This is a genomic window from Nocardioides albidus, assembly GCF_006335005.1.
GTDB lineage: Bacteria > Actinomycetota > Actinomycetes > Propionibacteriales > Nocardioidaceae > Nocardioides > Nocardioides albidus.
On the sequence record NZ_VDMP01000025.1, the window covers coordinates 121,781 to 175,231 of the forward strand.

62 protein-coding genes and 1 pseudogene (1 of these 63 running past the window's edge) are annotated in these 53,451 nt (G+C 72.1%); 30 read left to right on the forward strand and 33 right to left on the reverse strand.

Annotated elements, in window-relative coordinates; all coding sequences use genetic code 11:
• Positions 1-517, reverse strand: a pseudogene (locus FHP29_RS22235) (hypothetical protein); the annotation flags it as partial.
• A 110-nt stretch (positions 518-627) separates the two neighbouring features.
• Between FHP29_RS22235 and FHP29_RS13695 the strand changes: the two are divergent.
• From FHP29_RS13695 to FHP29_RS13705, 3 genes are read left to right on the forward strand one after another with little or no spacing between them, the layout of a single operon-like run.
• Positions 628-1,878, forward strand: a complete 1,251-nt coding sequence (locus FHP29_RS13695; protein WP_139623436.1) for a sensor histidine kinase — start codon at positions 628-630, stop codon at positions 1,876-1,878.
• Positions 1,875-2,501: a response regulator gene (locus FHP29_RS13700; protein ID WP_139623437.1), complete on the forward strand. Its 627-nt coding sequence runs from the start codon at positions 1,875-1,877 to the stop codon at positions 2,499-2,501. The genes FHP29_RS13695 and FHP29_RS13700 overlap by 4 nt, the downstream gene beginning before the upstream one ends.
• A 34-nt stretch (positions 2,502-2,535) precedes the next feature.
• Positions 2,536-3,015 carry a deaminase gene (locus FHP29_RS13705; RefSeq protein WP_139623438.1) on the forward strand — a complete coding sequence of 160 codons (480 nt, stop codon included), beginning with the start codon at positions 2,536-2,538 and terminating at the stop codon, positions 3,013-3,015.
• Between the two features lie 12 nt (positions 3,016-3,027).
• Here the strand turns inward: FHP29_RS13705 and FHP29_RS13710 are convergent, their stop codons facing one another.
• The 4 genes from FHP29_RS13710 to FHP29_RS13725 are packed head-to-tail and all read right to left on the reverse strand — an operon-like array spanning position 3,028 to position 6,273.
• Complete coding sequence (locus FHP29_RS13710) at positions 3,028-4,230, reverse strand: NAD(P)/FAD-dependent oxidoreductase (protein WP_139623439.1); 1,203 nt, start codon at positions 4,228-4,230, stop codon at positions 3,028-3,030.
• Positions 4,227-4,832 carry a GTP cyclohydrolase I FolE gene (gene folE, locus FHP29_RS13715; RefSeq protein ID WP_139623440.1) on the reverse strand — a complete coding sequence of 202 codons (606 nt, stop codon included), beginning with the start codon at positions 4,830-4,832 and terminating at the stop codon, positions 4,227-4,229. Before folE ends, FHP29_RS13710 begins: the two co-directional genes overlap by 4 nt.
• Before the next feature lie 32 nt (positions 4,833-4,864).
• A complete protein-coding gene (locus FHP29_RS13720) occupies positions 4,865-5,155 on the reverse strand; it encodes a hypothetical protein (protein WP_139623441.1) in 291 nt (96 codons plus the stop codon).
• 41 nt (positions 5,156-5,196) lie between these two features.
• Positions 5,197-6,273 carry an oxygenase MpaB family protein gene (locus tag FHP29_RS13725; RefSeq protein WP_139623442.1) on the reverse strand — a complete coding sequence of 359 codons (1,077 nt, stop codon included), beginning with the start codon at positions 6,271-6,273 and terminating at the stop codon, positions 5,197-5,199.
• Between the two features lie 55 nt (positions 6,274-6,328).
• Between FHP29_RS13725 and FHP29_RS13730 the strand changes: the two genes are divergently transcribed.
• From FHP29_RS13730 to FHP29_RS13740, 3 genes are read left to right on the forward strand one after another with little or no spacing between them, the layout of a single operon-like run.
• Complete coding sequence (locus FHP29_RS13730) at positions 6,329-6,940, forward strand: TetR/AcrR family transcriptional regulator (RefSeq protein ID WP_139623443.1); 612 nt, start codon at positions 6,329-6,331, stop codon at positions 6,938-6,940.
• The gene (locus FHP29_RS13735; protein ID WP_240044502.1) at positions 6,937-7,410 is read left to right on the forward strand and encodes a GNAT family N-acetyltransferase; all 474 of its coding nucleotides are present in this window, start codon (positions 6,937-6,939) and stop codon (positions 7,408-7,410) included. Before FHP29_RS13730 ends, FHP29_RS13735 begins: the two co-directional genes overlap by 4 nt.
• 43 nt (positions 7,411-7,453) lie before the next feature.
• On the forward strand, positions 7,454-7,840 hold the full coding sequence (locus tag FHP29_RS13740) for a VOC family protein (RefSeq protein WP_139623445.1): 387 nt from the start codon (positions 7,454-7,456) through the stop codon (positions 7,838-7,840).
• An 11-nt stretch (positions 7,841-7,851) separates the two neighbouring features.
• Here FHP29_RS13740 and FHP29_RS13745 read toward each other — a convergent pair whose 3' ends face one another.
• The 5 genes from FHP29_RS13745 to FHP29_RS13765 are packed head-to-tail and all read right to left on the reverse strand — an operon-like array spanning position 7,852 to position 13,324.
• Complete coding sequence (locus FHP29_RS13745) at positions 7,852-9,207, reverse strand: NAD-dependent succinate-semialdehyde dehydrogenase (protein ID WP_240044503.1); 1,356 nt, start codon at positions 9,205-9,207, stop codon at positions 7,852-7,854.
• A gap of 49 nt (positions 9,208-9,256) precedes the next feature.
• Complete coding sequence (locus FHP29_RS13750) at positions 9,257-10,057, reverse strand: ABC transporter permease (protein WP_139623446.1); 801 nt, start codon at positions 10,055-10,057, stop codon at positions 9,257-9,259.
• A 28-nt stretch (positions 10,058-10,085) separates the two neighbouring features.
• The gene (locus FHP29_RS13755) at positions 10,086-11,000 is read right to left on the reverse strand and encodes an ABC transporter permease (RefSeq protein WP_192904021.1); all 915 of its coding nucleotides are present in this window, start codon (positions 10,998-11,000) and stop codon (positions 10,086-10,088) included.
• A gap of 2 nt (positions 11,001-11,002) precedes the next feature.
• A complete protein-coding gene (locus tag FHP29_RS13760) occupies positions 11,003-12,184 on the reverse strand; it encodes an extracellular solute-binding protein (RefSeq protein ID WP_139623447.1) in 1,182 nt (393 codons plus the stop codon).
• A 60-nt stretch (positions 12,185-12,244) separates the two neighbouring features.
• On the reverse strand, positions 12,245-13,324 hold the full coding sequence (locus FHP29_RS13765; RefSeq protein ID WP_139623448.1) for an ABC transporter ATP-binding protein: 1,080 nt from the start codon (positions 13,322-13,324) through the stop codon (positions 12,245-12,247).
• Between the two features lie 162 nt (positions 13,325-13,486).
• Between FHP29_RS13765 and FHP29_RS13770 the strand changes: the two genes are divergently transcribed.
• Together FHP29_RS13770 and FHP29_RS13775 are read left to right on the forward strand one after the other, a co-directional pair.
• Positions 13,487-14,233, forward strand: coding sequence for a FadR/GntR family transcriptional regulator (locus tag FHP29_RS13770; protein WP_205014105.1), 747 nt, complete (start codon positions 13,487-13,489; stop codon positions 14,231-14,233).
• Positions 14,230-14,946, forward strand: a complete 717-nt coding sequence (locus FHP29_RS13775; RefSeq protein WP_139623450.1) for a cache domain-containing protein — start codon at positions 14,230-14,232, stop codon at positions 14,944-14,946. The genes FHP29_RS13770 and FHP29_RS13775 overlap by 4 nt, the downstream gene beginning before the upstream one ends.
• 23 nt (positions 14,947-14,969) lie before the next feature.
• Here FHP29_RS13775 and FHP29_RS13780 read toward each other — a convergent pair whose 3' ends face one another.
• The gene (locus FHP29_RS13780; RefSeq protein ID WP_139623451.1) at positions 14,970-15,578 is read right to left on the reverse strand and encodes a dihydrofolate reductase family protein; all 609 of its coding nucleotides are present in this window, start codon (positions 15,576-15,578) and stop codon (positions 14,970-14,972) included.
• A gap of 59 nt (positions 15,579-15,637) precedes the next feature.
• On the opposite strand from FHP29_RS13780, the gene leuE reads away from it, so the two are divergent.
• Genes leuE through FHP29_RS13795 form a run of 3 tightly spaced genes read left to right on the forward strand, consistent with a single transcriptional unit; the run spans position 15,638 to position 17,002 of the window.
• A complete protein-coding gene (gene leuE, locus FHP29_RS13785) occupies positions 15,638-16,294 on the forward strand; it encodes a leucine efflux protein LeuE (protein WP_139623452.1) in 657 nt (218 codons plus the stop codon).
• Positions 16,295-16,352: 58 nt separating this feature from the next.
• A complete protein-coding gene (locus FHP29_RS13790) occupies positions 16,353-16,604 on the forward strand; it encodes a type II toxin-antitoxin system Phd/YefM family antitoxin (protein WP_139623453.1) in 252 nt (83 codons plus the stop codon).
• Positions 16,605-16,615: 11 nt separating this feature from the next.
• Positions 16,616-17,002 (forward strand): type II toxin-antitoxin system VapC family toxin, encoded by a 387-nt coding sequence (locus FHP29_RS13795; protein ID WP_205014114.1) that lies wholly within the window; start codon positions 16,616-16,618, stop codon positions 17,000-17,002.
• 32 nt (positions 17,003-17,034) lie between these two features.
• Here FHP29_RS13795 and FHP29_RS13800 read toward each other — a convergent pair whose 3' ends face one another.
• On the reverse strand, positions 17,035-17,979 hold the full coding sequence (locus FHP29_RS13800; protein WP_476703665.1) for a cation diffusion facilitator family transporter: 945 nt from the start codon (positions 17,977-17,979) through the stop codon (positions 17,035-17,037).
• A 37-nt stretch (positions 17,980-18,016) separates the two neighbouring features.
• On the opposite strand from FHP29_RS13800, the gene FHP29_RS13805 reads away from it, so the two are divergent.
• The 4 genes from FHP29_RS13805 (at position 18,017) to FHP29_RS13820 (ending at position 21,012) form a co-directional block, all read left to right on the forward strand.
• Entirely contained in the window at positions 18,017-18,805 is a 789-nt protein-coding gene (locus FHP29_RS13805; protein ID WP_205014116.1) for a hypothetical protein, read from the forward strand.
• Positions 18,795-19,445, forward strand: a complete 651-nt coding sequence (locus FHP29_RS13810) for a DUF305 domain-containing protein (RefSeq protein WP_139623455.1) — start codon at positions 18,795-18,797, stop codon at positions 19,443-19,445. The genes FHP29_RS13805 and FHP29_RS13810 overlap by 11 nt, the downstream gene beginning before the upstream one ends.
• A 74-nt stretch (positions 19,446-19,519) precedes the next feature.
• Positions 19,520-20,122 (forward strand): carboxymuconolactone decarboxylase family protein, encoded by a 603-nt coding sequence (locus tag FHP29_RS13815; RefSeq protein ID WP_139623456.1) that lies wholly within the window; start codon positions 19,520-19,522, stop codon positions 20,120-20,122.
• Positions 20,119-21,012 (forward strand): RNA polymerase sigma-70 factor, encoded by an 894-nt coding sequence (locus FHP29_RS13820; RefSeq protein ID WP_139623457.1) that lies wholly within the window; start codon positions 20,119-20,121, stop codon positions 21,010-21,012. The genes FHP29_RS13815 and FHP29_RS13820 overlap by 4 nt, the downstream gene beginning before the upstream one ends.
• Positions 21,013-21,149: 137 nt before the next feature.
• Here FHP29_RS13820 and FHP29_RS13825 read toward each other — a convergent pair whose 3' ends face one another.
• From FHP29_RS13825 to FHP29_RS13890, 14 genes are all read right to left on the reverse strand, one after another.
• On the reverse strand, positions 21,150-21,896 hold the full coding sequence (locus FHP29_RS13825; protein ID WP_139623458.1) for a 3-hydroxybutyrate dehydrogenase: 747 nt from the start codon (positions 21,894-21,896) through the stop codon (positions 21,150-21,152).
• Positions 21,897-21,932: 36 nt separating this feature from the next.
• The gene (locus tag FHP29_RS13830) at positions 21,933-23,102 is read right to left on the reverse strand and encodes an OsmC family protein (RefSeq protein ID WP_139623459.1); all 1,170 of its coding nucleotides are present in this window, start codon (positions 23,100-23,102) and stop codon (positions 21,933-21,935) included.
• On the reverse strand, positions 23,099-24,268 hold the full coding sequence (locus FHP29_RS13835; protein WP_139623460.1) for a thiolase domain-containing protein: 1,170 nt from the start codon (positions 24,266-24,268) through the stop codon (positions 23,099-23,101). The genes FHP29_RS13830 and FHP29_RS13835 overlap by 4 nt, the downstream gene beginning before the upstream one ends.
• A complete protein-coding gene (locus FHP29_RS13840) occupies positions 24,268-25,209 on the reverse strand; it encodes an MBL fold metallo-hydrolase (RefSeq protein WP_139623461.1) in 942 nt (313 codons plus the stop codon). The genes FHP29_RS13835 and FHP29_RS13840 overlap by 1 nt, the downstream gene beginning before the upstream one ends.
• A gap of 25 nt (positions 25,210-25,234) precedes the next feature.
• Complete coding sequence (locus FHP29_RS13845; RefSeq protein ID WP_139623462.1) at positions 25,235-26,155, reverse strand: fumarylacetoacetate hydrolase family protein; 921 nt, start codon at positions 26,153-26,155, stop codon at positions 25,235-25,237.
• Positions 26,152-27,684: a class I adenylate-forming enzyme family protein gene (locus FHP29_RS13850; RefSeq protein ID WP_139623463.1), complete on the reverse strand. Its 1,533-nt coding sequence runs from the start codon at positions 27,682-27,684 to the stop codon at positions 26,152-26,154. The genes FHP29_RS13845 and FHP29_RS13850 overlap by 4 nt, the downstream gene beginning before the upstream one ends.
• A complete protein-coding gene (locus FHP29_RS13855) occupies positions 27,674-28,249 on the reverse strand; it encodes a hypothetical protein (RefSeq protein WP_139623464.1) in 576 nt (191 codons plus the stop codon). The genes FHP29_RS13850 and FHP29_RS13855 overlap by 11 nt, the downstream gene beginning before the upstream one ends.
• The gene (locus FHP29_RS13860; protein ID WP_139623465.1) at positions 28,246-28,953 is read right to left on the reverse strand and encodes an ABC transporter ATP-binding protein; all 708 of its coding nucleotides are present in this window, start codon (positions 28,951-28,953) and stop codon (positions 28,246-28,248) included. Before FHP29_RS13860 ends, FHP29_RS13855 begins: the two co-directional genes overlap by 4 nt.
• On the reverse strand, positions 28,946-29,674 hold the full coding sequence (locus FHP29_RS13865; RefSeq protein ID WP_139623466.1) for an ABC transporter ATP-binding protein: 729 nt from the start codon (positions 29,672-29,674) through the stop codon (positions 28,946-28,948). Before FHP29_RS13865 ends, FHP29_RS13860 begins: the two co-directional genes overlap by 8 nt.
• Positions 29,671-30,666, reverse strand: coding sequence for a branched-chain amino acid ABC transporter permease (locus tag FHP29_RS13870; RefSeq protein ID WP_139623467.1), 996 nt, complete (start codon positions 30,664-30,666; stop codon positions 29,671-29,673). The genes FHP29_RS13865 and FHP29_RS13870 overlap by 4 nt, the downstream gene beginning before the upstream one ends.
• Positions 30,663-31,574 carry a branched-chain amino acid ABC transporter permease gene (locus FHP29_RS13875; RefSeq protein WP_139623468.1) on the reverse strand — a complete coding sequence of 304 codons (912 nt, stop codon included), beginning with the start codon at positions 31,572-31,574 and terminating at the stop codon, positions 30,663-30,665. The genes FHP29_RS13870 and FHP29_RS13875 overlap by 4 nt, the downstream gene beginning before the upstream one ends.
• An 80-nt stretch (positions 31,575-31,654) precedes the next feature.
• A complete protein-coding gene (locus FHP29_RS13880) occupies positions 31,655-32,974 on the reverse strand; it encodes an ABC transporter substrate-binding protein (protein WP_139623469.1) in 1,320 nt (439 codons plus the stop codon).
• A gap of 27 nt (positions 32,975-33,001) precedes the next feature.
• Positions 33,002-33,802, reverse strand: a complete 801-nt coding sequence (locus FHP29_RS13885) for a cyclase family protein (RefSeq protein ID WP_139623470.1) — start codon at positions 33,800-33,802, stop codon at positions 33,002-33,004.
• 170 nt (positions 33,803-33,972) lie between these two features.
• The gene (locus FHP29_RS13890) at positions 33,973-35,625 is read right to left on the reverse strand and encodes a helix-turn-helix domain-containing protein (RefSeq protein WP_139623471.1); all 1,653 of its coding nucleotides are present in this window, start codon (positions 35,623-35,625) and stop codon (positions 33,973-33,975) included.
• A 184-nt stretch (positions 35,626-35,809) separates the two neighbouring features.
• Between FHP29_RS13890 and FHP29_RS13895 the strand changes: the two genes are divergently transcribed.
• A complete protein-coding gene (locus FHP29_RS13895; RefSeq protein ID WP_205014117.1) occupies positions 35,810-36,364 on the forward strand; it encodes a TetR/AcrR family transcriptional regulator in 555 nt (184 codons plus the stop codon).
• A 5-nt stretch (positions 36,365-36,369) separates the two neighbouring features.
• On the opposite strand, the gene FHP29_RS13900 is transcribed toward FHP29_RS13895, so the two are convergent.
• Positions 36,370-37,008 carry a CoA transferase subunit B gene (locus FHP29_RS13900; protein ID WP_139623473.1) on the reverse strand — a complete coding sequence of 213 codons (639 nt, stop codon included), beginning with the start codon at positions 37,006-37,008 and terminating at the stop codon, positions 36,370-36,372.
• Between the two features lies 1 nt (position 37,009).
• Positions 37,010-37,714 carry a CoA transferase subunit A gene (locus FHP29_RS13905; RefSeq protein ID WP_139623474.1) on the reverse strand — a complete coding sequence of 235 codons (705 nt, stop codon included), beginning with the start codon at positions 37,712-37,714 and terminating at the stop codon, positions 37,010-37,012.
• A gap of 101 nt (positions 37,715-37,815) precedes the next feature.
• Here FHP29_RS13905 and FHP29_RS13910 point away from each other — a divergent pair, with 101 nt between their 5' ends.
• The 4 genes from FHP29_RS13910 (at position 37,816) to FHP29_RS13920 (ending at position 40,753) form a co-directional block, all read left to right on the forward strand.
• On the forward strand, positions 37,816-38,565 hold the full coding sequence (locus tag FHP29_RS13910; protein WP_139623475.1) for an IclR family transcriptional regulator: 750 nt from the start codon (positions 37,816-37,818) through the stop codon (positions 38,563-38,565).
• Between the two features lie 128 nt (positions 38,566-38,693).
• Positions 38,694-39,977 (forward strand): PepSY-associated TM helix domain-containing protein, encoded by a 1,284-nt coding sequence (locus FHP29_RS13915; RefSeq protein WP_139623476.1) that lies wholly within the window; start codon positions 38,694-38,696, stop codon positions 39,975-39,977.
• Between the two features lie 18 nt (positions 39,978-39,995).
• On the forward strand, positions 39,996-40,343 hold the full coding sequence (locus FHP29_RS22040; protein WP_192904022.1) for a hypothetical protein: 348 nt from the start codon (positions 39,996-39,998) through the stop codon (positions 40,341-40,343).
• Positions 40,340-40,753, forward strand: a complete 414-nt coding sequence (locus FHP29_RS13920; RefSeq protein WP_192904023.1) for a hypothetical protein — start codon at positions 40,340-40,342, stop codon at positions 40,751-40,753. The genes FHP29_RS22040 and FHP29_RS13920 overlap by 4 nt, the downstream gene beginning before the upstream one ends.
• Here the strand turns inward: FHP29_RS13920 and FHP29_RS13925 are convergent.
• Entirely contained in the window at positions 40,671-41,459 is a 789-nt protein-coding gene (locus FHP29_RS13925) for an IclR family transcriptional regulator (RefSeq protein ID WP_139623477.1), read from the reverse strand. The genes FHP29_RS13920 and FHP29_RS13925 overlap by 83 nt on opposite strands.
• 117 nt (positions 41,460-41,576) lie before the next feature.
• Here FHP29_RS13925 and FHP29_RS13930 point away from each other — a divergent pair, with 117 nt between their 5' ends.
• The 5 genes from FHP29_RS13930 to FHP29_RS13950 are packed head-to-tail and all read left to right on the forward strand — an operon-like array spanning position 41,577 to position 45,026.
• Positions 41,577-41,798 (forward strand): ferredoxin, encoded by a 222-nt coding sequence (locus tag FHP29_RS13930; RefSeq protein WP_139623478.1) that lies wholly within the window; start codon positions 41,577-41,579, stop codon positions 41,796-41,798.
• Entirely contained in the window at positions 41,791-42,942 is a 1,152-nt protein-coding gene (locus FHP29_RS13935) for an NAD(P)/FAD-dependent oxidoreductase (RefSeq protein ID WP_139623479.1), read from the forward strand. Before FHP29_RS13930 ends, FHP29_RS13935 begins: the two co-directional genes overlap by 8 nt.
• Positions 42,943-42,984: 42 nt before the next feature.
• Complete coding sequence (chrA, locus tag FHP29_RS13940; RefSeq protein WP_139623480.1) at positions 42,985-44,337, forward strand: chromate efflux transporter; 1,353 nt, start codon at positions 42,985-42,987, stop codon at positions 44,335-44,337.
• 54 nt (positions 44,338-44,391) lie between these two features.
• Complete coding sequence (gene vapB / locus FHP29_RS13945; protein WP_139623481.1) at positions 44,392-44,616, forward strand: type II toxin-antitoxin system VapB family antitoxin; 225 nt, start codon at positions 44,392-44,394, stop codon at positions 44,614-44,616.
• Positions 44,613-45,026 carry a PIN domain nuclease gene (locus tag FHP29_RS13950; protein ID WP_139623482.1) on the forward strand — a complete coding sequence of 138 codons (414 nt, stop codon included), beginning with the start codon at positions 44,613-44,615 and terminating at the stop codon, positions 45,024-45,026. The genes vapB and FHP29_RS13950 overlap by 4 nt, the downstream gene beginning before the upstream one ends.
• A 1-nt stretch (position 45,027) precedes the next feature.
• Here FHP29_RS13950 and FHP29_RS13955 read toward each other — a convergent pair whose 3' ends face one another.
• On the reverse strand, positions 45,028-45,240 hold the full coding sequence (locus FHP29_RS13955) for a hypothetical protein (protein WP_139623483.1): 213 nt from the start codon (positions 45,238-45,240) through the stop codon (positions 45,028-45,030).
• A gap of 65 nt (positions 45,241-45,305) precedes the next feature.
• Between FHP29_RS13955 and FHP29_RS13960 the strand changes: the two genes are divergently transcribed.
• From FHP29_RS13960 to FHP29_RS13980, 5 genes are all read left to right on the forward strand, one after another.
• Complete coding sequence (locus tag FHP29_RS13960; protein WP_139623484.1) at positions 45,306-45,602, forward strand: metal-sensitive transcriptional regulator; 297 nt, start codon at positions 45,306-45,308, stop codon at positions 45,600-45,602.
• Positions 45,603-45,643: 41 nt separating this feature from the next.
• Positions 45,644-45,859 carry a heavy-metal-associated domain-containing protein gene (locus FHP29_RS13965; RefSeq protein ID WP_139623485.1) on the forward strand — a complete coding sequence of 72 codons (216 nt, stop codon included), beginning with the start codon at positions 45,644-45,646 and terminating at the stop codon, positions 45,857-45,859.
• On the forward strand, positions 45,856-46,827 hold the full coding sequence (locus FHP29_RS13970) for a hypothetical protein (RefSeq protein WP_205014119.1): 972 nt from the start codon (positions 45,856-45,858) through the stop codon (positions 46,825-46,827). The genes FHP29_RS13965 and FHP29_RS13970 overlap by 4 nt, the downstream gene beginning before the upstream one ends.
• 37 nt (positions 46,828-46,864) lie before the next feature.
• Positions 46,865-49,066 (forward strand): heavy metal translocating P-type ATPase, encoded by a 2,202-nt coding sequence (locus FHP29_RS13975; protein WP_192904030.1) that lies wholly within the window; start codon positions 46,865-46,867, stop codon positions 49,064-49,066.
• Between the two features lie 141 nt (positions 49,067-49,207).
• On the forward strand, positions 49,208-49,828 hold the full coding sequence (locus tag FHP29_RS13980) for a VOC family protein (RefSeq protein WP_139623487.1): 621 nt from the start codon (positions 49,208-49,210) through the stop codon (positions 49,826-49,828).
• A gap of 75 nt (positions 49,829-49,903) precedes the next feature.
• Here FHP29_RS13980 and FHP29_RS13985 read toward each other — a convergent pair whose 3' ends face one another.
• The 3 genes from FHP29_RS13985 to FHP29_RS13995 all read right to left on the reverse strand — a co-directional run.
• Positions 49,904-52,483 carry a DUF4153 domain-containing protein gene (locus FHP29_RS13985; protein ID WP_139623488.1) on the reverse strand — a complete coding sequence of 860 codons (2,580 nt, stop codon included), beginning with the start codon at positions 52,481-52,483 and terminating at the stop codon, positions 49,904-49,906.
• Complete coding sequence (locus FHP29_RS13990; RefSeq protein ID WP_139623489.1) at positions 52,480-53,181, reverse strand: response regulator transcription factor; 702 nt, start codon at positions 53,179-53,181, stop codon at positions 52,480-52,482. Before FHP29_RS13990 ends, FHP29_RS13985 begins: the two co-directional genes overlap by 4 nt.
• Before the next feature lie 96 nt (positions 53,182-53,277).
• Positions 53,278-53,451 carry the end of an MFS transporter gene (locus FHP29_RS13995; protein WP_240044504.1) on the reverse strand. The gene runs 1,101 nt beyond the window's last position, so the window shows 174 of its 1,275 coding nt (coding positions 1,102-1,275); its start codon lies off the right edge, out of view; its stop codon occupies positions 53,278-53,280.

Below are 53,451 nucleotides of genomic sequence, written 5' to 3' on the forward strand. Positions count from 1 at the left end.
TGAGGAAGACCGGCTTGCCCGGGATCTGCAGCGCGGCGAGGAGCTGGCCGGACTTCGAGTAGACCCACAGGTCGGGGCGCGAGGGGTTGTCGGTGCCGGGGTTGGCGATGCCGTTGGCGCCGGCGTCGTTGATACCGTTGGGGCCGCCGGCGACGTACACCCGGCCCTTGTCGTCGACCGTGATGCCGCGGGCGGTGAACCGGCCGTCGGTGCCGTTGCCGGCGAGCCACTCGCGGGTCTGCGCGACGCCCACCTTGCCGCGGTGGATCTCGCCGCCGGTGACCTCGCTGACGTAGAAGCGGCCGCGCTTCTCGTCGGCGCCGATGCCCTCGAACTTGGAGCCGGCAGGGTTGGTGGCGGGGTCGACCGGGTCGCCGGTGAGCAGGTAGCTGGCGGCGGGGCCGTGGCCACGGTCGGGGTCGGTGTCGGCGTTCGCGGCCGTCGTACCGGCGAGCACGGCGGTGGCGAGGACGGCGGTGCTGGTCAGGGTGCTGGCGATGACGTGGATGGGCTTCATGACCCTCATCCTGCCGCCTCGTGGACGCCGGAACGTCCGGCAGCCGGCTAGTGGTCGATAGCCGAATGGTTGATGCCGCCGACCGTCGATCTCCCTACGCTGGGGCAGCCATGTCTGTCCTCCCCGCCTCCCGCCGGCCCGGCGAGCACGGCATCCTCGCGCCCGCGAGCCGCCTGGACCGGTGGCTGCTGGTCGTGCTGGTGGTGCTGCTGGCGGCCTGCGCGGCGCGGTACGTCGACCGGCACGGTCTCGGCACGACCGGCGTCGCGATCCTGGCCGGCGCGGCGGTGCTGGGCCTGGCCTACGCGACCCGCGGCCTGCTGGCCGACCGGAGCTGGTGGCCGACCGCGTGGGTCAGCGGCATGGTCGTGCTCTGGGGCGCCCTGACGGCCCTCGCGCCGTCGTTCGCGTGGTGCGCGGTGCCGGTCGCGTTCGCCGTGCTGCAGGTGCTGCCCTTCGCCTGGGCGGTGGGCACGGTCGTGCTGATGACGGTGCACCTGACGCTCGCCTGGCAGCGCATCATCAGCGGGTTCGATCCGGTGCAGGTGGCCGGGCCGATCGGCATCGCGCTGGTCACCGTGCTCGCCTACCGCGCCCTCGACAACGAGTCCCGGGCCCGGCAGGACCTCGTCGACCGGCTCGTCGAGGCGCAGGCCGAGCTCGCCGAGGAGCAGCACCGCACGGGCGCCCTCGCCGAGCGGACCCGCCTCTCCCGCGAGATCCACGACTCCGTCGGCCAGGGTCTCTCCAGCATCAACCTGCTCCTCCAGGCCGCCGAGCAGGCCTGGGACAGCCAGCCCGCGACCGCGCGCGGACACGTGCGCACCGCGGCCGCGACCGCCCGCGACGGTCTCGACGAGGTACGCCGGGTGGTGCGCGACCTCGCTCCCGCCGACCTCGCCGGCGACGTCACCGGCACCGCCCTGCCCGACGCGCTGCGCCGCGCGGCCGACCAGTGGGCCCAGGCGGCGCCCGGCATGCGGGTCGAGGTCCGCGTGGACGGCGCGCCCGCCGTCGTACCTCCCGACGTGGCGGCGGCTCTGGTCCGCAGCGCCCGCGGCGCCCTCGCCAACGTGCGCGAGCACGCCCAGGCCCAGCGGGTCGCGCTGACCCTGACCTACCACCTCGACGAGGTGGTGCTCGACGTGCGCGACGACGGCCGCGGGTTCGAGCCCGCGCACGTGCGGGCCTCCGGGACGCGGGGCCGCGGGCTGGCCGGGATCCGCGACCGGGCCCGGGCGCTCGGCGGCCGCGCGGACGTCGAGAGCGCGCCGGGCGAGGGCACGACCGTGTCGATCCGCTTCCCCGTCCCCGCCCCCACGGCACCCCCGCACGCACCCCCGCAGAAGGAGATCCGATGATCCGGATCGTGCTGGTCGACGACCACCCCGTCGTGCGCGCCGGACTCCGCGCGCTCGTAGACGGCCAGGAGGACCTGTCCGTGGTCGGCGAGGCCGACGGACTGGCCCGGGCCCGTGAGGTGGTCGGCGCCGACCGGCCCGACGTCGTCCTCATGGACCTCAGCCTCGGCGACGGACAGGCCGGAGGCGCCGAGGTCACCGCCGCCCTGCGCGCGCTGCCCGAGCCGCCGGAGGTGCTCGTGCTCACCACCTACGACACCGAGTCCGACATCCTGCGCGCCCTCGAGGCCGGCGCCCGCGGCTACCTCCTCAAGGACGCACCGCCCGAGGAGCTGTTCGCCGGCATCCGCGCCACCGCCCGCGGCGAGACCGTCCTGGCCCCGTCGGTCGCCGCCACCCTGGTCCGGCGGACGACGCCCGGTGCCGTGACGATCACCGAGCGCGAGGTCGAGGTGCTCGAGCTGCTCTCCCGCGGGCTCGGCAACAAGGAGATGGCGCGCGAGCTGTTCGTCTCCGAGGCGACCGTGAAGTCACACCTCTCACACATCTACACCAAGCTCGGCGTCGACACCCGGGCCGGCGCCGTCGCCGCCGCGATCGAGCGGCGGATCATCCGGGCCTGAGTCGCAATCCACCGAGCTGAGGAGGCACCCTGTCATGACCGTGTCCGCCGAGGACCTGCGTCACCTGGAGCGCTGCGTCGAGCTGGCCGAGGCCGCTGTCGCGGCCGGCGACGAGCCGTTCGGCTCGGTGCTGGTGGCCGCCGACGGCACCGTGCTGATGGAGGACCACAACCACGTCAGCGGCGGCGACCGCACCCGGCACCCCGAGCTCGCCATCGCGCTCTGGGCGGCCGAGCACCTGCCGCCGGCCGATCGCGCCGGGCTGACCGTCTACACCTCGGGCGAGCACTGCGCGATGTGCGCCGCGGCGCACGCCTGGGCCGGCCTCGGCCGGATCGTGTTCGCCACCTCCACCCCGCAGCTCGTCGCGTGGCTCGACGAGCTCGGCCTCCCGCCCGCGCCCGTCGCCCCGCTGCGGATCGCCGACGTCGCGCCCGGGGTGCCGGTCGACGGCCCGGTGGAGGAGTACGCCGAGCGGGTCCGGGCGCTGCACGTCCGGCATCACCGGGGCTGATCGGGCTCTGAGTCAACCGAGTTCGGCGAGCGGCACCTTCGGGTCGCGGACGGCGTCGCTCGCCGGGCGTCCGACGACCGCGCGCAATGGGTCGATCGCGTCCCAGTCGTTCAGGTGCATGCCGGCGACCACGCGGTCGCCGCGCAGCCACAGCACGCTGCCCTGGCGGGCGGCGAGATCGCCGCGGACCACGAGGTCGTCGTAGCCCTCCGGACCCGGGTGGCCGACGTACTCCATGCCGAGGTCGTACTGGTCGGTGAAGAAGTAGGGCAGCCGGGTGTAGGGCTCGTCCTCGCCGAGCATGACCCGCGCGGCGTGGCGGCCGTGCTGGATGGCGGTGTCCCAGTGCTCGACGCGGACCCGGCCGCCGAGGGCGGGGTGGTCGTGGTTGGCGACGTCGCCGGCGGCGAGGACGTGGGGGTCGGAGGTCCGCAGCCGCGCGTCGACCAGGACGCCGTTGTCGACGGCCAGGCCGCCGGCGGCGGCGAGCGAGTCGGACGGCGTGACGCCGACGGCGACCAGCAGCAGGTCGGCGACGACGGGCTCGACGTCCTCGAGCCGCACCACGGCCGCGCCGTCGTCGTGCTCGACCCCGCTCACGCTCACGCCGAGGCGCAGGTCGACGCCGTGCTCGCGGTGCAGGTCGGCGAACACCGTCGCGAGCTCGTCGCCGAGCACCCGCTGCAGGGGGAGGGGCGCGGACTCCAGGACGGTGACCTCGGCGCCGCGCTGGCGGGCCGCGGAGGCGACCTCGAGCCCGATCCAGCCGGCGCCGATGATCGCGATCCGGGAGCCCTCGGTCAGCCGGTCGCGCAGGGTCAGTGCCTCGTCCAGCGTGCGCAGGTGGACGACCGGGGCGCCGGAGGAGTCGGCCATCGGCAGGTGGCGCGGCTGGGCGCCGGTCGCCAGCAGCAGCCGGTCGTAGGGCACCTCCTCGGCGCCGAGGCGCACCCGGCGCCGGTCGAGGTCGATCGCCGTCGCGGGCGTGCTGACGCGAAGGTCGACGTCGCGCTCGTCGTACCACTCGCGGTCGTGGACGAAGACCGAGTCGGGCTCGTCGGAGCCGAGCAGCAGGCCCTTGGAGAGCGGGGGCCGCTCGTAGGGGACGTACTGCTCCTCGCCGACGACCACGATGTCGCCGGTGTGGCCCTGCTCGCGCAGCTCGTCGACCGCGTTGGCCGCCGCCAGACCGGCGCCCACCACCACGATGTTCATCGCCGCCCCCTCGTCAGGTCGAGGAACTCCGCCCGGCTGCGGGCGTCGTCACGCAGCTGGCCGAACAGGGCCGAGGTGAGGGTCCGGGAGCCGGTCGCGCGGGCGCCGCGCAGGCTCATGCAGGTGTGCTGGGCGTCGATGACGACCCCGACGCCGCGCGGCTCCAGGGCCCGCTGCAGGTGGTCGGCGATCCGCTTGGTCAGCCGCTCCTGGGTCTGCGGCCGGCGGGCGTGGTGGTCGACCATCCGCGCGAACTTCGACAGCCCGAGGATCCGGCCCCCGGGCAGGTAGCCGACGTGGGCGACGCCGACGAACGGCAGCATGTGGTGCTCGCACAGGGACTGGACCGGGATGTCCTCGACCAGGACCAGCTCGTCGTACTCGTCGTCGTTGGGGAAGGTCGTCAGCTCGAACTCCGGCGGCGAGGTCAGCTCGACCAGCGCGTCGACCATCCGTCGCGGCGTGTCGACGAGGTGCTCGACGCTCAGGTCGAGACCGAGCGCGCTGAGCAGGTCGACGGCGGCCACCTGCGCGGCCGCACGATCGACCGACGGGGCCTCGGTCACGATCCGCGGGCGCCACCGGTCTTCTAAAACGGTCATACGTTCTATTTAGAACCCGGTCGGCCCGCTTGTCAACCGCCACTGACCGCCGCGAGCACGGCGTCGAGCTTCGCCTTGAGCTCGGGCACCTCGTCGAGCAGCACCAGCTTGTCGTTGAGGTCGCCGAGCAGCCCCTCCACCTGCCCGAGCACCTCCCGCGTCTGCGCCAAGGTCGCGTCGACGGTGGTCAGCTTGCCGTCGACGTCGGCCAGCGTCGTGCCCACCGTGCCGAGCGTCGTGTCGACGTTGGCGAGCGCCACCTCGGCGTTCTTGAGCACCTTGTCGGCGCGCTTGAGGACGTCGGCGACGGGGTTGAGACCCACGGGTTTCTCCTTCGGTACGACGGACGCGTGGGGCAACTGTGTCAGTTCAGCCGGCCCAGCACGGGTTCCGACTCGACGAGCCCGGCGTCGCTCGGCTCCTCGCCGCGGCCGAACACCCGCTCGTGCTGCTTGGCCCGCCAGGCCAGGTGCGCCTCGGCCGGCCGCTCGTAGCCGTAGCGCCGCTGCGCCTCGTGCGGCGTGAGGACCTCCGGGTTCACAGGCGGCACGCCGAGCAGGACCGGCGCGACCACCGGGACCGTGCTGGGAGACAGCAGCCGGAGGATCCGCAGCTGGAGCGTCGCGCTCATCGCGATCGCGGCGAACGTCGTGCGGAGCACCGGCCGGGCCACGACGTCCATCGCCCGCGGCTGGGTCACCCCGCCCATCTCCCGCATCCAGTGCGGGAGCGTCGCGATGACGCCGGCCCGGAAGAACCGGCCGACGACCCACCGCGCCGGCCGCAGCACGGGCGGCACGTCGACCAGCTGGCGCACGTCCATGAGATGGGCCATCGCGCGGCGGGCGATGGGCGAGCCGGACATGGCCGGGCGCATCCGCTCGTAGTACGCGTGCAGCTCGGCGCGCGAGCGCGGCACGTCGTCGGGCGAGCAGGTCTGCAGCTCGGCGGCGCGGGCGCACTCCGCCCAGTACTGGGCCTCCTCCGCCTCGGAGAGCCGGCCCGGCCCGTACATCTCGTAGGCCTTCAGGACCGAGTGCCAGCCGGTGACGAGGATCCACAGCTGGGAGTCGGGGTCGTTGGCGTCGTACCGCCCGCCGCCGTAGGGCTCGGTGCCGATCGCCTTGCTGTGCACCTTCACCAGGACGTCGGCCGCGTGGGCGGCCGTCCGGCTGTCGCCGAACGCGACGAGCGCGAAGTAGTGGATCGTGCGGTCGTAGCGGGTCCTCGGACGCCGGTAGATGTCCTGGGTGCGGTCGACGGAGGCCACCAGGTCGGGGTCCAGCTCCTCGACGACGACCGCTCGGCTGAAGCCGATGGTGAGCGACGTCGGGTAGCCCCAGACCTTCCAGGCCACCGACCCGGGGCCGAAGAAGCCGTGGTCGACGGCGGGCGCGATCTCGCGGGAGCCCCCGCGGCGGTCTGTCGGTAGGAGAGCCATCGCCCCAGAATGCTACACATGTGTAGTAAATGGAAGAGCGGTCTAGGGTGGCGCCATGTCCGAGCCGGCCCGCAAGCGACGCCCGTACGCCGCCCGCGTGCCGATGGCCGAGCGCCGCGAGCAGCTGCTCGACGCCGCGCTGACCGTCATCGACCGCGACGGCTACGACGGGGTGTCGATCGACGCCATCGCCAAGGAGGCCGGGGTGACCCGGCCGGTGGTGTACGGCGCCTTCGACGGGCTCGGCCCGCTGCTGAGCGCCCTCCTCGACCGTCAGCAGCAGCGCGCGATCGCCCAGCTGTACGCCGCGCTCCCGCTCACCGCCCTCGCCAGCACGCCGCGGAGGATCGTCGAGCGAGCCGTGCCGGCGCTGCACGCGATGGTGCTCGCCGACCCGCTCACCTGGCGAGCGATCCTGCAGTCGCCGGCGAACGTGCCGGACGTCGTCCGCGACCGGATCGAGAGCGACCGGGCCCGCGTGCGCGGCACGATCGAGACGATGCTCGCCGCCGTCCTCCCCGCCGGGACGGACGTGGAGGTGCTCGCGCACGCGATCCTCGCGGTCCTCGACCACTTCGGCCAGCTCGTGCTCGCCGAGCCGGAGCGGTTCACCGCCGAGCGCCTGACCGCCGCCGCACGCGCGATGATCGGAGCATGGCTCCCGTGAGTTCCCCCCTCGTCCGGCTCGCGACCCCCGCCGACGCGTTCGTCGTCGGCGGCCTGCTGTTCGACTTCAACACCGAGTTCGAGACGGCCACGCCGAGCGCGGCCGACTTCGGCGACCGGTTCACCACACTCCTGGCCCGGCCGGACGTCCTCGTCGTCCTGGCCGAGGACCCGGCCGGCGAAGCGACCGGGTTCGGCTACCTCACCCTGCGCCCCACGCCGTACGGCGACGGCCCGCTCGCCCAGCTCGAGGAGCTCTACGTCCTCCCCGACCTGCGCGACCGCGGCATCGGCACCGCCCTGCTGACCCGGGCGCTGGCCGAGGTGGAGAGCAGGGGCGCGATCGAGATGCTCATCAACGTCGACGAGGTCGACGTCGACACGCGCCGGTTCTACGAGCGGCACGGGTTCACGAACATCGAGCCCGGCCAGGACTACCGGATGCTGTGCTACCTGCGCGAGCTCGCGTGAGCCTCTTCAAGACGTTGTCGGCGCGGACAGGCATGGTGGAGCCATGACCACTCCCGTCACCGAGCTCATCGCCTTCACCATCGACTCCGCCGACGCCGCCGCGCTCGCCCGGTTCTACGCCGACCTCACCGGCGGCGAGGTGACCGGGGACTACCCCGAGTACTGCTACGCCTCCGCCTCCGTCCTGGGCGCGACCTTCAACTTCCAGACCGTGCAGGACTACGCGCGCCCCCAGTGGCCGGGCCAGGAGCACCCGCAGCAGTTCCACCTCGACTTCCGGGTCCCCGACCTGGAGGCGGCGACCGAGCACGCCACCTCGCTCGGCGCGACGGTCGCCGACACGCAGCCGGCCGCTGCGGTGGGCGGCGCCTGGCGGGTCATGCTCGACCCCGACGGCCCCCCGTTCTGCCTCTGCCCGCCGCAGGAGTGACACCGGACCGGTCAGCCGGCGACGCGGATGAGCTTCTTGTTGACGAACTCCTCCATGCCGTAGCGGCCGAGCTCGCGGCCGAAGCCGGAGCGCTTGATGCCGCCGAAGGGCAGCTCCGCCGCGTCGAGGCCGACGCCGTTGACGAAGACCATGCCGGCCTCGATCTGGTCGGCGACGCGCTGGGCCTGGTCGGGGTCGGTGGAGAAGACGTACGAGCCGAGGCCGTACGGCGTGTCGTTGGCGATCTCCACGGCCTCGGCCTCGTCGGCGACGCGGAAGACCATGGCGACGGGGCCGAACAGCTCCTGGTGGTAGGCCGGGTTGTCGGTCGTGAGGCCCGACAGGACGCCGCTCGGGAAGAACGCGCCCTTGCGCTCGCCGGCCGAGGTCAGCTGGGCGCCGCCGTCGACGGCCTGCGCGACCTGCTTCTCGAGGGTGTCGGCGGCGGTGACCGACGACAGCGGGGAGCCCTCGGAGGCGGCGAGGAGCTTCTCGGTGAACTTGGCGACGAAGTCGTCGTAGAGCACGTCCACGACGATGAACCGCTTGCCGCCGTTGCAGACCTGGCCGGCGTTGTCCATCCGGGCGAAGACGGCGGCGTCGACGGTGGCGTCGAGGTCGTCGCTGGACAGCACGATGAACGGGTCCGAGCCGCCGAGCTCGAGCACGACCTTCTTCAGGTGGCGCCCGGCGATCTCGGCGACCGCCGCGCCGGCCCGCTCGGAGCCGGTGAGGGAGACGCCCTGGACCCGCGGGTCGGCGATGATGTCGGCGACCTGGTCGTTGGTGGCGTAGACGGTCGTGTAGGCGCCCTCGGGGAAGCCGGCGTCGCGGAAGATCTGCTCCTGCATGGCCGCCGAGCGCGGGCACTGCGGCGCGGGCTTGAGCAGGATGGTGTTGCCGGTGACCAGGTTGGGCCCGGCGAACCGGGCGATCTGGTAGACGGGGAAGTTCCACGGCATGATCCCGAGCAGCGCCCCGACCGGAGCGCGACGGATGACCGCGGTGCCCTCGCCCTCGCCGAGCTCGATCGGCTCGTCGGCGAGGAAGCGCTCGGCGTTGTCGGCGTAGAACTCGTAGATCGCGGCCGAGAAGTCGACCTCGCCCTCGGCGTCGGCGAGCGGCTTGCCCATCTCCTCGACCATGGTCGCGGACAGCTCGGCGCTGCGCTCGCGGTGGAGCTCGGCGACCCGGCGGACGAGGGCGGCGCGCTCGGCAACGGTGGTCTTGCGGCCCCACGAGGAGTATGCCGCCGCGGCGGCGTCGATGGCAGCCGCGATGTCGGCGTCGGTGGCGGTCGGGACGGTCTCGACCAGCTCTCCCGTGGCGGGGTTGCGGACGGCGTACTCCGTCATCTGCTGGGTCATGGGGTGGTGCTCCTTCTGCGGTTCGGGTGGTGCGGGGTGGTGGGGTGCCTCAGCGGACGCCCTCGACGTCGGAGGACAGCCGCTGCGCGAGCCAGACGGGGATGATCGAGAAGATGATCAGCACGACCGCGACGACGTTGACCACCGGGGCCTGGTTGGGGCGGAACATGTTGTTGAGGATCCAGATGGGGAGCGTGGTGGCTCCCTGTCCGGCCGTGAACGTCGTCACGATGATCTCGTCGAAGCTCAGTGCGAAGGCAAGCATGCCACCGGCGAGCAGGGCTGAGCGCAGTTGCGGCAGGGTGACCAGCCGGAAGGTCGTCCAGACGCCCGCGCCGAGGTCGGCGGAGGCCTCCTCGAGGCTGGTGCCCATCCGCCGCAGCCGGGCCTGCACGTTGTTGAAGACGGTCACGATGCAGAAGGTCGCATGCGCCACGACGATCGTCCACAGCGCGAGGTCCACGCCCATGATCCCCTTGAAGCCGTTGTTGAGCGCGATGCCGGTGACCACGCCGGGCAGGGCGATCGGCAGGATCACCAGGAGGTTCACGGCGTCCTTGCCGAAGAAGGAGTAGCGCTGCAGGGCGAGGGCGAGCAGGGTGCCCAGGATCAGGGCGAGGACGGTCGCGACGACCGCCACCTGGAGGCTGGTCACCAGTGCCTCGCGGGCCCCGTCGCTGTGCGCGGCCCGGCTCCACCAGTCGAAGGTGACGCCGTCGGGCGGCCAGGTCATCGACTGGCTGGGGTTGACCGAGTTCGCGACGACGACCAGCAGCGGGACGTAGATCAGGGCGAGCACGCCGAAGGTGAGGCCGCCCAGGACGCGGCGGGAGAGCGGACTGAGGGTCATCGGACGCCTTCTCTCAGATAGCCGGCCATCACAGGTTGTCCAGGGCGCCGGTACGACGGATCGCGGTCAGCAGCACCAGCATCACCACGATCGGGATCATCGCGATCGCCGCCGCCAGCGGGAGGTTGTTGGCCGCGCCCGCGTTGATGTAGACGAGGTTGCCGAGCATCTGGTTGGCGCCGCCGACGATGTTCACGGTGATGTAGTCGCCCATCGTCAGCGAGAAGCTGAAGATCGCGCCCGCGACGATGCCCGGGACGAGCAGCGGGAGGACGATCGAGCGCAGCACCAGCCCGCTCGGGGCGCCCAGGTCGCCGGCCGCCTCGAGCAGCGAGTCGGGGACCCGCTCGAGAGAGGCGAAGATCGGGAGGATGACATAGGGCAGCCAGATGTAGGCCTGGGTGATGACCACCGCGGTGAGGCCGTAGCCGGGCGAGCCGAAGCCGGTCCAGTCCGCGAGGCCGCCCTCGGAGAGCACCACGCGCCAGGAGAACACCTTCACCAGGTAGCTGGCCCACAGCGGGGTGAGCACGGCGACCACCAGCATCCGCCGGACGCGGGGGGTGGCGACCTTCGCCATGTAGAACGCGATCGGCAGCGCGATCGCCACGTCGATGACCGTCACCGCGACCGCGACGCCGAGCGTGCGGAGGGTGACCGTGCGATAGACCTCGTTGTCGACGAGCGTGCGGAAGTTGTCGAACGTCCACGATCGGTCGATCTCGCTGGTGAGGCTGTCCACCGACCACAGCGACGTGATCAGCAGCGCCGCCAGCGCGACGACGTACACCAGGAGCATCCAGGCGAGCGGCGCGGAGAGCAGGAGCGAGAGCCGGAGCCACACCATGCGGTGCAGCAGCCGGGACCCCGGCCGGGCCACCGGCCCCCGCAGTGCGGGGTCGGTGGTCCGGCCGGGCCGGGTGTCAGCGGACGTGGCGGACATGATCAGCCCTTGATCTCCGTCCAGGCCTCGGTCCACTGCGCGTAGTCGGTGCACTCGACGTCGGTGCGCCCGTCGAGGCACTCCTTGACCGGGGTGCGCCAGAACCACAGCTGCTCGGCGTACTCCTGGTCACCGGCGTGGAAGGTCTCGCAGTGCTTCGGGTCGGTGGTCTGCTCGCAGGCCTCGGGGCTGTTGGGCGCCTCGCCGAAGTACTCGGTCGCCTGCGCGTTGGCCTCGGGGGACAGGATGTAGTCCATCCACTTGTAGGCGCAGTTGGGGTTCTTCGCCTGCGACGACAGCATCCAGGTGTCGTTCCACGCCGTGGCGCCCTCGGTGGGCAGCGTGACGTCGACGTCGGGGTTCTTGATGTTGTTCTTGATGACCTGCCAGGTGGTGCCGACCACCGAGTCGCCGGTCTCGAAGGCCTGGATCTCCTTCAGGTAGTCCGACCAGTACTCGCCGACGTACTTGCGCTGCTCCTTGAGCAGCGCGACGGAGGCGTCGAGCTGCTTCTGGTCGAGCGCGTAGGGGTTCTCGATCTTCAGCTCGGGCTGGGTCTTCATCAGGTAGAGCGCGGCGTCGGCGATGTAGATCGGCGAGTCGTACGCCGTCACCTTGCCCTTGTTCTTCTCCAGCTGCGCCTTGTCGAACACCGCGCCCCACGACGTGGGCGGCTCGGCGAAGTTCTTCTTGTTGAACATCAGCAGGTTGGCGCCGTAGCCGTGCGGGACGCCGTAGTTCTTGCCGTCCACGGTGTTCCACTCGGTGTTCTTGAGGAAGTCGTAGACGTTCTCGTAGTTGGGGACCAGGTCGGTGTTGATCGCCTGGGCCTCCTTCGACGCGACCAGGCGCAGCGACAGGTCGCCGGAGGCGGCGATGACGTCGTACTCGCCGGACTTGGCGAGGTTGAACGCCTCGTCGGAGGTGCCGTAGCTCTTGCTGGTGACCTCGCAGCCGGTCTCCTTCTCGAAGGGGGTGACCCAGTCGACCTCGGGGTCGTTGCTGCCGTCCTCGACGTAGCCGGGCCAGGCGAGGATGGAGACCTTGCCCTCGGTCTTGCCGATCTTCTCGACGGCCTCGACCTTCTTGTCGTCGTCACCGCCGCCGCACGCGCTCAGCGCGGAGACCGACAGCAGGGTCAGACAGGCGGCGGCCACGCGGCCTTTCCGGAAGGTGTTCTTCATCGGTTCTGTCGCTTTCTCGTTGGTTGCAGGGAGCATTCAGGAGCTGGTTCGGGAGCTGGTTCAGGAGCTGAGGGGTACGACGTCCGCGCGGGCGAACCGGACGGTCACGTCCTCGCCGCGGTGCTCGCGGGTGTCGAGCGAGCCGGTCGACTGCTCGAGGGCGACCAGCTCGACACCGTCGGAGGTGCGCAGGTGCACGCGGTTGCCGGTGCCGAGGTAGATCGTCTCGACGACGACCGCGTCGAGCCGGACCTCGCCCTCGCGCGGGGTCTCGGTGTCGGAGCCGGGCGAGAGCCGCAGCCGCTCGGGCCGCACGGCGTGCTCGCCCGCGACGCCGAGGATGCGCTGGGAGGTCTCGGCGTCGAAGAGGTTCGTGGTGCCGACGAAGCCGGCGACGTACGCCGAGGACGGGTTCTCGTAGATCTCGCGCGGGGTGCCGAGCTGCTGGATGCGGCCGGCGTCAAACACCGCGATCCGGTCGCTCAGCGTCAGCGCCTCCTCCTGGTCGTGGGTGACGAACACGAAGGTGATGCCGAGCTCGCGCTGGAGCTGCTTGAGCTCGACCTGCATCTGCTCGCGCAGCTTGAGGTCGAGGGCGCCGAGCGGCTCGTCGAGGAGCAGCACCCGCGGCTGCAGCACGATCGCCCGGGCGAGGGCGACGCGCTGCCGCTGGCCGCCGGAGAGCTGGGCCGGGCGGCGGGCACCGAGGTGGCCGAGGCGCACCGTCTCCAGCGCCTGCCGGGCGCGCTCGCGGCGCTCGGCCTTCTTCATGCCGCGCACCCGCAGCCCGTAGGCCACGTTGTCGAGCACGCTCATGTGCGGGAAGAGCGCGTAGTCCTGGAACACGGTGTGCACGTCGCGCTCGAAGGGCGCGGAGCGGGTGACGTCGGACCCGCCGAGCTCGACCGTGCCGGCGGTGGCCTGCTCGAAGCCGGCGATCAACCGCAGGACCGTGGTCTTCCCCGAGCCGGACGGGCCCAGCATCGAGAAGAACTCGCCGTCGGCGATGTCGAGGTCGACATGGTCCACCGCCACGACGTCGCCGTAGGTCTTGCGCAGCCCGCGCAGCGAGATGGCGGGGTGGTCGGCGGCTCCCCCTGGGGTCGCCGTCTCGGCGGGAGCGCTGGTCGGGAGCGACATCGGATGTGCCTTTCGTCACGTACGGATCGGCGTTAAGATATGACTTCAGAGTTCAAAGCACAAGGGGTTGCGGCAGGATTGCTCCGTCAGGTCGCGCACCGGGCCGACACGGGTCCGACCGGACCCGACAGGACCCGACAGCACCCGAGAGGAGGAGTCAGGGTGGCCGTGCCGTTCTACGGACGAGCGTCCGCCGCGGTGTTCTCGCCGCTGGAGTCGCTGAGCCGCTCCGAGCTCGTCGTCCGCCGGCTCACCGACGCCATCGCCCTCGGCCTGCTCCCCGACGCCGAGCAGCTCCCCGGCGAGCTCGACCTGGCCGGCATCTTCGGCGTCTCCACCGTGACGGTGCGCGAGGCGCTGTCGGTGCTGCGCTCCGAGGGGCTGATCGAGACCCGGCGCGGGCGCGGCGGCGGCAGCTTCGTGCGCACCCCGGAGAACGGGATCAGCCATCTCGCCCGGCGCCGGCTCGACGGCTTCAGCCTGGGCGAGCTGCGCGACCTCGGCGACGTCTACGCCGCCATCTGCGGCGCCAGCGCCGCGCTGGCCGCCCGCCGGTCCAGCCCCGACGACATCGACCGGCTGCAGCGCGTGGCCGACGCCCTCGAGCACGCCGAGAAGCCCGATGCCCGTCGGCGTGCCGACGCGCAGTTCCACATCGAGGTGGCCGCTGCCGCCCAGTCGCCGCGGCTCTACCACGAGGAGGTCGGGCTCCAGGCGGAGTTCGGCACGCTGCTGTGGCTCGCCTTCGGCGACGACGACAGCCACGCCCAGATGGTCCGCAGCTGCCGGGCCGTCGTCGCCGCGATCGCCGCGCGCGACCCCCGGGCCGCCCGCGAGGCGGCCGAGCAGCGGGTGAGCGACTCCACCGCCCGTCTCATCGACTACCAGCTCAGCGAGGCCAGCAGATGAACGCACCCACGGGACGCCTCTCCCCCGCCGAGGTCGCGCCGGTCGTCGACGCCGTCGCCGAGATCGCCGACCACGCCTTCGGGCTCGCCGACGCGATCGCCACCGCCGTCGCCGAGACGCTCGCGGACCGCGCCGCCCCGCGTCGTACCGACCTCGCGGCGGTGGAGCCGCTGGTCGTTCCCGTCCTCGGTGACCAGCGCCAGCCCGTCCAGGGCGCCGGCTTCGTGGCCGCGCCGGGCGTCCTCCAGGACGCCGAGTGGTGGCTGGAGTGGTTCGCCCGTGACGCCGACGGCCGCCCCCAGCGCCTGGTCACCCACTCCGAGCCGCAGGCGATCGGGTTCTACGAGTACGAGCACCTGCCGTGGTTCGTGGTCCCCCGCGAGACCGGTCACCGCCACGTGACCGGCCCGTACGTCGACTACCTGTGCACCGAGGAGTACACCCTCACCTTCACCGTCCCGGTGCTCGTCGACGGCCGGTTCTGCGGGGTCGGCGGCGCGGACGTCGCCGTCAAGAACGCCGAGCAGGCGCTGCTCCCGGCGCTGCGCGCGAGCGGGCAGCGGATCGCGGTGGTCAACAGCTTCGGCCGGATCCTGTCGAGCAACAGCGGCCGGCACCTGTGCGGCGACCTGCTCGACGGCATCGCGTTCGACGACGTGCCGCCCGACCAGCGCGTCGCCGACCTCCCCCTCGCGGTGGTCGCCGTCGACTGAGCGACCGGTGGCGGCCGCGCACCTCAACCGGCAGCAGGTCGGCGGTAGGTCAGGTGGGTGACGTGCGACGTGGTCCGGGAGGCGACGGGCTCGAGGCCCAGCGGTCCGACGCCGTCGAACATCCGGGAGCCGGAGGCCAGCCCGGCGACGTACGGGGAGACGTGCAGGCGCAGCTCGTCGAGATGTCCTGCGGCGAGACAGGCGTTGATCGTGGAGGCGCCGCCGGCGATGGCGACATTGCGCTCGCCCGCGGCGGCGCGGGCGAGCGCCATCGCCGCCTCGAGGCCGTCGGTGACGAAGTGGAAGGTGGTCCCGCCGGCCATCGGCAACGGGTCCCGCGCGTGGTGGGTGAGGACGAACACCGGCGCGTGGTACGGCGGGTCCTCGCCCCACCAGCCGCGCCAGGCGAGGTCCCACTCCCCGCGTCCGGGCGTGAACATGTTGCGGCCCATCACGAAGGCGCCCGCGTCGACGATCGCCGCGACCTCGGCGGCGTTGTCGTCCCCGTGGTCGAACATCCAGCTGTGCAGCCGGCTCTCGTCGATCGAGCCGAACGGCCGCTCCAGCGACTGGTCGGTCGCGGCGCCGAAGCCGTCGAGGGTGATGCTGATGTCCGCCGTCACGATGCCCATGCCGGTGGAGACCGGAAGGGCGGCGCGGACTCATCGCCGGTCGTGGGAGGATCCGGTCCGTGCTGGGCATCACCGACCTGCCGACGTACCTCGTCGGCCTGATCCTGATCATCCTGCTGCCCGGCCCGAACTCGCTCTACGTCCTGTCGGTGGCGGCGCGCCGCGGCGTGCGGGACGGGTACGCCGCCGCGGCCGGGGTGTGGACCGGCGACGCCGTGCTGATGACGCTGTCAGCCGCCGGGGTGGCATCCCTCCTGCAGGCCAACCACGTCGCGTTCGCGATCGTGAAGTACGTCGGCGCCGGCTACCTCGGCTACCTCGCGTTCACCATGCTGCGCGGCGCGCTCCTGATGTGGCGTCAGCGTCGTCGCGCGGTGAAGGCGGTCGAGGAGGGCGCGCCGCCGCCGGTCCCCGGTGAGCGCCCGTACCGCCGAGCGCTGGTCATCAGCCTGCTGAACCCGAAGGCGATCTTGTTCTTCGTCGCGTTCTTCGTGCAGTTCGTGGACCCCGACTACGCCCACCCCGCGCTGTCGTTCCTCGTGCTCGGCACGCTCGCGCAGATCGCGAGCGTCGCCTATCTCAGCGCGCTCATCTTCGGCGGAACCCGGCTCGCCGCGGCGTTCCGCCGGCGCAAGGGTCTCTCCGCCGCGGGCACCTCGGCGGTCGGCGCGATCTTCCTCGGATTCGCGCTCAAGCTGTCGCTTGCCCACGCGTGACCCAAGGCGTACGTATCGCTTCTTGTCTGGACGTACGTGCGAAGGTACGGTCGAGGACATGGCCCACCCCGTCAGCCCGTCGCAACTCCGGCAGGACATCTACCGGTTGATCGACCGCGTCATCGACACGGGTGAGCCGCTGGAGATCGAGCGGAAGGGCCACCGGCTGCGGCTCATCGCCGACGAGCCGGTCGACCGTCTGTCCCGGATCAGCGGCAACCCAGCGGCGGTGGTGGGCGATCCTGACGACCTGATCAGCATGGACTGGTCGGCAGAGTGGAGCGCCGACCACGCTCTGGACCCGCAGTGACAGCACTCCACTTGGACACCCATGTCGTGGTGTGGCTCTACATCGAACGTCACGACAAGATCCCCCCGGATACCCGGGCGCGCATCTCCAGAGAACCCGTGCGCCACTCACCGATCGTCCGGCTCGAGCTCGCCTACCTTCAGGAGATCGGTCGGCTCACCGACTCTCCCGACCAGGTCCTCGGCGAGCTCGATTCCGCGCTGGGGCTGACCGAGACCACGCACCCGTTCGGGCATGTCGTGGACAAGGCCGCTCACCCGATCCTCGGGCAGCCCTGGTTCACCCGTGACCCGTTCGATCGCCTCATCGTGGCAACCGCACTCGCCGAGAAGTCGCTGCTGGTGACGGGGGACGCGCGCATCCGGGAACACCTGCCGGACCACACGATCTGGGATTGACCCGTTCGACGTCCGGCGAGTGGCGCTCGAGGTCACCAGGTGACGGCGTCGCAGGCCGCTGAACGGTGGCCCTCGACCTGCAGCGTCGCGTGCTCGATCGCGAACTGCTCGCGCAGCAGCAGCTGACCCCGGCGCAGCACGCTCGCCCCGTCGGCGCCCTCGACGAGGACGAGGTGGGCGGTCGCGACGTTCATCCCGGAGGTGAGGGTCCACGCGTGCAGGTCGTGGACGTCGCAGACGCCCTCGATGGCGCCGAGCGCACCGGTCACGGTGTCGATGTCCACGCCGGCCGGCACGTGCTGCCCGAGCACGGCGAGCACCTCGCGGCCGAGCAGCACCGCGCGGACGGCGACGAAGGCGCCGATGAGGAAGGCCGCGACCGCGTCCCACACGCCGTGGCCGGTCGCGACGATCAGCACGCCCGCCACCAGCACCCCGACGCTGCCCGCGGTGTCGGCGACCACCTCGAGATAGGCGCCCTTGACGTTGAGCGACTCCTGCGCGCCGCCGCGCAGCAGGGCCATCGCGACGAGGTTGACCACCAGCCCGAGCAGGCCGACGAGCAGCATCGGCCCGGCCGCGATCTCCGGGTCCTCGCCGATCCGGCCGATCGCGGCGACCACGACGTAGACCGCGACGCCGAGCATCATCAGCACCGCGAGGCCGGAGGCGAACACCTCCGCGCGATACGAGCCATAGGTACGACGACCGGTGCTGTCCGCGCGGGTGGCGATCTTGGTCGCGACCAGGGCCGCACCGAGGGTCACGACGTCGGCGGCCATGTGCCCGGCGTCGGAGATCAGCGCGAGGGAGCCGCTGACCAGGCCGACGACGAGCTCGACGACGAAGAAGGCCGCGATCAGCCCGAACGAGACGCTGAGCCGCCAGCGGTGGCGTCCGCCGGCGTGCCCGGCCGCGCTGTCACCGTGTCCGTGTCCGTGCCCGACGCCCATCACCGGTCCTCTCTCCGGGGCCACGCTACAGACGTATCCTCGGGTTCGTGATGACGCCGTGATGATGCGACCGGCCGAGCTCGAGGGCGTGCGCGCCGGCACCGTCGACCTCGCCTTCCGCCGCTGGGACCGCCCCCGGGTCAAGGTCGGGACGCGCCTGCGCACGGCGGTCGGGGTGATCGAGGTGACGAGCGTCGAGGAGGTCGCGCTCTCCCGGCTGCGCGCCGAGGACGCCCGCCGCGCCGGGGCCGCCTCGCTGACCGCGCTCAAGGACGCGCTGGCCGCGCGCCCGGACCGCCCGGTCTTCCGGGTCGGCCTGCGCTACGGCGGCACCGACCCTCGCGAGACGCTGCGCAACGAGATCCCCGAGCCGGGCGAGATCACCACGATCCTCGCCGGCCTCGACCGCCTCGACGCCGCCTCGCCGATCGGCCCGTGGACCCGGGACACCCTGCGGATCATCGACCGCCACCCGGAGGTCCGCGCCCCCGACCTGGCCGCGCAGTTGGGCCGGGAGACACCAGACTTCAAGAAGGACGTGCGCAAGCTCAAGGAGCGCGGACTGACCGAGTCGCTGGCCATCGGCTACCGCCTCTCCCCACGCGGCGAGACCGTCCTCGACCACGAGGACGGCCCGCGCGAGCGCGCCCCGCGTCGTACCGGAACGCCGCTGCCCCGCACCATCGGCGCCCCCGCCACCCGCGCCCTGCGCGCCGTCGACGTGCACACGCTCGAGGCGGTCAGCGGCTGGCGCCGCGAGGACCTGGCCGCCCTGCACGGAGTCGGCCCGATCGCGCTCGACCGGCTGGAGGCGGCGATGGCGGAGATGGGTCTCGGCTATGCGTCCTGAGCGCGGACGCACGCGCCGCCGCCTCGCCTGCGCGGCCGGCGCCGTCGCGCTCGCCGCGGGCCTCGTCGGCTGCGGCGACGACGGGGGGCACGACGATCACCGCGAGCCGGCGGCGATCGAGACGGCCCGCAACGGCGACGTGTTCAACACCGCCGACGTCGAGTTCGCGACGATGATGATCCCGCACCACGCGCAGGCGCTGCAGATGGCGCTGATGGCGCAGGACCGGCCGCTGTCGCCCGAGTTGCGCGCGCTGGTCGACCAGATCCAGGCCGCCCAGACGCCCGAGGTCGAGACCATGACCACCTGGCTCACCGACTGGGACAAGGAGATCCCGCCGACCTCGATGGACCACGTCCACGGCGGGCACCACGGCGAAGGGGCCGAGATGCCCGAGGACATGGCCACCATGCCGGGGATGATGAGCACCGAGCGGATGGAGGAGCTCGAGGACTCCTCCGACACCGCGTTCCCCGAGCTCTGGATGACGATGATGATCGAGCACCACGAGGGCGCGATCACGATGGCCCGGACCGAGCAGGAGGACGGCCGGTTCGCCGACGCGATCGCGCTCGCGGAGTCGATCGAGGAGGCCCAGGCGGCCGAGATCGACACGATGGAGGACCTGCTCGGCGAATGAGCCGGGCGGGGATGTCACATCCCGCCACGCAGCGGTGTCTTCATGTCGACCACCCCCCCACGAAGGAGGACGACATGAGCACCACCTCGACCGTCACCGCCCGCATCCCCGCCGCCCCGATCACCGGCCTGTACGGCGCGCTGGTCAAGAGGTTCGCCGGCCGGATGTTCGGCCGGGTGCCGGAGTCGCTCGGCGTGCTGTGGCACCACCTGCCGGCCCTCAAGGCGAGCATGGCCTACGGCCAGAAGCTGCAGAAGTGGGACGAGTGCGACGAGACGCTCAAGACCTACGCGCACATGGCCGTCGCCTCCCTGGTCGGCTGCTCGTGGTGCCTGGACTTCAACTACTTCATGGCACGCGACAAGGGCCTCGACGAGGACATGGCGCGCGAGGTGCCGCGCTGGCGCGAGTCCGACGTGTTCAGCCCGTTGGAGCGGCAGGTGATGGAGTACGCCGAGGCGGCCAGCCTGACGCCGCCGACGGTCACCGACGAGATGGTCGAGCCGCTGCTCGCCGCCCTCGGCCCGGCCGGGCTGATCGAGCTGACCAACGTGATCGGGTTCGCCAACCTGACCACCCGGTCCAACGTCGCGCTGGGCATCGAGTCCGAGGGCTTCGCGGCGGCCTGCGGCATGAGGCCGCTGGCCGAGCGGCCCGCCGTAGGCTCGCCGGCATGAGCGGAGCCGACCCCTTCGTCACCCACCGCAGCCTGCTCTTCACCGTCGCCTACGAGATGCTCGGCTCGGCGGCCGACGCCGAGGACGTCGTACAGGAGACCTGGCTGCGGTGGGCCGACCGCCTCGCTCAGGAGGACGCGACGCCGGTGCAGGAGCCGCGCGCCTATCTGGTGCGGATCGTCACCCGTCAGGCGCTCAACCGGCTGCGCACCCTGTCGCGCCGGCGCGAGGAGTACGTCGGCGAGTGGCTGCCCGAGCCGCTGCTCACCGCGCCCGACGTGGCCGAGGACGTCGAGCTCGCCGACAGCGTGTCGATGGCGATGCTCACCGTGCTCGAGACCCTGGGGCCCACCGAGCGGGCGGTGTTCGTGCTGCGCGAGGTGTTCGAGCTGCCGTACGACGAGATCGCGACCGCCGTCGGCAAGACGTCGGCCGCGGTCCGCCAGATCGCGACCCGGGCCCGCAACCACGTGGCGGCTCGTCGGCCGCGGGTCGACGTCGACCGCGCCGAGCAGCAGGCCGTCGTCGAGCGCTTCCTCGCCGCGGTGCAGGGCGGCGACCTGCAGGGCCTGCTCGACGCCCTCGCCCCTGACGTGGTCCTGCTCGCCGACCACGGCGGGGTCGCTCAGGCGATCCGCAAGCCGCTGCACGGCGCCGAGCCGGTGGCTCGTCTGCTGGCGAACTTCGCCACCTTCGCACCCGACGGCGTCGTGGAGCCGGTGTGGATCAACGGCAGCCTCGGCGCGCGGATCGACGCTCGCGGCGAGGTCACGGCGGTCAGCCTGGAGTTCGAGGACGGCCGGATCACCCGGATCCTCGTGGTGCGCAACCCGGCCAAGCTGACCTCGCTGAGCGAGGAGATCGCGCTCAGCCGGGCTGCGCAGGAGTAGCGCAGCAGCAGTTCCGGCGGCACGGCCGCCTCGTCACGCGACCAGTGCCGCGTTCCTGACCAGCGTCGCCAGTGCCTCGCGTCCGCTGGCGAAGTCTGGTGCCGCGCCCCGCGCCTCGGCCGCCGCGATGGGCTCCGTCATTGTGCGGTCCAGCCTCCGTCGATCACGAAGGACGTCCCCGTGGCCATCCGGGCCGAGTCGGACACGAGCCAGCTCACGCACTGGGCGATGTCATCGATCTCGATCATCTTCTTGATCGCGTTGCGCTCGAGGAAGACCGACGCAGCGACCTCCTCCTCGGGGATCCCGTGCACCTCCGCCTGCTCGGCGATCTGGTCCCTCACGATGGCGGTCATCACATAGCCGGGGTTCACACAGTTGCTGGTCACCCCGTGCGGGCCCCCCTCGGCGGCGGTCACCTTGGAGAGGCCCTCCAGCGCGTGCTTGGCCGTCACGTAGGCGACCTTGTACGGCGACGCACGCAGTCCGTGCACCGAGGACACGTTCACGATCCGCCCCCAGTTGCCGGCGTACATGTGGGGCAACGCGGCGCGGATCAGCAGGAACGGGGCTTCGACCATGATCCGCTGCATCTGTCGGAAGCGCTCGGGGTCGAACGCCTCGATGGGCGCGACCGTCTGCACACCCGCGTTGTTGACCAGGATGTCGACCGGCAGGCTCAGCGACTCGAGCCGTGCGGTGTCGCTCAGATCGATCGCCCAGGCCTCGCCGTCGATGGAGGCGGCCACCGCCTCGGCGCGGTCACCGTCGATGTCGGCGACCGTGACCTTCGCGCCACGGCTCGCGAGGAGACGTGAGACCGCCTCGCCGATACCGCCACCGGCCCCGGTGACGAGGGCCGAGCGACCGTCGAGGTCCAGCATGGTTCGACTCCTTCTGCAGGATTCAGGGTGGATGGTTCACGCGGTGACGGTGGTCGTCAGCCGCGTGGTGACGTCCGTGCCGAGGGCGCGGTGCGCGTAGCAGGTGTTCGCTGCGGCCACGAGCAGCGAGCGGGTCTGGTCCTCGTCGATGTCGCCGCGCAGGAAGAGGTGGGTGTCGAGGGGCAGCGTCTCGGCGGTGGTGTCGTCGGCGAGGTGGGTGCTGACCTGGACCAGGCGCGGGCGAGTGATGGACAACCGTCGCACGTCGGCGTACCGGCACAGCTGCGTGTGGTAGCAGAAGGCCACCCCGACCGCGAAGTAGGTCAGCGGGCTGGGCGCGCACCGGTTGCCGGGGTCGACGACCAGCCGCCACCGGTCGCCGGCCGCCTCCGGGAACCCGACGGTGACCGCGACCAGGTCGGATCCGAAGTCGTACTCGCCGGTGGCATGGACATGCCAGGCGACGGCTCCGGTCTGGTCGTCCGACAGGGTGGCGGTGCCGCCACCGCCGGGATGGGCGGTCAGTACGTCGACCGGTGCGGTCTCCGTGTCGACCGGGACCGGACGGTCGGCATGGGTGAGGAACGGGTCGGCCTGGCGGTCGCCCCGCGACGCCGGCAGCCCGGACACGATCGTCGGCCTTCCGTTGGTCGTGAGGGCGAAGGTGCCCTCGCTGGTCCGCGCCATGGCCGCGTTGGCGGGCGACGTGGCCAGGGCGCGCCGCACCACCGCGTCGACCCGATCGGCCGGTGCCGCGGACTCGACCCGGATGTCCCAGGTCAGGTCGAAGACCAGCCCGACCGCCTCGCCACGCGCGAACGAGCCCTGTGAGGCGAAGCCCTGGGTGACGGTCACCTCCAGCCTCGACAGCGTCACCCCCTCGGCGGCCGCCAGGGCCGCGATCCGGGTGGTCACGTCGGCATGCAGGCCGGCACCCCAGTGCTGGAGCGGCGCCGGGGCCAGTCCGGTGCCGCCGAGGTAGGTGCCCTCGTCGGCGACCAGGCGCCAGACGCGGCCGGTCGTGGTGTCCTCGACCAGGCCCTCCTTCTGGAAGCGACCGAGTCCCATCACCTCGCAGCGGAGGGTGGTCTCTCGACGGGTCCGCTCGTCGCCGGCGACCGGCCGGCCGGCTGCGGACACGAAGGCGAGCGGATGGGGCGACGTGGCGAGGTCGAGGTCCGGGGCCCCGGGTGCTGATGCGTTCATGATCGGTCGGCCGCGAGAATCGTGACGTGGTTGGCGACCGCCAGACCGCCCATGTTGTGGACCGCGCCCATCCGGGCGCCCTCGATCTGGACGCCGGGGAAGGTGCCGGTCAGCTGCATCGCCACCGACACGTGCTGGGAGACACCGGTCGCGCCGACCGGGTGTCCCTTCGACTTCAGGCCGCCGGACGGGTTGACGGGCAGTGCCCCGCCAGGCAGCACGACTCCGTCGGCGAGCGCCCGTCGGCCCTCGCCGCGCGGAGCGAGCCCGAGCACCTCGTACATCAGCAGCTCGGCGATCGTGAAGCAGTCGTGCAGCTCGACGAGGTCGAGGTCACCGGTCGTGACGCCGGCGTCCTTCATCGCCCTGTTCCAGGCCAGCTCGGTGGCCGCGAAGGCCAACGGGTCGCGGCGCGCTCGGGGCAGGTGGTCGTTGGCCGACCCCCACCCGGCCACCCGGACCGGCGCGTGCCGGGTCGAGGTCGGCTCGAGTCCGAGGACCAGCGCCGCGGCACCGTCGGAGACCGGCGAGCAGTCGGTACGCCGCAGCGGCGCCGCCACCATCGGGTTGCCCTCGGACGTGGTCGAGCAGAACTCCTCGCCCAGGTCCTTGCGCAGCTGGGCGAACGGGTTGGCCGCGCCGAGCCGGTGACTCTTCGCCGCGATGGCGCCGAGGGTGTCCCCCCCCGGCCCGTGGCGTCGTTCGTACTCCTGCGCGACCTCGGCGAACAGGCCCGCGAACCCGGTGCTGGACTCGGCGCCGGCCAGGTCGTAGTCGGCGCCCAGCAGGGCGGAGCCGACGGTCGATGCGGGGATGCCGGTCATCTTCTCGGCACCGATGACCAGCACCTTCCGCGCCCGCCCCGCCAGGAGATGGGCCAGGCCGGTGTGCACCGCGGCGGACCCCGAGGCGCAGGCGTTCTCGGTGCGCAGGGCCGGGACTCCGAAGAGGCCGTCGTCGATCTGCAGCGGGAGCGAGGAGGGGAACCCCAGGGGGTGCATGCCGGAGTTGAACTGGCCGACCACCACCAGGTCGATCTGGTCGGGCGCCACGTCGGCGTCGTCGAGGGCCCCGCGGCCGGCGTCGACGATCAGCGACTCCAGCGTGGCGTCGGGCTGCTTGCCGAAGGCCGTGTGGCTCCAGCCGAGGACCAGGGGTCGCGCCATCAGCTCCACCCCTCGAGCTCGGCGATCCGGTGGAAGACCTCGACCGTGCCGACCCGTTCCAGGGTGGGGTCGAGGTCGTAGTAGACAGCCAGCACGTTCTGCGCGAGGCGGCCCTTCTCGTCGAGGTCGTCGAACCGGCCGAGGGCGATGTCACGCATGGCGTCCTCGGGCGACATGCCCCTGTCGAAGCGGACCTTGGCCTCCTCCTGCACGAACAGGAGGTAGTCGCGCACCTCGTTGATCCGCTCCGGCGCGATCACCGGTCCGTGGCCGGGAACGACGGCGATCGGGTCGAGGTCGAGCATCCGGTCACAGGCGGCGACCCAGTTGGCGATCGGTCCCGCCCAGCTGATCGGCGTACCGCCGATGAAGAGCAGGTCGCCGGCATAGAGCACCCGCTCCGCGGGGACGAACACGATGCTGTCGCCCTCGGTATGGGCGGGGCCCAGCTTGATCACCTGGACCTCGACGCCGCCGACGTCCAGGTCGAGGCGGTCGGAGAAGGTGCGCGTGGCCGGCGTCGCCGTGATGTCACCGAACTCGAACGGAGCGAAGATGTGCCGGATGAACTCGCCGGTCGGGCCCGGCATGCCGAGCGCACCCAGGATCAGGTCGGGCCCGGCGGTCGCCATCTCGGCGACGGTCTCCTCCGACGCGATGATCTCCGCTCCGGTGACGAGCTCGTTGCCGTACCAGTGGTCGCCGTTGGAGTGGGTGTTGACCAGGTGACGGATCGGGTTCGGGTCGGTCAGTGGAGCGAGGCCGTCGAGCATCTCGCGGGTCATCGCCAGGTCGAAGAGCGTGTCGACGAGGAGTGAGGCACCGTCGCCGACCACGAGGCCGGCATTGCTCCAGCCCCAGGTTCCGTCGGGGACGAGCCAGGCGTGACAGTGCTCGCCGAGCTGGTGCCGGCCACGGGTGTAGGGGATCTCGGTCGCCATGGGGTCCGCCCTTCTCACGCGTGTCTCAGTGGCCCGAGCTGAGCGGGTGGCGGGTCTGCGGCGCGGCGACGCGGATGTCCATCCGACCGATGAGGTCGACCTCGAAGGTGACGACCTCGCCCTCGCGGAGCCAGCCGCGGAAGCCGTCGGGGTCGAGCGCGCGCTGCTCGAAGAGGCAGCCCTTTCCGACGGTTCCCGAGCCGAGGACGTCTCCGGTCTGCAGGTGGGTGCCGCGCGAGGTGTAGGCGACGACATCGTCGAAGGACCAGTTGATGGTCGACCAGTTCCCGGTGCTGATGGGCTGCCCGTCGATGGCGACCGACATGGCGACGTCGAAGCCCTTGCCCGAGCGCAGCGGCTCGAGCTCGTCGGCGGAGACCAGCACCGGACCGATCGTGGTGGCGCCGTCCTTGCCCTTCGCCGGGCCGAGCCGCACCTCCATCTCCTCCATCTGGAGGTCGCGGGCGCTCCAGTCGATGTACATCGTGTAGCCCACGATGTGGTCGCGCGCGTCCTCGGGACGGATGTTCGAGCCCGGACGGCCGACGACGGCGGCGACCTCCATCTCGTAGTCGAAGGCCTCGCAGCCCGGCGAGATCGCCGCGTCGTCGCTCGGGCCGATCACCGCGGCGTGGTTGGAGAGGTAGAAGGCCGGGAACTTGCTGTGCAGCGGATCCACCGTGCCCATGCAGTTGACGATGTGCTCGTGGAAGCACATCGAGTCCCGCATCGACGGCGGACGCAACGGCGCCTCGAGCCGGACCTCGTCGACGGACACCGGCGTCGCGGCCTCGAGCGCACCCCGGCCGTGGGCGAGCAGGGCGTCGAGGCCGTCGCCGATCAGGTCCAGCACACTGGCCGCTCCGGCCACGGGGTAGAGCAGTCCGTCCTGCAACACGGCTGCCTGGGTGGCGCCGCTGTCGTCGGTGTAGGTGGCGAACTTCATGATGCGTCTCCGTTTCTCACTCGGGCCCGCAGGGCCTTCTTGTCGACCTTGCCGACGGCGGTCGTCGGCAGCGTGTCGACCAGGACGACCTGCTTGGGTCGCTTGTACGTGCTCAGCTCGTCGCGGGCGGCGGCGAGGATCGACTCGGCGGTGACGCCGTCGTCGGCGGGGATGACGAAGGCCACGACCGCCTCACCCCAGTCCGGGTGCGGCACGCCGGCCACAGCGACGCTCTTCACGCCGTCCAGCCGGGCGAGCACCTGCTCCACCTCGCTGGAGTAGACGTTCAGGCCGCCGGTGATGATCATGTCCTTCTTCCGGTCGACCAGGTGCAGATAGCCGTCGACGGACAGGAAGCCCAGGTCACCGGTGTGGAGCCAACCGTCCCGCAGCGCCTCGGCGGTCTCGACCGGCCGGTCGAGATAGCCCACCATCGTGTACGGCGAGCGCGCGGTCACCTCTCCCACCTCGTTCGGCGCGCACGGCGATCCGTCGTCGCGCACCACGCGCACCTCGGCCATGAGCACCGACTGCCCACAGCTGGTGAGCAGGCCGCCACCGGCGTCGGTGCGGTGATCGTCGCGACGCAGCCGGGTGAGGAAGTTGGGGGCCTCGGACTGGGCGTAGAGCTGCACGAACACCGGCCCGAACAGGGCGAGCCCCTGCTCGAGCCGGTCGGGCGTGATCGGGGCGGCGCCGTACAGGATGGTGCGCAGCGAGCTCGCGTCGAAGCCCTCCCGAGCCACGACCGCGTCGAGGAGGCGGTAGATCATCGTCGGGACGAGGAAGAGGTAGCTCACCTGGTCGCGCTCGATGCGGTCCAGGACCTCGTCGACGTCGAACCTGTCCTCGACGAAGGTCGCGGCTCCCTTCGCGAGAGCCGTCTGCAGCAGGAAGCCCGCGCTGTGGGGAAGCGGCGAGGTCAGCAGCAGGACGTCCTCGGCGGTCAGCTCCATCTCGACCAGGTGGGAGAGCAGGTTCATCGCGAGACCGCGCTGCTGGTGCACCACACCCTTGGGCAGGCCGGTGGTGCCGCCGGTGTACATGATCAGGGCACGCGCGTCGGCGGGGACGGGAGGGAGCTCGGTCAGCGGCTCGCGGTCCAGCGCCGCCGCCCAGCCGTCGCCCGGCCCGCCGACCACGATCGTGTCGGCGTCGCATCCGCGGGTGCGAGCGAGGTCGACCGACGCCTCACGGTCGTGCCGTACGACGCACACGGCTGCCTGGGAGTCGGTGAGGATGTAGGCCTGCTCGTCGTCGGAGAGCATCAGGTTGAGCGGCACCTTCGCGGCGCCCAGCATCGCGATGGCGAGGTCGGCGACGACGTACTCGACGCCGTTCGGGAGGATCAGCGCGACGGGGGTTCCGGCCCGCACGTCGCGTGCCTGCAGGTCGGCCGCCAACCGGCGGGCGGCGTCGTCCAGCTCGGCGAAGGTCCAGGTCCGGCCGTCGGCGACGACCGCGGGACGGGCCGCATGACGACTCAGGGCAGGGACGAGCAGGTCCCGCAGGAGGAGATCAGGAGACATCGCGCTCACCTTCCGTGGGCGTGGGATCGGGGATGCGGGCGACCCGCTGGGCGGTAGCGAGGGAGCGGTAGTGGCCGACCAGCCAGACCAGCTCCTGCAGCCGTGGCCATGCCAGCTCGGCAACCGCGCGCTCGAAGGTCTCGTCGCTGAGGTCTCCGGTGCGGCACAGCTCGACGGTCACGTCCTGGACCACCGCACAGGGACCTTCGGCGGGAATGGTGTCCAGCCCGGCTGCGCGGAGCAACGGCTCATGGCCGACCCGCATGTAAGGGCTGTCGTCGATCGCGGCGACGGTGAGGATCGCGGTCTCCCGCTCGGCCAGGGTGAGCAGTCCGTCCCGGAAGCTCCCCGCGAGCGCGAGGACCGCTGCTCCAACGGCCGGAGAGGCGGCCATCAGGTCGAACGGACCGGTCAGGCGTCCCTCTGCATCGACCGGACACACACCGAGGCCGACGTTCCCCCACTTCTCCGCGATCGTGTCGATCAGCCGGCGCTGCTCGGCGGTGACGGCTCCGGCGCTCGTCCACGGCGCCCGGCCGAGCAACACGACGGGGGAGGTGCTCACGACTCCCCCAGGTACGCCGTGCGCACCCGGTCGGACTGGAGGAGCTCGGTGCCGGTTCCCTCGAGGACCACCGATCCGTCGGCGAGGACGTAGCCCCGGTCGGACAGGCTCAGCGCCCGGTGCATGTTCTGCTCGGCGAGCAGGACCGTGACGTCCTGCGCGACGACGGCCTCGATCACCTCGAAGACCTGGGCCACCACGATCGGCGCCAGGCCGAGGGAGGGCTCGTCGAGGATCAGCAGCCGTGGACGGGACACGAGCGCGCGGCCCAGGGCGACCATCTGCTGCTCGCCACCGGACATCGTCCCGCACAGCTGGCGGGAGCGCTTGCGCAGGATCGGGAACAGGTCGTAGGCCAGGTCGAGGCCGTCGGCCCCCCGCCTGCGGGCGGCCGCGTCGTGCAGCCCGAGGCGCAGGTTGTCCTTGACCGACATGTCCTTGAAGAGCCGCCGTCCCTCGGGAACGATCGCCATGCCGAGCTTCGGCCGGTCCGATGCCTGGCGCCGGCTGATGTCCTCACCGTCGAGGAGGACCGAGCCGGACGTCACCGGCTGCATCCCCATGAGGGCCTTGACGAGCGTGCTCTTGCCGGCGCCGTTGGCGCCGATGAGCGACACCGTCTCCCCGGAGCGGACGGTCATGTCCACCCCGCGCAGGGCGGCGGCCTCGCCGTAGTTGACCACCAGGTCGCGTACCTCAAGCATCGGTGGGTCCTCCCAGATAGGCCTCGACGACCCGCGGGTCGTCGAGTACGTCGGCCGGCAGTCCGTGCGCCAGGTTGCGGCCCTGGTTCAGCACATACATCCGGTCGGCCAAGGTCGAGACGGCCCGGACGTTGTGCTCGATGTAGATCACCGACATGCCGCGGGTGCGCAGGGAGGCGATCAGCTCCATGCCGAGCGCGGCCTCGCTGGGGTTGAGCCCGCCGAGGACCTCGTCGAGCAGGATCAGCTGCGGGTCGAGGGCGATGGCTCGCGCGATCTCGAGGAACTTCCGCTCGTGCAGCGTGAGCTTCCCGACCTCGCTGCCGGCGTGCTCGCCCAGCCCGACCAGCTCCAGCACCGTGCGGGCCTTCGCGAGAGCCGCCGTGCGGCCCATCGAGTCGCGGCCGAACATGCAACCGGTGGCGACGTTCTCCTCGACGCTGAACGACGGGAGGGGTCGCGGCACCTGGAAGGTCCGGGAGATGCCGGCGTGGGCGCGGTGGTGCGGGGTGGAGCGGGTGATGTCGCGGCCGGCGAACTCGATCGTGCCGGCGGAGACCGGCAGCGAACCCGCGATCGTGCTCAGCAGCGTCGTCTTGCCCGAGCCGTTCGGTCCGACCAGGCCGACGATCTCACCCTCGTTGACCTCGAGGTCGACCTCGGCCAGGGCGGTCACACCGCCGAACCGCTTCGTGACTCCGGTGCAGCGCAACAGGCTCATCGGTGTGCACCTTCCGTGGCGGGCGCCTTGCGGCGCGTGAGCGAGCGGGGCAGCGATCCCGAGATGCCGTGCGGGAGCAGGGCGATCACGAGGACGAACACGGCGCCGAGGATGATCTGCGACAGCTCCGGGGAGCCGATGTCGAGCAGCAGCTCGCGAACGACCACGACCGACGCGGCCCCGACGAGCGGGCCCCACCACCGGGTGATGCCACCGAGGATCGTCATCATGATCACGAGCAGCGGGATGTTGAGGGTGAACACCGCCCCCACCTCGACGTATCCCAGGAAGATCGCCTGCGGCGCACCGGCGAGACCGGCCAGTCCCGCGCTCACCGCGAAGGTCAGCACCTTGTAGCGATAGGTCGGCACGCCCAGGGACTCGGCGACGCCCTCGTCGTCCCGGATCGATCGGAGCGCGGCACCCCAGCGGCTGACCGACGCGGCGAGCGCCACGAGCGCCGTGCCCGCGGCGATCAGGGTGCCCACGATGAACAGGTTCCCGGTCGACGATCCGATCCAGGATCCGACCGCCTGCTCGCGGACGAAGACACCCGTGCCACCGTCGAGGAAGGCGAGGTTGGACACGACCGTGATCACGATGAACGCCATCGCCAGGGTGATCAGGCCGAACAGGTCACCGGCGAAGCGCGGCGAGGAGAAGACCGCCAGTCCCACGATGACGGCCAGGACGGCGGCCGAGACGCCGGCCACGACGAGGACCACGACGAACGGGACGTCGGTGTGCCGCAGCATCGCCGCGGTCGCGTAGGTCCCGACCCCGAAGAACACGCCGTGCCCGAAGCTGGCGTAGCCGGAGTTCCCGGAGAACAGGCTCCAGCTCAGCGCCAGGGCGATCCAGGTGACGAACTGGAAGCCGAACGCGACCACGTAGTCGGAGCCGAGCGTCGGCACCAGGGCGATGGCCAGCACGGCACACCCCACGATCCCGCCGACGTTGCCGGCCAGCGCTCGGTCGATACGGGCGTTCATGCGAGCCTCCTCGCGGTCATCGACTCGCGGACGAACCGGATCGCCGGCCCTCCGGCGAGGAACAGGAACAGCACGCCGAAGGCCACGGCCGGCGACCACTGCGGGGGGAACCACAGGGACCAGGCGTTCTGGATCATCATCACGACGATGGCGGCCACCAGGGCGCCCACCGGGCGACCCAGACCACCCAGCATCGTCGCGACGACGACCGCGCCGATCCACTGCAGCGGGAGAGACGGGCTCAGCGGCATGCGGAGTGCGACCACCATCCCGGCGACAGCGGCCGTCGAGGCGGCCAGGCCGGAGACCGCCAGGGTCAAGGGGACCACGCGGACGCCGAGCGTCTGTGCGATCTCGCTGTCCTGGCGCATCGCCTGGACAGCCCGGCCGGATCGGGTACGCCCCAGGGCGAACGCCGAGACCCCCACCATCACCACGGCGCACACCAGCGCCAGCAGGTCGACCGGCTGGACCGCCAGCTGCGGCAGGGGTTCGGGGAGACGCAGGCTGGTCGTGAAGCTGTCGGCCAGCATCGGCCGCAGGTTCAGCAGATCCGGGCTCCAGATCATCGACACCGCGCTCTCGGTGACCATGAAGAGCGCGAAGGTGATCAGCAGCGCCGTGAACGCCTCAGCCTTGAGGGCCAAGAAGATCCACTGGACACCGACCCCGATGAGGAAGAACGCCGGAACCGTCACGACGAGGGTCAGGAAGGGGTCCCAGAGCTGCTCCGAGACCAGGCTGTAGGTGACGTAGGCACCGAGCAGTGTCAGGGACAGGTGGAAGAAGTCGGCCACCCCCAGGTGCCCCCACTTCACACTGAGGCCCAGGGCGATGCTCCCGAACAGGCATCCCAGCAGGGCCCCGTTGAGCAGTGTCTGGGCGAGCGCCATCGACGATACGGACATCACGTTCTCCAGGTCGGGTCGCCGGCGGTGGCCCCGGAAGGTGGGGAGAGGAGGCCACCGCCGGCGGGTCGGTCGGTCGGTCAGGGCTTCTCGTCGATCTCGGCGCCCGCAACGTCCTCCGGCCACACCAGGACCCGCTTGCCGTCCTGGATCTGGGCGACCCGGGTGAAGTCGCTGCCGTAGTTGTTGAAGCCGTCGAAGTTCGCCGTGCCGACGAGCGTCTCGACGTCGTGGCCGTTGAGCCAGTCGATGACCGCCTTGTTGTCGACGCCGGCCTCGTTGATGCCGGTCAGCAGGATCTGCCAGGCGCTGAAGCCGGCTGCTGCCTGGGTCTCCACCAGCGGGAAGAGCTTCTCCTTGCCCGCGATCTCGCTGTAGGACTTGGCGAAGTACTTCGCGACATCGGTGTCGCCCAGGGGCGGGTGGTTCTCGTAGATCGACGAGAGCAGCAGGCCGTCCGCCTTGTCACCGAGGCCCTGGACCGCCGCCGGTGCCGGCAGCGCGACATAGATGCCCTTCGGGGTGTACCCGATGGCGTCGAAGGCCTGGTAGAGGTTGGTGATGTCGGCACCGAGCCCTCCGACGTACACGAGGTCGGGGTCGGCGTTCTGGATCCGGATGGCGATCGAGCTGAAGTCCGTGGTGCCCAGGTCGTACTCGACGTCGCCGACGGTCTTGGCGCCGGCGTCCTCGAGGGCCGGCTTCGTGCTCGCCGTGTAGCTGAGGGTCGTCGGGAACTTGGACGTCGCGTAGAAGACCGACTTCGGCGGGTTCGCACCCGACTTCACGGCGTCGACGAACGTCTGGGCCTGCGCGGCGAACATCTTCGTCGGGTCCTCGACGCCGCCACCGATGTGCCACGACGGGAAGTGGTTCTCACCGATCAGCTTGTCCGGGGCACCGTTGGTGGCCGTCGGGTAGGCATAGCCGGCCCGGGTGACGGGGCCGGCACCGGCCAGCGCCGCGGCGCCGCCGTACGGACCCATGACGAAGTCGACCTTGTCGCCGATCAGGCGCTCGTAGTTGGACGTGACCGTCGCGGGCGCGCCCTGGTCGTCGAGGACCTTCCACTCCAGCGGGCGGCCGTCGATGCCGCCGCAGTCGTTGACCCACTCGACGACCAGGTCGCCGACGGCCTTGTGCAGCGTCGCGGTCGGCGCCAGCGGGCCGGTGAGGCTCAGCGAGCCGCCCACCACGATCGGGTCGCCGGTCGGCTCGGCGTCGGTCTTGCACTCCATGCCGGCGATCGGCGAGACGATCTCGGCGTCGGGCAGGTCGGCGGCCGGATCGGCCTTCTTGCCGTCCTCCTTGACCACGCCACCGCACCCCGAGAGCAGCAGCGCGGCACACGCGCTCACCGCGATGCCGCGGGCAGCCGGCTTCTTGATCATGCTGAACATCTGGTTTCTCCTGGTCTCGGTGGTGCGTCAGTTGTCGAGGAAGGCGACCACGCGGCACGGCGACGCGCTGGTCTTCGGGAGCTTGATGGGGAAGAACCCGACGGTGAACCCGGTCGTGGGCAGCGCCGCGAGGTTGTCGAGCTGCTGGATGATGAAGGCCTCCTTGTCCGCGATCGCGAAGTGGCCGTCCCACAGCTCCTTGGGGTCGCCGGTGGCCTCGTAGGCCGCCTTCATGACCGGGAAGGGGCGGTCCCAGGCCAGGGCGTCGGTGCCGAGGATGGTGGCGCCGAGGCCGGTGAGGTAGCGGGTGCCGTCGCCGCTCATCCCCGGGTAGTTGAAGAACTCCGCGTCGGCGGGGGTGTAGCGCTCCTGGCCGGTGCGCAGCAGCAGCGCGTCGCCCTGCTGGACCTCACGCCCCGTCGCCGCGATCGCCTTCTCCAGCGCCTCGACCGGGAGCGCCTCTCCCGGCTTCGCCCACTCCCGGACGTCGAGGACCATGCCGGGGCGGTAGAGCTCGGACAGGTCGATGTCGCTGATGGTGCGGGCCTGCTTGCCCTCGATGAGACTGCCACTGTGCAGCGGGGCGTCGACGTGCGTCCCGCAGTGCGTGTTCATCTCGGTGAGCCAGTCCTCGCCCCAGCCCTCGCCGTTCGGGAGCTCGTGACCCTCGCAGCCGAAGATGTCGACCATCCGGTCGCGACCACGGTCGCTGGGGTGCAGGTAGTCGATCTTCGGCGCGAGCACGGTCTCGAGCGCCTTGTACGCCTCGGGCACCAGCTCGCGGTTGGCGGGATCGAGGGTGCGGGAGAGGTCGACGAGCTTCGTCATGGTGAGCGTCCCTTCGTGGGGTGAGATGCGAACAACCTTGGGCCCGCGTGACGGTCGTCACCAAGAGCGCTGCCCGACAGGAAGCGGGTCGTTCACTGTCACGCCATGACAGGGGGTCGCCGCGCCGGACGAGGGCCGTCCCAGCGCCGCTCAGGGGGCGCTCGGGCGAGTCAGCCGGCGTGGCCGAGGGCCGCACTGAGCGCCTGCATGCGCACGGCCGTCTCGAGTCGGAACCGGTCGTCCACGTCTCGCATGTCGACGTCGAGGACGGCCTCGATCCGGGCGATCCTGTTGCGCACGGTGTTGTAGTGCACGTGGAGGGCGGCTGCGGTGTCGGGGAGATGCCGGTCGTGCGAGAGGTAGGCACGCAGCGTCGGCACCAGGTCGGTGCCCCGCTCGGTGTCGAGCTCGAGGAGGCGGCCGAGGACATCGCGCACCGTCGTGCGCAGATGGGCGGCGGGCAGGCTCGCCATGCCCAGGATGCCCAGCTCGTGCGCCGTCACCACCGTCCCCGGGACGTCGCCGCGCAACGCGAGCTCGCAGGCGGCCCGGGCTTCGTCGTACGACGTCGAGTAGTCCATCAGGTCAGCGCACGAGCGGCCCAGACCGACGATCCACCGGCCCTCGGCCCGGGCGCGCACGTCGTCCAGCTGGGCGCGCAGGGACGCGTCGTCAGGAGCACCGCCCGGAAGGATGGCGGCGAGCCGGTCACCGCGGCGCACGCTGACCACGCCACGGATCACGCTGCGGAGCAGGCGCTCGAAGCTGTCGGAATAGGCCAGATCGCGGGGATGGTGGCGCAGTCCGGCCACCAGCACCCGGGCCCCCGGCTTCGGACTGACGCCGATCATGACCATCCGGGTGCGGAAGGAGTCGGGATCGCTGATCCGACCGTCCAGGAGGTCGTCGAACAGGTCTCCTCGGAGGCGCTGGGTGGTCCGTTCGCGCTCGCTCGCGCGCAACAGCTGGAGGCGGTACAAGGCCACGGAGAGCTCCTCGAACGACTGGTCCCGCTCATCGACCCGGTCCGGACGGACGATGTCGAGCGTCAGGCCGTCGCAGTCGGGGAGCTCGAAGTGCGTCCTCTCGGGCGACGACACCGGCGACCCCTCGGGCCAGCTCTCGCCACCCGCGCGTACCAGCGTTCCATCGGCTTCCCGCAGCTCGACCCGCGCCCCGAGCTCGCGGGCCAGGACGTCGAGCAGCACGCCGGGGTCGGTCTGCTGGGCAAAGCTGTTGGCCAGCCGGGCGGAGGTCGTCAAGCGTCGCACCGCCTGCTCCGCTCGACCCTCCGCCTCGTCCGCGAGGCGTTGGCGACGGCCGTCGACATCGAGTTGGCGCAGGCGCACGCCGAGGTCGTGGGCGATCTGCTCCAGCGCGACCTGCTCGGCGTCGGTCCACGGATAGGGCTGACGGTGCGCCGCGTACAGCACGCCGAGCGTGACGTCGGCGACGAGGATCGGAACGATGAGCGTCGCCAGGATCCCCTCGTTGTCGATCAGCCGCTTCATCAGCGGCACCCGCCGGGAGTCGTGCCGGTAGTCGCGACTCATCTGGGGACGCCGTTCCAGCGCGACCCGGCCGCCGATCCCCTCCCCCACCTTGAGCCGCCACGCTGCGGCCATCTCCGTCGACTCGACGCCGTGGTGGGCGCCCATCACGAGGTAGTCACCCTCGACGAGGCCCGCCCAGGAGACGGGGCAGCCGATCTCGCGGGCCACGTGGTCGGTCGCGATCTGGAGAGCCTGGGTCGCGTCGTTGGCGGCGAGGAGCCGCCGCAGGTACAGCTCCGAGGACCGTTCCCGCACCACCGCTCCTGCCATGGCGCCCTCCTTGCATCGGCATCCAAGTTTGAACTCAAGTCCAAGATCTGGGACTCTACGCTCTCACGTCCCTTCCGTCGAGGAGGAAGCTGATCCGATGACGGCGACACCCGACCGGACCACGCCTGCAGGCACGGCGGTCGTCGGTGCGCGAGCACGGCGACGCGGACAGCGGCGCGACCGCGTGTTCGAGGCTGCGGTGGAGCTGTTCGTCGAGCAGGGCTACGAGGCGACCACCATGGAGGAGATCGCAGGGCGCGCGGACGTGGCCCGGACGTCGGTCTTCAACTACTTCGAGCGGAAGTCGGCCTTCCTCGACGAGTGGTCCGCGCGGCGGCGCGCGCAGGCGTTCCACGCCCTCGGCGGGCCGGCACCGGACATCCGCCTGCGCGACGAGTTGGCGCGCGTCATGACCGAGCTCGCCCGGCTCAGCGACTCCTCCCGACGCGAGACGACCGCGATGATCAGCGCGGCGGTCCTCGCCCTCGACCTCCTCGACGACCATCCGCTCACCCACGAGTTCACGGACCTGCTCGAGCGCAGGCGCGCCGAGCTGCGACCCGGGGTCGACCCGACCCTGGTCGGCATCACCCTCGCGACCGGATACTTCGCCCTGCTCCGCGCCTGGATCGGGCCCGGCCGCGCCCCGTTCGAGCTCGATCGCCGGCTCATCGAGCTGGTCGACCTGCTGCTCGGCGGCGCCGTCGAGGTGGCCTCTGGCGCTGAGGCGGGCAGCTAGCCGGATCAGCCGCGAGGCGTGAGCAGCGGGGCGGCGGTGAGCTCGCGGACCTTGGCGGCGTCGACCCCCGGTGCGACGTCGACGAGGACGAGCCCGTCCGTGGTGACGTCCATGACGGCGAGGTCGGTGATGATCCGGTCGACCACGCCGGCGCCGGTGAGCGGCAGCGTGCAGGACTCGACGATCTTGGGGGTGCCGTCCTTGGCGACGTGGTCGGTGATGACCACGACGCGGCGGGTGCCGGCGACCAGGTCCATCGCGCCGCCCATCCCCTTGACCAGCTTGCCGGGCACGGTCCAGTTGGCGAGGTCCCCGTTGCTGGCCACCTGGAGCGCGCCGAGGATCGCGATGTCGACGTGACCGCCGCGGATCATCGCGAAGCTGGTGGCGGAGTCGAAGAAGGACGCTCCGGGCGCGGTGGTCACCGTCTGCTTCCCGGCGTTGATCAGGTCGGCGTCCTCCTCGCCGGCGTAGGGGGACGGGCCGATGCCGAGCAGGCCGTTCTCGCTCTGCAGCATCACGCTCACCCCCGGCGGCAGATGGTCGGCGACCAGGGTGGGGATGCCGATGCCGAGGTTGACGTAGTCGCCGTCGTTGAGCTCGCGGGCGGCGATCGCCGCCATCTCGTCCCGGGTCCAGGCCATGTCAGGCACCCACCTTCTCGCGCACGACGCGCTGCTCGATGTCCTTGGGCCGGTCGCTGGCCCGCACGGTGACGTCGACGAAGATGCCGGGCGTCATCACGTCGTCCGGGTCGAGGAAGCCGTCGAGGACGTGCTCGGCCTCGGCGACGCAGACCCGGCCGCTCATCGCGACCAGCGGGTTGAAGTTGCGCGCGGTCGCCCGGTAGCGCAGGTTGCCCTCGGCGTCCGCGGTGCGGGCGTGGACCAGCGCGAGGTCGGCGACGATCCCGCGCTCGAGGACGTGGAGGTCGCCGTCGAAGGTCTCGTGCGGCTTGCCCTCGGCGATCTCGGTGCCGACGCCGGTGCGGGTGTAGAACCCGGCGATGCCGGAGCCGCCCGCGCGCAGCCGCTCGGCGAGCGTGCCCTGGGGGCAGAACTCGACCTCCAGCGCGCCGTCGAGGTACTGCTGCGCGAACAGTCGGTTCTCCCCGACGTACGACGCGATCACCTTGCGCACCTGGTTGTTCTCCAGGAGCAGGCCGAGTCCCTTGCCGTCGACACCCATGTTGTTGGAGACGACCGTCAGGTCCCGTGCGCCGCTGTCGCGCACGGCCTCGATCAGGTCCCGCGGGATGCCGCAGAGGCCGAAGCCGCCGACCGCGACCGTCATCCCGTCGCGGACCCGCTCGGCCACGGCGGCCCGGGCGTCCTGTGCCAGTTTGCTCATGGCCCGTTTCTCCCCCCGCACCCGGCGCGGGTCAACGAAGTGGCCGCTCGGTGGATGCCAGAGGCGCGCTACGTCCACTGAGTGGACGTAGCATCGGCTCCATGGAGCGGGCACCCGGTGTCGTCGAGAAGGTCGCGGCACTGCTGCGCGCGCTGTCCGCCGCGGAGTCCGGTACGACGACCACCGCGCTCGCCGCGGCCACGGATCAGCCGCGCGCGACCACCCACCGGTTGCTGGAGTCCCTCGCCGCCGAGGGCCTCACCGACCGCGACCCGGTCACCGGCCGCTGGCATCTCGGACCGGAGACCTACGTCCTCGGGATGGCGGCGGCCGCGCGCTACGACCTCACCAACGAGGCGCGGGTCAGCGTGCACCGGCTCGCCAAGGAGACCGGCGAGAGCGCGTTCTTCTCGGTGCGCCGCGGCGACGAGACCGTGGTCCTGCTGCGCGAGGACGGCGACTTCCCGATCCGCTCCTACGTCCTCTACGAGAGCGCCCGCTTCCCGCTCGGCGTCGTCTCGGCCGGCATCGCGATCCTCGCCCACCTGCCCGCCCGCGAGGTGGACGCCTTCCTCGCGCGCGCCGACCTCACCGGGCAGTGGGGACCCCAGCACGCGGAGGCCGCGCTCCGCCGGCGGCTGGCCGCGACCCGTCGTACCGGATGGTCGCTCAACCCGGGACTCGTCGTCGAGGGCTCGTGGGGGATGGCCGCCGCGGTCTTCGACAAGGCCGGCCGCCCCGAGTGGGCGCTCACCCTGACCGGCGTCGAGCAGCGCTTCCGCCGCGACCGCCAGCCGGTGCTCGGCAGGCTGCTGCTGGAGGAGGCGCACCGGCTCTCGCGACTGGCCTAGCCACCCCGTCAGCGCAGAACGTCTGCAATCCCAGACACCAACCGCGCTCCGGCCGCAGCGCCACCGGCCCGCTCGCGCCTACCTTGGCCGACGAGACTGACGCTGCCGAGGCGTCGAAGGGGGACACCATGGCACAGGACACCGAGCAGCCGGCCGCGACGCCGGCCGACCGGCCGCGGCCGAGCAAGCGTCCGGAGCAGGTGCGGCGCCGGCTCGCCGCGACCCACCGCTGGACGTCGCTGATCGTCGGCGGCCTCCTCGCGGTCCTCATGGCCTCGGGCGTGCCGCTGCTCTACGGCGCGGAGAGCTTCCGCGCGCGCAACGGCGACATGTACCAGCCGACCCACTCGGCCACCCCGCTCACCGCGCAGCAGGCGCTCGAGGTGGCCCGTGCCGAGCACCCCGACTTCACCGCCGGCAACGTGATCTCGGACCACGGGATCTTCGTCGTCGCCGACCAGCGCCTCAACCGGGCCTACGGCGTCGACCCGGGCAGCGGCGAGATCACCGGGTCGGGCCACTACTACGGCGGCTTCCAGGGGTTCGTCGAGAACCTGCACGCCTTCGGCCTGTCGAGCCCGCGCTATCCCGGCTACGTCCCGTTCATGGCCACCGAGATGCCCTCGTTCGGCCTCTCCTCCCTCGAGGGCAAGACGCTGGGCGACTCCCTGATCGGGCTGCTGGGCGTGGCGCTCGTGCTGCTCGCCCTGAGCGGCCTCTACCTGTGGTGGCCCGGGCTGCGCCGCCTCTCCAGCGGCTTCCGCGCCCGCACCGGCAAGTCGCGCTACATCACCCACCGTGAGCTGCACAAGGTGATCGGCATCCTGTCCCTGCCGTTCCTGCTGATGTGGGGCCTCACCGGCGCCGTCGCGAAGTATCCCGTCATCGAGCAGGGTCTGCTCGCGGTCACCGGCGGCGACACCGGCCAGGTCAAGGCGCTCAACTGGGACTTCGCGAGCGAGCCGCGCGACGGCGCGGAGGAGATCGGCCTCGACGCGGCGGCGAAGGCCGCGCTCACGGTCGTCGACGGACGGATCAGCAACCACACGCTGCCCGATCCGAGCGACCCGGCGTCGGCGTACCTCTTCGAGATCTCCGAGCCCGACTGGGACCCGTACGACGGCACGATGCTCGCCGGCAACGACTGGGTCTACGTCGACAAGTACGACGCCAGCCACACCAAGGTCGTGTGGAGCGGGCACGACGCGCCCCTGCAGAACCGGGTGTACGAGGAGCTCGTCTACCCGAGCCACTTCGGCTGGTACCACAACGGCTGGGTGCGCCTGGTGTGGGCGGTCTTCGGGCTGGCTCCGCTGTTCCTGCTCACCACGGGCGTGGTCAGCTGGACCGTCCGGCACCGCCGCAAGCGGGCCCGCGAGGCGGCCCGGACCGCGGCCACCGCCACCGCATGAGGACCGCGTGACGCCCCGTTGACCACCACGTCGATCGCCGCCGGCACCGTGCTCTTCGCGCTCGGTGCCGGCGTCGCGTGCGCGCTCGCCGCGGCCACCGGTCGTGGCCTGTCGCGCGACCTCGGCCTGGCCCTCGGCGCGCTCGAGCTGGCGATCTTGACCCTGGTGCTGACTCATGCGGTCGACCTCGCCGGCGACGACCGGCCGCTCGAGGCCAAGCCGGTCGCCTACCTGGTGGCCGGTGCCCTGCTGCTGCCGGCGCTGGTCCTCGGCACCGGCGCCACCGGACGGTCCCGGGCGCTGGCGGCCGCGGTGGGCTGTGCGTCCGTCGCGGTCCTCGCGCTGCGGATCGAGGCCGTCGCGTGAGCGGACCGCTGACCCTCGCCCGCGCGCTGTACCTCCTCTTCGCCGTCGCCGCCGGTGGCCGCTCCCTCGTCCAGTGGCTCGACGCCCCGGGCCGGGCGCCGCTCGCCTACGCCCTGTCCACGCTGGCGTTCTGCTGCTATCTCGCCGGGTACGTCGCCACCAGCCCGCGCCGCGCCGGCCGGCGCCGCCGCCTGATCGGCGTCCTCGCCGGCATCGAGCTCGCCGGGGTCCTCGTCGTCGGGACCCTGAGCCTGGCGGCGCCCGGGCTGCTCGCGGACACGACGGTGTGGTCGGCGTACGGCGCCGGCTATGCGTTCGTGCCGCTGCTCATCCCCGTCGTCCTTCTCGGGTGGCTGCACCGCTCGCGCGTCGCCCCATCCGCCGCCCCAGCTCTCGCGCGGTCCGCGTGACCTCGCCGGCGAGGGCCTCCACGCTGTCGTCGGCGACGGCGCCGATCGGGTAGGTGACCGCGACCGCGGCGACCGGATACTCCTGCGAGTCGATGACCGCCACCGCGACCGACGCCAGCCCCTCGGCCACCTCACCGACCTCGGTCGCGTAGCCCCGCGCCCGGACCTGGCGCAGCTCCTCGCGGACGGCGCTCAGCCGCGACTGCCCCGACCCGCGATCCAGCCCGGGCAGGGCGGTGAGGCTGGCCCGCAGCTGCTCGGGCGTGAGCATCGCGAGCATGGCCCGGCCGCTCGCCGTACGCACCGCGGGGAGGCGGACCCCGACCTCGGTCAGCAGGTGCGGGCCGCCGGGCGTCTTGTCCTCGAGCACGTAGACGACGTCGCGTCCGTGCAGCACGGTCATGTGCACGCTGAAGCCGACCCGCTCCTTGAGGGCGGCGACCGGTTTGCGCGCGATCCGCTGCAGCGGCACCTGACGCAGGTAGCCGGCGCCGAGGTCGTACGCCGCCGGCCCGAGCCCGTAGCGCCGGTCCTCCGGATAGGACATCACGAAGCCCTGCGCCTCCATCGTGGCCAGGAGCTGGTAGGTCGTCGAGCGGGGCACGCCGACCTCGGCCGCCAGGGTCGTCGCGGTCACCGGGCTGGGCTGCGCCGCCAGGAAGCGCAGCATGGCCAGGGCGTTCGCGGCAGCCGGGACCTCACGCACGCCTCGCACGGTAGCCCTCCCCGACGCCCGCGCGGCGGCGTCTCAACGTCTGCAATCCCAGACGGGCAGTCGGCGGGAGGCGTAGCCGCGGCGCCGCCGGTGCGGTGCCATGGACCCATGAGATTCGTCGTCGACCTGCGCGCGTGCCAGGACCATGGGCACTGCGCATTCACCTCGTCCGCGTTCCCGCTCGACAAGCGCGGGAAGCTCTCCCTGCGCCAGGGCGGCCTCAAGGAGTTCCGCTCCGAGCCGCTGCCCGACGTGATGCGTGACGAGCTCGAAGAGGCCATGTTCGCCTGCCCGGCGCAGGCGATCGAGCTCGTCGGTGACGATGCCTGAGCGATCCTCGCGGATCGCCGTCGTCGGCGCGGGGCTGGCGGCGCTGCGCGCGGTCGAGTCGCTGCTGCGGTCCGGGCTCGACTGCCGGATCGTCGTGCTCGGCGACGAGCCGCACCTGCCCTACTCCCGGCCGCCGCTGTCCAAGGACCTGCTGAGCGGGGACGTCGGATCCGCCTCCTTCCGGCTGCCCGACTCCGACCACGTCCGGTGGCGGACCGCGACGCGCGTGGTCGGGGCCGACCTCGGCGCGCGCCGGCTCCGGCTCGCCGACGACGAGACGGTCGACTACGACGGACTCGTCGTGGCCACCGGGGTCCGTGCCCGCCGGCTCCCCCTGCCGGGGCCGGAGCCGCTGACGCTGCGCACCCTCGACGATGCGGCGGTGCTGCGCGAGCGGGCCGCCGGCGCCCGCACCGCGCTCGTGGTCGGCGGCGGCGTCCTCGGCTGCGAGCTCGCCTCGTCCCTCACCGACGCCGGCATTGCCGTCCAGGTCGTCGTCGGCCCCGACGAGATCCCGATGCAGCCGGTCCTCGGCGCGAGCCTCGCCGCCGAGCTGCGGCGCCGGCACGAGGAGCGCGGCACCGTCTTCCACACCGGCAGCGCGGTCCTCGGCTACTCGGCCACCGGCGCGTGGCTCTCGGACGGGACCGAGGTCCGCGCGGACCTGGTCGTCGAGACCGTCGGCTCGGTCCCGAACACCGAGTGGCTCGCGGGCAACGGCCTCGACCTGTCGGGCGGCCTGCTCTGCGACGACCGCCTCGGCGTCGCCGGCGCCCCCGGCGTCGTGGGCTGCGGCGACGTCGTCCGCTTCCCGTCGCAGCGGTACGGCGGCCGCCGGGTGCGCGTCGAGCACTGGGCCCACGCCTCGGAGTCCGGCCGGCACGCCGGCCGCACCCTGGCCGCCCAGCTCACCGGGTCCCCCGCGCCCCCGCCCTTCGACCCGCTGCCGACCTTCTGGACCGACCAGCTCGGCGTACGCATCCAGGGCCTCGGCCTGCCCGGCCTCGGCACCGCCGACCACCGGGTGCTCGACGGCCAGCTGAGCGGCGACCCGGTGCTGGGCTACCACGACCGGGAGACGCTGGTCGGCGTCGTCCTCCTCAACCGGCCGGAGGTCGTGGGGAGCTACCGCGCCCTGCTCTGATCCCGTCCCGGGCCTGTGATCCCCGGATGGGAGACTGCTGCCATGCCCGGTGACGTGATCCCGCTGCGGGAGGCCACCCGGGCGTGGTTCCAGATCTCGCTGCAGACCTTCGGCGGTCCGGCCGGACAGATCGCGGTCATGCAGCACAAGCTCGTCGACGAGCGGCGGTGGATCGGGCAGAGGCGGTTCCTGCACGCGCTCAACTACTGCATGCTGCTGCCCGGCCCCGAGGCCCAACAGCTGGCGATCTACACCGGCTGGCTGCTCAACGGGATCCGCGGCGGCCTGATCGCGGGCGGCCTGTTCGTGCTCCCCGGGATGCTGGCGCTGCTCGCCCTGTCCGGCATCTACGTCGGCTACGGCGAGACCGACTTCGTCACCGCGCTCTTCGCCGGCGTCGCTCCCGCGGTCATCGCGATCGTCGTCCAGGCGGTGCAGCGGGTCGGGAAGCGGGCCCTGCACCACCCCGCCCTGGTCGGCCTCGCCGTCGCCTCCTTCGCTGCGCTCACCTTCTTCGCCGTGCCGTTCCCGGCCGTCGTGTTCGGGGCGGGCCTCCTCGGCTGGCTGCTGAGCCTGCGCATCCCCGCGCTGCGCGAGTCGCGTGCGCACGACACCGCCGACGGGACCGAGCCGCTGATCAGCGACGAGGCCCTGCACCACGAGCTGCCCACCGTGCGGCGCTCCGGCACCGTCCTCCTCATCGGCCTGGTCACCTGGTTCACACCGGTCGTCGCCTTCGCCGCCCTCGCCGGCAGCACCGGCACACCGGTCTTCGTCGACCAGGGACTCTTCTTCTCCGGCGCGGCCGTCGTCACCTTCGGCGGCGCCTACGCCGTCCTGTCCTACGTCGCCCAGCAGGCCGTCGGCGTCTACCACTGGCTCGCGCCCGGCGAGATGATCCGCGGCCTCGCCCTCGCCGAGACCACGCCCGGCCCGCTCATCATGGTGGTCCAGTTCGTCGCCTTCGTCGGCGCCTACCGGAACCCCGGCTCCCTCGACCCCTGGCTCGCGGCGGTCCTCGCCTCCCTGCTGGTCACCTGGGTGACCTTCGTGCCGTGCTTCCTCTTCGTCCTGCTGGGCGCGCCGTACGTCGAGCGCCTGCGCAGCAACCGGGGCCTGACCGCGGCCCTCACCGGCATCACCGCGGCCGTCGTCGGCGTGATCGCCAACCTCGCGGTCTTCTTCGCGCTGCACAACCTCTTCGACCGCACCCGCACCGCCGACGCCGGGCCGGTCCACCTCGACGTACCGGTCCTCGCCTCGTGGGACCCGGTCGCCTTCGCCATCACCGCCGTCGCGCTCGGCGTGATGTTCGGGCGGGGCTGGAGCCCGCTGCGCACGCTCGGGCTGTGTGCCGCGATCGGCGTCGGCCTCTTCGTGATCGGGGCGCTCTAGCATTCACGCAGCGCTTGATATCGTATTGATATCAAGACGAGGCGAGGTGATCCTGTGAGCGACGTGCTGGTCCGTGGAGTGCCCGCGGACGACCTGGCGCGCATCGATGCCGAGGCGGAGCGGCTCGGCCTGTCGAGGAACGCCTACCTCAAGCGCGAGCTCCACCGCATCGCACGGCACCGAACCGTTCGCGAGGCGACGCTCGACGACTACCGGACCGCCAGGAGCGCCATGGCCGACCTCGCTGACGACGACGCGATGCGCTCAGCCTGGTCGTGACCACGCACTGGCTGGTGGACAAGTCGGCCTACGTACGCCTCGGTGACTCTCCCGACTTCGAACTCTGGATCGACCGGATCAACAGGGGCCTGGTCTCCACGACAGGCCTCACGCTGCTCGAGTTCGGCTGGTCGGCCAGGAACGGCGAGGACTGGCGCCGGGTCGTGGCTGCACCGCCCGCGGCGAACCTGCTGGTCGAGTACCTGACGCCGGCAGTGGAGGACCGCGCCATCGAGGTCCAAGGCGAGCTCGCCGACCGCGGCAACCATCGGGCGCCCAGCATCCCTGACCTCCTGGTCGCCGCGACCGCCGAGCTCGGTGGCTTCACGGTGCTGCACGTCGACAAGGACTTCGAGCTCGTCGCCGACATCACGGGCCAACCTCTCGAGAGGCTGCGCGGCGCCTGGTGAGTCACCGCGGTGCCGAGGGCCGATCGGCGGTCGGCAGGGCCATCACCACGACGTCCGGCCCCTCGTCGCCGGCCGTCTCGCGCAGCCAGTCCGGGCGCAGGCTCAGCACCTCCGTCCAGCCGGAGCGCCGGTAGAGCTCCAGCTGATCCATGAGCACCCGGGCGAGGACGGGGAGGTCAGCATCACGACGACGTCGGACCCGGACCGCTGCCACCCGCCGATCCTCGCATGACGACCGTCCTCTTGTGATCGATACCCTAGGGGGGTACTGTATTTCTCATGGAGCACCAGCACAGCTACATCGCCAACCGCACCAAGGACGACTACCTCAAGCGGCTGCGGCGCATCGAGGGGCAGGCGCGAGGCCTGCAGCGGATGGTCGAGGAGGAGCAGTACTGCATCGACATCCTCACCCAGGTCTCCGCCATGACGAAGGCCCTCCAGTCCGTGGCCCTCGGCCTGCTCGACGAGCACATGGCGCACTGCGTCGTGGGCGCGGTCCGCGAGGGAGGCGAGGAGGCCGAGCTGAAGCTCAAGGAGGCCTCCGACGCCATCGCCCGCCTCGTCCGCTCCTGACGCGTCCCGATCCCTTCCATCCCCACCGAGAGGACTCTCCGATGACCACCGACAAGTTCAGCCAGACCTTCACCGTCACCGGCATGACCTGCGGCCACTGCGTCGCCTCCGTCACCGAGGAGGTGCAGGAGATCGCCGGCGTCGAGGACGTCGCGGTCGACCTGCCCACCGGTGCCGTCACGATCACCAGTGCCGCCCCCCTCGACGAGTCCGCCGTGAAGGCCGCCGTCGAGGAGGCCGGCTACCAGCTCGCATGAACACCCCCAGCGGTACGACGGCCCGGCTGGCCGGTTTCGCCGCCGTCGCCGTGGCGGTCTTCGCCGTCGCCCTCCTCGTCGGGCGGGCCATCGGCCCGGTCGACGAGCCCGAGGCGGAGCCCGTGCACGACACGCACGGCGAGCGGATCTCGCTCGAGCCCGCGCCGGCCGCCGAGGAGATCCCCGGAGGACTGATGACCTCGCAGAACGGCTACACCCTCGCTCTCACCGAGAACCGCGCCGACGCGGGCAGCGCGGTGCCGGTGCGCTTCGCCATCATCGGGCCCGACGGTGCCCCTGTGACGTCGTACGACGTCCAGCACGACAAGCAGCTGCACCTGATCGCCGTACGCCGCGACTTCAGCGGCTTCCAGCACGTCCACCCGACCCTCGCCGAGGGCGTGTGGGGTGTCGACCTGGCGCTGACACCCGGCACGTGGCGGCTGTTCGCCGACTTCAAGGCGACCGACGGCCCCGCGCTCACGCTCGGCACCGACCTCGAGGTGCGCGGCGGCTACCAGCCGGTCCCGCCCGCGGAGGAGAGCCGCACGGCCACGGTCGGCGGCTACCAGGTCACCCTCGACGGCGACCTCGCCGCCGGCGCGGACGCGAAGCTCACGCTGCGCGTCAGCAAGGACGGCGAGCCGGTCACCGACCTGCAGCCCTACCTCGGCGCCTACGGCCACCTGGTCGCGTTGCGCAGCGGCGACCTCGCCTATCTCCACGTCCACCCCGACGGCGAGCCCGGCGACGGTACGACGCAGCCCGGCCCGGACGTCGTGTTCCACACGAGCGTCCCCAGCGCGGGGACCTACCACCTCTACCTCGACTTCCAGCACGACGGCGTCGTCCGCACCGCGGCGTTCACCGTCACGGCGGGCGACGCGGCCGGCGGCACCGCCGAAGGCACCGCCGGAGGATCCGGGCACGGGGAGAAGCACGGAGAAGGCAGTGAGCACGGACACTGACCCCCTCGGCCAGCAGGTCGAGCTCGCCCTCACCGGGATGACCTGCGCGTCCTGCGCCAACCGGATCGAGCGCAAGCTCAACAAGCTCGAGGGCGTGAGCGCGACGGTCAACTACGCCACCGAGAAGGCCAAGGTCACCTACGCCGACGGCGTCTCCACCGACGACCTGGTCGCCGCCGTCGAGGCGGCGGGCTACGGCGCGTCGCTGCCGAGGCCGGCCGCCGCCGAGGGCGAGGAGCCCGTAACGGAGGCGGATCCGGTCGCGACCCTGCGCCAGCGGCTCGTCGTCTCGGCGGTGCTGACGGTGCCCGTCATCGCGATGGCGATGGTGCCGGCGCTCCAGTTCGACAACTGGCAGTGGCTGTCGCTCACCCTGGCTGCGCCGGTGGTGGTGTGGGGCGCCTACCCCTTCCACCGGGCGGCGTGGACCAACCTCCGTCACGGCACCTCCACCATGGACACGCTGATCTCGCTCGGCACCCTCGCCGCTCTGGGCTGGTCGCTGTACGCGCTGTTCTGGGGCACCGCCGGCACCACCGGGATGAAGCACCCGTTCGAGCTCACCATCGAGCGCAGCGACGGCGGCGGCAACATCTACCTCGAGGCCGCGGCCGGAGTGACGACGTTCATCCTGGCCGGGCGCTACTTCGAGCAGCGCTCGAAGCGGCGGGCGGGCGCGGCGCTCCGGGCCCTGCTCGAGCTCGGCGCCAAGGAGGTCGCGGTCCTCGGACCGGACGACGTCGAGCGGCGGGTCCCGGTCGAGGAGCTCGGGGTGGGCGGCCGGTTCGTCGTCCGCCCGGGCGAGAAGATCGCCACCGACGGCGTGGTCGAGCGCGGCAGCTCCGCGGTCGACGCCTCGATGCTCACCGGCGAGTCCGTGCCGGTGGAGGTCGGCGAGGGTGACGCCGTCGTCGGCGGATGCGTCAACGCGGGTGGCCGGCTGGTCGTCCGGGCGACCCGGGTCGGCGCCGACACCCAGCTGGCGCAGATGGCTCGCCTGGTCGAGGACGCCCAGAACGGCAAGGCCCAGGTCCAGCGCCTGGCCGACCGGATCTCCGGGATCTTCGTGCCGATCGTCATCCTGCTCGCCGCCGGCACCCTCGGGTTCTGGCTCGGCGCCGGGAACGGTCTCGCCGCAGCGTTCACGGCCGCGGTCGCCGTCCTCATCATCGCCTGCCCGTGCGCCCTCGGCCTGGCCACGCCGACCGCCCTCATGGTCGGCACCGGCCGCGGCGCCCAGCTCGGCATCCTGATCAAGGGTCCCGAGGTGCTGGAGTCGACGAGGGCCGTCGACACCGTCGTGCTCGACAAGACGGGCACGGTGACGACCGGCCGGATGACGCTGCGCTCGGTGGTGGCCGATGACGGCGAGTCCGCCGACGAGGTGCTGAGGTACGCCGGGGCGCTGGAGGACTCCTCCGAGCACCCGATCGCGCGGGCGATCGCCGACGCCGCCCGCGAGGCCGGACCACTGCCGATCGTCGAGGACTTCGCGAACGTCGAGGGCCTCGGGGTGCAGGGCGTGCTGCTCGACGGCGACGCGTCGCACGCGGTGCTGGTCGGGCGGCCGCGGCTGCTCGAGGAGTGGTCGCAGCACCTCTCCCCCGTGCTCGCCACAGCGCTGGAGGAGGCCCAGAGCACGGGCGGTACGGCGGTCGCGGTCGGCTGGGACGGACAGGCCCGCGGGATCATCGTGGTCGCCGACGCGATCAAGCCGACCTCGGCCACGGCCATCGCACAGCTCCGCGAGCTCGGTCTGCGGCCGGTGCTGCTGACCGGCGACAACGCCGTGGTGGCACGGACGGTGGCGGCAGAGGTCGGCATCGCCGAGGAGGACGTCATCGCCGACGTACTGCCCGCCGACAAGGTCGACGTCGTCAAGCGGCTGCAGGGCGAGGGTCGCGTGGTCGCGATGGTCGGCGACGGCGTCAACGACGCCGCCGCCCTCGCCCAGGCCGACCTCGGCCTGGCCATGGGCACCGGCACCGACGTGGCGATCGAGGCCAGCGACCTGACCCTGGTCCGCGGCGACCTGCAGGTGGCGGTCGACGCCATCCGCCTCTCGCGCCGCACCCTGGCCACGATCAAGGGCAACCTGTTCTGGGCGTTCGCCTACAACATCGCGGCCCTTCCGCTCGCCGCCGCGGGACTGCTCAACCCGATGCTCGCCGGCGCCGCCATGGCGTTCTCGTCGGTGTTCGTGGTCTCCAACAGCCTGCGCCTGCGCGGATTCCGCTGACCCGCGCGCCCTCCGCTTCGCGGGGTCGTGTGCCTGAGGACCCGGGATTCGGGGTCCTCAGGCACACGACTCCCGGAAACCCGGCCAAGCCGTCAGGAATCGAGAAGCAGCGGTGGTCGGGTCGGGCCTAGCGTCAGGGACATGAACTCCATCGACACCCTGATCCTCGAAGTGGCCGACCCGGCCGCCGCCCGCGACTTCTACGCCCGCGCCTTCGGCCCGGACCTCCCCCTCGACTTCCGCGTCGCCGACGCGCCCACCGAGGGATTCCGCGGCTTCCACATCTCGCTGACCCTGGCCCAGCCGGCCGACGTCGACAGCCTCGTCGAGACCGCGCTGGCGGCCGGAGCCACGGAGATCAAGCCCGTCAGCAAGTCCTTCTGGGGCTACGGCGGCGTACTGCGCGCGCCCGACGGCACGATCTGGAAGGTCGTCAGCTCCTCGAAGAGGAACAAGGGCCCGGCCAGCCGCGACATCGAGAGCATCGTGCTGCTCATCGGAGCCGACGACATCACCGCCACCAAGCAGTTCTACGTCGACCGCGGGCTCGCGATCGCCCGCAGCTTCGGCAAGAAGTACGTCGAGTTCGAGCCCGCCGGCGGAGCGGTCACCCTCGGCCTGCTCCCCCGCAAGGCCCTGGCCAAGGACGCCGGCGTGCCGATGGAGGGAACCGGCTCGCACCGGCTCGTCCTCGTCGGCGGCGACACCGCCGCCACCGACCCCGACGGGTTCGTGTGGGAGCGGGCGCGGGTCCGCAGCTGAGTCCCTCCACCCCGGGTCGTGTGCCTCAGAACCCGGATAGCCGGGTTCTGAGGCACACGACCCGCACCCAGCCGCTCACCGGCCGGCGTCGGGGCAGGAGACGGGCGCGACCTCCGCGCCGGCCAGGCCGTCCACAGCCCGCGCCCGGCCGAGGTTCCACTCGAGCCAGTCGTCGTCGGACACCTCCCGGCCCGCGAGCGCGCACGACCGGTCCCGCCCGTCCAGGTCCGCGAGGACGGGGACGGCGTCGTCGGACAGGCCCTGCAGATAGGCCCAGTCGACCCGGCCGGTGTGGGCGTACCGCTCCAGGTTGTGGCGGGCGATCCAGGCATCGGGGTTCACCACCGCCAGTCCGAGCAGCCCGACGGCGCCGCTGAGCAGGGCGAAGCGGGCCAGCCACGCCCCCCGCAGCCCGATGCCGCTCGCCATCACCGCCAGCACGAGGACGCCGAGCCAGCCCTCGAACACATCGACGAGCAGGCGCAGTCGGGTGAAGCCGTAGGCCTCCTGGTAGACGTCCATCCGGTAGAGCGCGGACGCCACGACGACCAGGGTCTCGACGCACAGGGCGCCCAGGGCGGCCCGCAGCCACATCCGGTCGGCGGCGGTGGCCCGCGGCGCCTTGCGGGCGGCGACGGCGATCACGAGGAGGGTCAGCGCGGTCGCGACGGTCAGCTGGGCGAAGCCCTCGTGGACGTACTCCGCGTAGGTCAGGCCCGTCGTACGGCGCAGGTAGCCGTGTCCGCCGAACACGACCGTCGCCTGCGCGACGAGGAAGACCGCGAAGACGCCGACGACGACCCCGACCGGCGCGAGCCACTCGTAGCGCCGCGCCACCGGGCGCCCGGCGGCCGGGTCTCGGTCGACCCGCGGCGGGTTCAGGGCGAGGTACGCCGCCGCGAGCACCGTGCCGCCGACGGCGAGGGTGACGAACGCGCGCAGCACGAAGGTGTCGATGGTGAGGTCGGGCAGCAGCGCGTCGACCCACTCCGCGACCAGTGCGTCGGCCGACGCGAAGAGGGCGCCGAACACGACCAGCCCCAGCACCGACCACACCAGGGTGCGCAGCAGGGCCGCGCCGTGGCCCACGACGGGGAGCGCGGCGACCGTGCGGCCCAGCCAGGGCATCCCGCGCAGGCCCGCGACCGGCCACATCAGGCCGGACAGCACGAACGCGCCCAGCCCGCGGCCCCGGGTCACGCCGACCACGCACAGGCCGGCCCCGGCGAACAGGCACAGCACGACCACCCACTCGGCGTCGCGGACGACGGCCGTCGCGGCGAGGAGCACGCAGAGCCCCGCACAGGTCAGCGTGAACCGGTCCCGCCGGTGGCGGCTCGCGATGAGGACGACGGAGCCCGCCGCCAGCAGGACCAGGAAGGTGCCGATGCCCAGGTCCCGCTCGGGCAGGACCAGGCCGCCCAGCACGCCGGCGCCGAGCGCCCCGAGCAGCAGCCCCGGGCGGGCGGGGACGCCGCGCTCGGGCCAGAAGCCGCCGAGCAGGTCGTCGGTGATCGACGGCGGCGGCGAGACCGGAGCGGGCGGCGAGACCGGAGCGGGCGGCGAGACGGTCGGGGCGGTCGGGGCGGTCGGGGCGGACACGGGTGCCTCCTGGCTCGGTGGGACCGGTACGACGGCCGGGCGGGCCGCGGGCTCGAGGGGGAGCTCGACCCGCACCCGGGCTCCGGTGCCGGCCGGCGGGTCGAGGAAGGCGATGGTGCCGCCGTGCAGGTCCGTGACCCACCGGGCGATCGCGAGGCCGAGACCCGTCCCGCCGGTGTCGTCGCCCGCGGCTCGCAGGGTGCCGAAGGGCTCGAACACCCGCTCCCGGGCCTCGGGCGGGATCCCGGGCCCGTCGTCGCGGACCTCGAGGGCGTACCGGTCCCCCTGCCGGGTGGCGCGCACCGACACCGTGCCCCCGGCCGGGCTGTGCCGCGACGCGTTGTCGAGCAGGTTGGCGACGAGCTGGTGCAGGCGGGCCGGGTCTGCGGTGACCACCAGGTCGCGGGGGTCGAGGCGGACGTCGTACTCCACGTCCCGGCCGAGCACCCGTGCCTCCGCGACCGCCCGGTCGAGCAGCTCGGCGAGATCCACGGCCCGCGGCGCCAGCGGCGCCTTCCCGGCGTCGACCCGGGCGAGGTCGAGCAGGTCCTCGACCAGGCCGCTCATCCGCTCGGCCTGCGCGAGAGCGCTGGCGAGGACCGCCGGATCGTCCGGTACGACGCCGTCGACGGCGTTCTCCAGGACGGCGCGCAGGCCCGTCAGCGGGGTGCGGAGCTCGTGGCTGACGTTGGCCACCAGCTCGCGGCGCTGCCGGTCCACGCCCGCGAGGTCGCGGGCCATCGTGTTGAAGGCGCGGGCCAGCTCGCCGACCTCGTCGCGGCCGCCGTCCGGCACCCGCACGGCGTAGTCGCCGGTCGCCATCCGGCGGGCGGCGGCGGTCATCTGCCGCAGCGGCGAGGTCATGCCGACCGCCAGCAGCTGGGTCAGCGCCAGAGCGAGTCCGATCGTCACGGGAATGGTGAGCCAGGTGGGGACGCCGCCGGAGCGTCCCAGCGCGGCGACGAGCGCGGCCACGGTCGCGCTGGCGGCGACCAGCAGGCCGAGCTTGACCTTGATCGAGCGGACGCCGACGAGCGGCTGCGGCGGACTCACGGCGTGCTCCCCGGCACCTCGAGCGCGTAGCCCACGCCGTGCGCGGTGCGGACCAGGTCGGCGCCGACCTTCGCTCGCAGGCCCTTCACGTGGCTGTCGACCGTGCGGGTCCCGGTCGCGCCGTCCCAGCCCCAGACCTCGGCGAGCAGCCGCTCGCGGGTGACGACCGCGCCCGGCGTCGCGGCGAGGCAGAGCAGCAGGTCGAACTCCGTCGGCGTCAGCCGCACCTCCTCCTCACCGCGCCACACCCGGCGGGCGGGCCCGTCGACGCGCAGGTCGCCGAGCTCGAGCGCGCGCCGTCCGGCCAGCTCGGCGGCCCGCTCCACGCGACGCAGCAGGGCGGCCACCCGCGCCACGAGCTCGCGCATGCGGAACGGCTTGGTGAGGTAGTCGTCGGCCCCCACCCCGAGTCCGACCAGGATGTCGGCCTCGTCCGTGCGGGCGGTGAGCATGAGCACCGGCACGGGACGGTCGGCCTGGATCCGGCGGCAGACCTCGTGTCCGTCGAAGCCGGGCAGCATCACGTCGAGCAGCACCAGGTCCGGCGCGCTCTCGCCGTACGCCGCCACGGCCCCCGGCCCGTCGAAGGCGCGGACGACGTCGTAGCCCTCCGCCCGCAGGCGGTCGGCGACCGCCTGGTTGATGACCGGGTCGTCCTCGACGACGAGGACCCGACGGCGCACGCTCTCCGCTGGCATGCTCCGAGGCTACGAGTCCGGACGGCCGGGAGGCGGGGACGACGTGTGCAGGTTCTGTGCAGATCCCCCGGCCGGACCGCAGGCGGTCGGGCCGGATCAGGGGCGGGCCGGGATCTGGTCCTCGACGGACCGGTCGCCGGTGGCGTAGAGCCCGCACAGGTAGAGCGGCACGCACAGGGCGAGGAGGACCAGGAGCGGGAGCGTCCAGGTGCCGGTGGCGGCGTGCAGGACGCCGACGCCGAAGGGTCCCAGGGCGGCCAGGAGGTATCC

What these genes read in the sequence shown, in the direction of transcription:
- FHP29_RS13695 (WP_139623436.1), top strand. Translation starts at nt 628, where the DNA reads ATGTCTGTCCTCCCCGCCTCCCGCCGGCCCGGCGAGCACGGCATCCTC.
- FHP29_RS13700 (WP_139623437.1), top strand. Translation starts at nt 1,875, where the DNA reads ATGATCCGGATCGTGCTGGTCGACGACCACCCCGTCGTGCGCGCCGGA.
- FHP29_RS13705 (WP_139623438.1), top strand. Translation starts at nt 2,536, where the DNA reads ATGACCGTGTCCGCCGAGGACCTGCGTCACCTGGAGCGCTGCGTCGAG.
- FHP29_RS13710 (WP_139623439.1), bottom strand. Translation starts at nt 4,230, where the DNA reads ATGAACATCGTGGTGGTGGGCGCCGGTCTGGCGGCGGCCAACGCGGTC.
- folE (WP_139623440.1), bottom strand. Translation starts at nt 4,832, where the DNA reads ATGACCGTTTTAGAAGACCGGTGGCGCCCGCGGATCGTGACCGAGGCC.
- FHP29_RS13725 (WP_139623442.1), bottom strand. Translation starts at nt 6,273, where the DNA reads ATGGCTCTCCTACCGACAGACCGCCGCGGGGGCTCCCGCGAGATCGCG.
- FHP29_RS13730 (WP_139623443.1), top strand. Translation starts at nt 6,329, where the DNA reads ATGTCCGAGCCGGCCCGCAAGCGACGCCCGTACGCCGCCCGCGTGCCG.
- FHP29_RS13740 (WP_139623445.1), top strand. Translation starts at nt 7,454, where the DNA reads ATGACCACTCCCGTCACCGAGCTCATCGCCTTCACCATCGACTCCGCC.
- FHP29_RS13745 (WP_240044503.1), bottom strand. Translation starts at nt 9,207, where the DNA reads ATGACCCAGCAGATGACGGAGTACGCCGTCCGCAACCCCGCCACGGGA.
- FHP29_RS13750 (WP_139623446.1), bottom strand. Translation starts at nt 10,057, where the DNA reads ATGACCCTCAGTCCGCTCTCCCGCCGCGTCCTGGGCGGCCTCACCTTC.
- FHP29_RS13755 (WP_192904021.1), bottom strand. Translation starts at nt 11,000, where the DNA reads ATGTCCGCCACGTCCGCTGACACCCGGCCCGGCCGGACCACCGACCCC.
- FHP29_RS13760 (WP_139623447.1), bottom strand. Translation starts at nt 12,184, where the DNA reads ATGAAGAACACCTTCCGGAAAGGCCGCGTGGCCGCCGCCTGTCTGACC.
- FHP29_RS13765 (WP_139623448.1), bottom strand. Translation starts at nt 13,324, where the DNA reads ATGTCGCTCCCGACCAGCGCTCCCGCCGAGACGGCGACCCCAGGGGGA.
- FHP29_RS13775 (WP_139623450.1), top strand. Translation starts at nt 14,230, where the DNA reads ATGAACGCACCCACGGGACGCCTCTCCCCCGCCGAGGTCGCGCCGGTC.
- FHP29_RS13780 (WP_139623451.1), bottom strand. Translation starts at nt 15,578, where the DNA reads ATGGGCATCGTGACGGCGGACATCAGCATCACCCTCGACGGCTTCGGC.
- FHP29_RS13790 (WP_139623453.1), top strand. Translation starts at nt 16,353, where the DNA reads ATGGCCCACCCCGTCAGCCCGTCGCAACTCCGGCAGGACATCTACCGG.
- FHP29_RS13805 (WP_205014116.1), top strand. Translation starts at nt 18,017, where the DNA reads ATGATGCGACCGGCCGAGCTCGAGGGCGTGCGCGCCGGCACCGTCGAC.
- FHP29_RS13810 (WP_139623455.1), top strand. Translation starts at nt 18,795, where the DNA reads ATGCGTCCTGAGCGCGGACGCACGCGCCGCCGCCTCGCCTGCGCGGCC.
- FHP29_RS13815 (WP_139623456.1), top strand. Translation starts at nt 19,520, where the DNA reads ATGAGCACCACCTCGACCGTCACCGCCCGCATCCCCGCCGCCCCGATC.
- FHP29_RS13820 (WP_139623457.1), top strand. Translation starts at nt 20,119, where the DNA reads ATGAGCGGAGCCGACCCCTTCGTCACCCACCGCAGCCTGCTCTTCACC.
- FHP29_RS13825 (WP_139623458.1), bottom strand. Translation starts at nt 21,896, where the DNA reads ATGCTGGACCTCGACGGTCGCTCGGCCCTCGTCACCGGGGCCGGTGGC.
- FHP29_RS13830 (WP_139623459.1), bottom strand. Translation starts at nt 23,102, where the DNA reads ATGAACGCATCAGCACCCGGGGCCCCGGACCTCGACCTCGCCACGTCG.
- FHP29_RS13835 (WP_139623460.1), bottom strand. Translation starts at nt 24,268, where the DNA reads ATGGCGCGACCCCTGGTCCTCGGCTGGAGCCACACGGCCTTCGGCAAG.
- FHP29_RS13840 (WP_139623461.1), bottom strand. Translation starts at nt 25,209, where the DNA reads ATGGCGACCGAGATCCCCTACACCCGTGGCCGGCACCAGCTCGGCGAG.
- FHP29_RS13845 (WP_139623462.1), bottom strand. Translation starts at nt 26,155, where the DNA reads ATGAAGTTCGCCACCTACACCGACGACAGCGGCGCCACCCAGGCAGCC.
- FHP29_RS13850 (WP_139623463.1), bottom strand. Translation starts at nt 27,684, where the DNA reads ATGTCTCCTGATCTCCTCCTGCGGGACCTGCTCGTCCCTGCCCTGAGT.
- FHP29_RS13860 (WP_139623465.1), bottom strand. Translation starts at nt 28,953, where the DNA reads ATGCTTGAGGTACGCGACCTGGTGGTCAACTACGGCGAGGCCGCCGCC.
- FHP29_RS13865 (WP_139623466.1), bottom strand. Translation starts at nt 29,674, where the DNA reads ATGAGCCTGTTGCGCTGCACCGGAGTCACGAAGCGGTTCGGCGGTGTG.
- FHP29_RS13870 (WP_139623467.1), bottom strand. Translation starts at nt 30,666, where the DNA reads ATGAACGCCCGTATCGACCGAGCGCTGGCCGGCAACGTCGGCGGGATC.
- FHP29_RS13875 (WP_139623468.1), bottom strand. Translation starts at nt 31,574, where the DNA reads ATGTCCGTATCGTCGATGGCGCTCGCCCAGACACTGCTCAACGGGGCC.
- FHP29_RS13880 (WP_139623469.1), bottom strand. Translation starts at nt 32,974, where the DNA reads ATGTTCAGCATGATCAAGAAGCCGGCTGCCCGCGGCATCGCGGTGAGC.
- FHP29_RS13885 (WP_139623470.1), bottom strand. Translation starts at nt 33,802, where the DNA reads ATGACGAAGCTCGTCGACCTCTCCCGCACCCTCGATCCCGCCAACCGC.
- FHP29_RS13890 (WP_139623471.1), bottom strand. Translation starts at nt 35,625, where the DNA reads ATGGCAGGAGCGGTGGTGCGGGAACGGTCCTCGGAGCTGTACCTGCGG.
- FHP29_RS13900 (WP_139623473.1), bottom strand. Translation starts at nt 37,008, where the DNA reads ATGGCCTGGACCCGGGACGAGATGGCGGCGATCGCCGCCCGCGAGCTC.
- FHP29_RS13905 (WP_139623474.1), bottom strand. Translation starts at nt 37,714, where the DNA reads ATGAGCAAACTGGCACAGGACGCCCGGGCCGCCGTGGCCGAGCGGGTC.
- FHP29_RS13910 (WP_139623475.1), top strand. Translation starts at nt 37,816, where the DNA reads ATGGAGCGGGCACCCGGTGTCGTCGAGAAGGTCGCGGCACTGCTGCGC.
- FHP29_RS13915 (WP_139623476.1), top strand. Translation starts at nt 38,694, where the DNA reads ATGGCACAGGACACCGAGCAGCCGGCCGCGACGCCGGCCGACCGGCCG.
- FHP29_RS13930 (WP_139623478.1), top strand. Translation starts at nt 41,577, where the DNA reads ATGAGATTCGTCGTCGACCTGCGCGCGTGCCAGGACCATGGGCACTGC.
- FHP29_RS13935 (WP_139623479.1), top strand. Translation starts at nt 41,791, where the DNA reads ATGCCTGAGCGATCCTCGCGGATCGCCGTCGTCGGCGCGGGGCTGGCG.
- chrA (WP_139623480.1), top strand. Translation starts at nt 42,985, where the DNA reads ATGCCCGGTGACGTGATCCCGCTGCGGGAGGCCACCCGGGCGTGGTTC.
- FHP29_RS13960 (WP_139623484.1), top strand. Translation starts at nt 45,306, where the DNA reads ATGGAGCACCAGCACAGCTACATCGCCAACCGCACCAAGGACGACTAC.
- FHP29_RS13965 (WP_139623485.1), top strand. Translation starts at nt 45,644, where the DNA reads ATGACCACCGACAAGTTCAGCCAGACCTTCACCGTCACCGGCATGACC.
- FHP29_RS13970 (WP_205014119.1), top strand. Translation starts at nt 45,856, where the DNA reads ATGAACACCCCCAGCGGTACGACGGCCCGGCTGGCCGGTTTCGCCGCC.
- FHP29_RS13975 (WP_192904030.1), top strand. Translation starts at nt 46,865, where the DNA reads ATGACCTGCGCGTCCTGCGCCAACCGGATCGAGCGCAAGCTCAACAAG.
- FHP29_RS13980 (WP_139623487.1), top strand. Translation starts at nt 49,208, where the DNA reads ATGAACTCCATCGACACCCTGATCCTCGAAGTGGCCGACCCGGCCGCC.
- FHP29_RS13990 (WP_139623489.1), bottom strand. Translation starts at nt 53,181, where the DNA reads ATGCCAGCGGAGAGCGTGCGCCGTCGGGTCCTCGTCGTCGAGGACGAC.